This is a genomic window from Klebsiella sp. HMSC16A12, assembly GCF_001808265.1.
Taxonomy (GTDB): Bacteria; Pseudomonadota; Gammaproteobacteria; order Enterobacterales; family Enterobacteriaceae; genus Klebsiella; species Klebsiella pneumoniae.
The window spans coordinates 1-55,339 of the sequence record NZ_KV792634.1; the positions used below are offsets into that span (position 1 = coordinate 1).

Sequence of the window (55,339 nt, forward strand, 5' to 3'; positions counted from 1 at the left end):
AAAACACTATCAGTAAGTTGGAGTCATTACCACATTCATGAAGGTGATAAATTAAGCGGATTATCGATATATATTAAATATTTTGCTTATTTTGCAAATAACCTTTTTTTGCACATTGTTATCAGACTCTTCATTTTTGGCTTTCATCATTTTGAAATTTAACGACTAATAATGATTCTTCCGATATGACTGCACAAACCTGGCGAGCACACTACGCACAAAAATATCAATATTCCTTACGGCTTTTTTTACTGCTTAATTTCATTTCTTCCTCGCTGTCGCTGGTCACCCCCCTATTTACGGTAGTTCGTTTTACGCTGCCCTGCGCCCTGATCGTCGTCTGCAGCGGGCTGCTGCTGCTCTGGCACTGGAAATGGCCGCAATCGAAAATAAATATTCCCACTATCTCGTTGTTATTTGGCATGCTATGGGCATGGCACGTAGTGACAAAAGCGATGCTATTGACACCGCCGCATTTTAACTATCTGGTGATCGCCCTATTAAGCATTCTGTTTATCGGCACCATCGCTTTTTCCAATAATATCACTGCCTTTACCCTCCACTCTTTACCAACTTTCCTTGCCTGCCTGATAATGGCGGAGGGGGAACAATGGTTGCGTATGACTTACTGCTTTATGCTGCCTATAGCCGGTATTACCCTGCAAAATATTATCCAGAAGCGCAGCGATGCCTTTACGCAGGGTTTAATGGATAAACTGATGCATGAACGCAATACGCTCAACGATCTCAGTATGCTCGATCCCCTGACCGGTTTGTATAATCGCCGCGGACTGCAGAACCGCCTCGATACCCTGCTGGCGCTGGACGGCGACAACCACTACGTGCTGCTCCTCGATATCGATCACTTCAAGGCCTATAACGATCACTATGGTCATATGATGGGTGACCAGGCGCTTATTCGCGTCTCTGCTGCCATTCGCAACGCTGTACGCTCACGCGATATTGTCGCCCGCTTTGGTGGAGAGGAGTTTATGGTGCTGCTGACCAATAGCAGCGAAGAAACGGCCTGGAAGACAGCCGAACGTATACGTCAGCGGGTCTATGACCTGAAGATCCCGCATATGTTTAATGAAAGCGTCGCCACCAACGTCACCATCAGTATTGGCCTGACGCCGCTCATTAATGACAACATTGAACAAGCGCTGGCGCGCGCCGACGGCGCACTCTATGAGGCCAAAAATAAAGGCCGCAACATTATTCTTGCCAGTTGACCTGCGCGCGCTGCGACATCGCGGCGCCGATAAAAGCCTTGCCATGCCGCCTGCAAGCAACTAATATCAGTAATCATTATCATTTAGATTTGTATCTGGAAATCGAATGGCCTGGCGTTCCCTTCCTCTCAGCGATGAACTTATCTGGCGGGCTCCTTTGCCGACGGCTGAGCATGCCCTGGCGGAGAGTATTCGGGAAAAAATCGCCACCCTGCGTCCACACCTGCTTGATTTCCTGCGACTTGACGAACCCGCCCCACGGCACGCGTTAACGCTTGCCGAATGGTCGCAACCCATCACCTTGCGCTCCCTGCTGGCCACCTGGTCCGATCATATCTATCGTCATCAGCCGACGCTGCCTCGGGAACAGAAGCCTCTGCTCTCGCTCTGGGCGCAATGGTATATCGGTCTGCTGGTGCCGCCGCTGATGCTGGCGCTGCTCAATGAACCGCAAGGCCTCAGCCTGGCGCCAGAACATTTCCATGTCGAATTTCATGAAAGCGGCCGGGCGGCCTGCTTCTGGATTGATGTGCATAGCGATGCCGACATCGAGAGGCTTTCACCGCAGGCGCGAATGGATGCCCTGGTAACGCGCACCCTGCAGCCGGTTGTTGAGGCGCTGGCAGCGACGGGCGAAATCAATAGCAAACTTATCTGGAGCAATACCGGCTATCTGATTAACTGGTATCTTGGGGAAATGCGCGCGCTGCTGGGTGATGAGCGGCTTGCCGCGCTACGTCAGCACTGTTTTTTTGAAAAACAACTCGCCGATGGCCAGGATAACCCGCTGTGGCGAACGGTGATGCTGCGTGAAGGGCAGTTAGTCCGACGCACCTGCTGTCAGCGCTATCGCCTGCCGGATGTCCAACAGTGCGGCGACTGTACGCTTAAATAATTACCACTTACCTGAAAAGTAACGGGCGGCCTTTACCGCCCGTTGCTATTTATGCGGTCTGTTGACTCTCCTGCTCCGCCCGCTCGGCCTCTTCCGCTTCCTGAGCAAGCAGCTGTTTCTCATATACCTTAAAGAATGGGAAGTAGATGATTGCCGACACGCAGGCCAGAACAATGACCAGAATCGCCGCCCGGAAATCCCAGCCCAGCGCCCAGGCGCCGCCAATTGGCGCTGGCGCCGTCCATGGTACGACGGAGATGACGCGGCCAATCAGATCCAGCTTCATTGCCGCCCAGGCCAGCACCGCGTTCACCATCGGCGCCAGCAGGAACGGAATAAAGAACACTGGGTTCATGACGATAGGCGTCCCAAAGATCACCGGCTCGTTGATATTGAACAGGCTTGGCACCACGCTCAAACGACCAATGGAGCGCAAATGCGCTGAACGGCTGCGCAGATAACAGAACACCAGTCCCATGGTCGCCCCGGAACCTCCGACCACGATAAAGAAGGTCCAGAACGCCTCCATAAAGATATGCGGCAGAGGCGCGCCCTGGGCCAGCGCCTGCTGGTTCATACCGAGGTTAGTCAGCCAGAACATCTGCAGCATCCCGGACACGATCGCCGCACCGTGGATCCCGGCAAACCACAGCAGGTGGCCGATCAGCACCGCCAACAGAATTGCCGGCAGAGAGTCGGCTGCCGAAACCAGCGGCTTGAAAATGGCCATAATGGCCTGCGGGATCAGCATGTCAAAATGGTGCTGGATAAACAGGCTCAGCGGATAGAGCGTCAGCACGACCACCAGCACCGGGATCAACAGATCAAACGAGTTTTTGATCATCGGCGGAACCTGATCCGGCAAGCGGATCCCAATGTTGTGCGCTTTCAAGAAACGCATCATCTCCACGCAGTAGATCGCCACCAGGATGGCGGTAAAGATCCCGGTCCCTCCGAGGCTATCCACCGGCAGCGTGCCATTGGTCTTCGGCGCGGCAATCAGCAAAAAGGCCATGATCGACAGCATTGCGCACATAAAGGGATCGAGCTGATTGGATTTCTCGTAATGCTTACCGAGGTTATAGGAGATTGCCGCGCAGATGTAGATCGACATGATCCCCATCGTCATATCAAAGGGGGTCAGAATACGCCCCTCAAACTCTTTCGCCAGATCCAGCCAGGCGCGGGCAAAACCCCAGGTGGTATCCGGTGAGAACGGTGGATAAGCAAACACTAACAGGAACGATCCGACGATCATAAACGGCATCGCTGAGATAAATCCGTCACGGATAGCCATGACGTGGCGCTGCGACGAGATCCGCCCTGCTATGGGGCTTATGTAATTTTCTACAAAGCGAAATATCAAATTAAACGCAGCATGGTTAGCAGACATAGTAGCCCTCCTGACAGGCTATTGATACTGGCCCAACAACGATTACCCTGCCGTTACGATGACCGCTTTTTGACGCAGCAGGCCGCTGGCGGATTGTGCAACCGGCTATACTGCTCATGAGGCAACGATTCATACACGGCTCTTTTGTTATAAATAAAAGGAGAAGTGACTGTTCCAGTATTCATCTCAATGCAGATAACCGCAACCGGTTACAGTAACCGGTTACGGTGATTGTGAAGGAGATCGACAAAATAGAAAGAATCTGGATTGTCCGCGCTGATATTTACACTCCGCCAGGCTTGTGACAGATTTAACCAGGCTTAAATCAGGAGAATCCAATGAGTCTGCAGTCTGTACGGCAGTTTTTTGCCGAACACGCCCCCGATATCGAAATTATTGAGTTAAATCAGAGTACCGCCACCGTCGCACTTGCCGCTGCCGCACACAACGTTGAGCCGGGGCAAATTGCCAAAACGCTGTCGCTCAAGATCAAAGATAAGATTGTACTGATCGTCGCCAGGGGCGATGCGCGGCTGGATAATAAAAAGCTGAAAGAGACCTTTGGCGCGAAAGCACGCATGCTAAGCAGCGATGAAGTGGTTACCTGGACCGGTCATCCGGTCGGCGGCGTTTGCCCGTTTGGTCTGGAAAATCCGCTGGCAGTCTACTGCGACGTCTCTCTCAGACATTATCAGGAAGTACTACCCGCAGCGGGAGCCATCCATAGCGCGGTTCGCATTGAACCAGAACGCATGGCGCAGCTCACCGATGCAACATGGGTAGATGTGTGTTTATAGCCGCATTACGCTACCTGTTTAACAGCGCTTGTCGTACTATTGAGCGGTAAATGCAACAGGATATCCGCCGCGTTTAATAAACCAATGTCTGAGCGAACTCCGAGCTTGGTCATGGCGTTAAACTTATGCGCGCGGATCGTTTTAATATTCCGGTTGAGCTGTATCGCAATATCAGAAAGCGAATATCCCCACGACATATACCGAAGGATGGCGTGCTCCGTCGGGCTTAGCGGATCGTTGCACGCCTCTCTGTCGCAAAATTGTTCGCTGCCGCTGAGATGATGATTGTCCAGTAGCTGCAGCAAACGCTCCTGTAGCCCGCGTCGCGGCGCGGATTTATTCAGTATGCCGTGCAAACAGGCCGGCATAAGATGGCCGATCAGGTGCATTTCACTTTCATTATTAGCCAGAATAATCGTTTGGACTTCCGGCCGGCACCGCGCCATTTCATGAACAAAGAGCAGACTCTCGGCTCGTGAAGAACGACTTCCCGAAAGAGAAAAAATAATGGTTGACCAGGGAAACGGTATTTCCGCCGCCCTGAGCATACTGACATTTTTAAACAGATGAATATGATAACGGCGATTATCTTCACGACTAAAGATATAGCGCCATGCCATTTCCGTCATCACGCATTTTTCTACGATGGCGACATGGCGGGTTGTACTATTTTTTTCCATTCCATTTGCTCTCCGTAAGCTGAATTGATATTCAGCTCTTGCATTCCCTGCGCGCTGTTGATCCAGGCATACATTTCAGCGTTGCTGCGTAGCGATAAGCGACGCATTGCGCTGTTTTTCTGCGCACTGATCGTCTTATTACTCTTTTTCAACAGCGCGGCGATCTGGTTTATTCCCCACCCCTTCGCCAGAAGGCGCAGAACTTTACGCTCTGAAAGAGTGAGCATCGCCGCAGAGTGGTAGCTTGCGAAGTCGCTGTCCTCATCCCCGGCAAACAGCGTACGGCTAATCTGTTCAGCCGCACGGCTACCGGCGCAAATCACCTCAATCAGCCGGTTAACCGGCTCGCTCTCGGAGATCAACGAGCTTTCAGGACGAATTAATAGCTCAACGGCCAACGGATAGAGGCTGTCGCTGACCATAAAAACCCAGTGAATATCACGGTACTGGGTCATGAGGGAGTAATAACGCTCGCAGACGGCTCGGGGGTGCGCAATCTCGCCGGAGATATCCGCGACAACCAGCACCGCCCGCCGCAGTTGTAAAAGGGTGAGCTCATCATGAGAACGACAAAAACTCAGTTCGTAATCAGGGAGGTTCTCATTGAAGATCACCTTTAACCCTGATTGCATGACGGGAATTTTACTAATAACGACGCCAAACTTACCTTGTCCTGGTAACATAACACCTCCGCTTCCTGTCGAAGTTCCTTCGCTTGCCTGCAAACGATCGGCGAGCGACTTTATCGCCATATCATTTCCTGGATGAATATTAAAATCATATTCATGGCCTGCGCACACGATATACGTAACGACCGAACCGTGGTCATACCGTGTAAAATATTATTGCCGTGTATACTTGCGATTAATATTAACACAGACGTTCCTGCGCCAATAAATTAGAAAAGATAAAAACATTATTTAGCAAAAATAATTTCAGTACTGAACATTATGAAGCATTATCTTTAATTGTTTCTCTAAATGCTTTGGGTGACATACCGCTATAGCGACGGAAAAAACGCGAAAAATAGGCTGCATCGCTAAACCCCAAATAATCAGAGAGTTGTGTAATCGTCATGCGGGTGTACTGCAGATTGCGTCGCGCTTCAAGCATCAACCGCTGATGCAATACTCCAAGAGCGCTACAGCCATAAAACTCACGACATAAATAATTTAAGTGCGTAACCGACAGTCCAATCAGCTTCGCATACTCCGCCAACGGGAGATGCTGTCGGTAGTGGCTCTCGATAAGGCGGGCGAAGTGGCGCATCATGCTGCGCTTCCGCTCCGCTTTATCTTCCGCGGGGGACGCGGGATGGCACTGTCGGTTCAGCCAGACCAACAGCGTCCCCAGCAGCGAATAGAGCATCATTTCTCGCGCATCGTGCTCTTCGCAGTACTCCTCGCGAAGCGCTGAAAACAGCGTATGCATGCGCCCGCGAGAACGGCCCACCGGCACACACTGCGGCACGCTAAGCACATCCAGAGGGCGACCGAACTGATTTTCAAACCGGCTCAGCAGCGGCAGCGCCAGTGAGAGCACAAACCCTTGCGTCCCGGGTGAAAAATTAAACCCGTGAATACAGAGGGCGGGAACCACCTGGATGCAGGACTCCGTCATCACCGTGGTGGCGCCTTCAATTTCGATCTCCGCCCGCCCCTGATGCAGATAGAGAAGCTGGACCATTTCCGCATGCTGATGGACGCGAATATGCCACTGATACAGGCTGCTGCGCTGTAAAATCGACTCACAGTGCAGCAGGTCCGGCGTCGGCCAGCCGCACTCTTCGCCATACAGCTTAAATACGGGCACGGTTTGAACGAACGGCATGATGACTCCTCTTAATTCAGGCGACACGCTCCATGGGCAAGCCCACGTAGTTTTCCGCGATGGTGGTCAGCCCGGCGCGCGAGCCCAGATAGTAGCGGCGGTCGGCGGCCTGCATTTTAGCGTCGAACGCGTTCTGATCCGGAAAATCATGCAGCAGGCGGGTCATAAACCAGCTAAAGCGTTCCCCTTTCCAGACCCGATCCAGCGCCAGTTGCGAGTAGGCCGCCAGCAGATCGCTGCGGCCACGATGGTAGTATTCGCGCAGAATCCGCCACAGATAGTTCACGTCCGATGCCGCCAGATTTAATCCTTTCGCCCCGGTTGGCGGAACGATATGCGCCGCATCCCCCACCAGGAACAACCGCCCATATTGCATCGGCTCCACGACGAAGCTACGCAGGGGGGCAATGCTCTTCTCAAGTGAGTGACCAGTCACTAACCTGGATGCCAGCTCCTCCGGCAAGCGGCTTTTCAGCTCCTGCCAGAAGCGCTCGTCCGACCATGCTTCAACCTTATCGCTCAGCGGAACCTGCAGATAATAGCGGCTGCGAGTCAGTGAGCGTTGACTGCACAATACAAACCCCCGCTGATGGTGCGCATAAATAAGCTCCGGATTGACCGGCGGCGTATCCGCCAACAGGCCTAGCCAGCCAAACGGCCACACGCTCTCGTAGGTCTGCAAAATGCCAGCTGGAATACTTTGCCGCGATACGCCGTGGAAACCGTCGCAACCGGCAATAAAATCGCACTCCAGACGGCAGGTTTCCCCTTCGCTGAGGTAGGTGATCGTCGGCCGGTCGCTTTTGGCGTCATGGATAGCCACCTCGCTCACGCCATAGACGATCGGCGCGCCGCTGGCGGCCCGGGCAGCCATCAGATCGCGGGTGACTTCGGTCTGGCCATAAACCATTACGCTCTTACCGTCGGTTAGCTCGCTCAGTGCGACGGGCACCCGCTGGCCGTCAAACAGAAACTCCACCCCATGATGCACCAGGCCTTCGGCATCCATCCGCTGCGCCACGCCCGCTTCGCGTAGCAGATCGACGGTGCCGCTTTCCAGAATTCCCGCGCGGATGCGCCCCAGCACATACTGCGGCGTTTGACGCTCAAGGATCACGGTATGGATCCCGGCGTTGTGCAGCAACTGCCCCAGCAGCAGCCCGGAGGGGCCCGCGCCAATAATCGCGACCTGTGTCTTCATAGGGATGTCTCACTCTTGCAGGGTTAATTATTTGTATAATTTTTGTTTAATAAAAGTGCTTTTCTGCATTTTTGATAAGTCAGTGGGGAAAAAGAAGGGATGAATGGCGACAAAAATTGCACTTTTCACCAAACTGGCAAAAGTGTGGGATGCTTCAAATTCTGCCGCCCCGCAGACTGGGAATTTTTGCACATTATTTGATCCCCCCCCCCTCAGCCGCCACTGCGCTTCAGGTTAAAGTATCGGCAGATACCAGGCGTCGTGAACAATAGAGGAAGTATGCAGGTTGATCGGACACAACAGCGGGCAATCACACGTTTATGCATCCAGTGTGGTCTTTTTCTGTTACAGCACGGCGCCGAGAGTGCGCTGGTGGAGGAACTGTCAACACGTCTCGGGCTGGCGTTGGGGATGGACAGCGTTGAAAGCGCCATCTCTTCGAATGCCATCGTCCTGACCACCATTAAAAATGGCGAATGTCTTACCTCTACGCGCAAAAATGTCGATCGCGGCATTAATATGCATGTGGTGACGGAAGTGCAGCACATTGTGATCCTCGCCGAGCATAAGCTGCTGGACTATCGCGACGTCGAGAAGCGTTTTGCGCAGATCGTTCCCCTGCGCTATCCGCGCTGGCTGCTGGTGCTGATGGTGGGTCTTTCCTGCGCCTGTTTCTGCAAACTGAATAACGGCGGTTGGGATGGGGCGCTGGTCAGCTTCTGCGCCAGCACGGTAGCCATGTACATTCGCCAGGTGCTGACCCATCGCTCCATGCATCCGCAGATCAACTTCTGCATCACCGCCTTTGTCGCCACCACCATCTCCGGGCTGCTGCTGCGCCTCCCGGCGTTTGCCAGCACGCCGACCATTGCCATGGCCGCCAGCGTCCTGCTGCTGGTCCCGGGTTTTCCATTAATCAATGCCGTCGCCGATATGTTTAAAGGGCATATCAATACCGGACTCGCCCGCTGGGCGATCGCCAGCCTGCTAACCCTAGCCACCTGCATTGGCGTGGTGATGGCCATGACCGTATGGGGGCTGCGCGGATGGGCATAATCTCATTTATTTTTGCGCTGGCGGAAGACATGCTGCTGGCGGCGATCCCCGCCGTCGGGTTTGCGATGGTCTTTAATGTCCCTCAGCGCGCTCTGCGCTGGTGCGCGCTGCTGGGGGCGATTGGCCATGGCTCGCGTATGATCATGATGAGCGCCGGTTTTAACATTGAATGGGCCACCTTTCTCGCCGCTCTGCTGGTGGGCAGCATTGGCATTCAATGGTCGCGCTGGTATCTGGCGCATCCGAAGATTTTTACCGTCGCCGCCGTGATCCCGATGTTTCCTGGCATCTCAGCCTACACGGCGATGATTTCCGCGGTAAAAATCAGTCATTTTGGCTATTCGGAAGAGATGATGATTTTGCTGCTGAGCAATTTTTTAAAGGCCTCTTCGATTGTGGGCGCCCTTTCGATTGGCCTGTCGATACCCGGCCTGTGGCTGTATCGTAAGCGTCCTCGCGTCTAACCCCGACGTCGCGGTTAACCCGCGACGCTCCTTCCGCGATGGCCTCTGTGCTACTATGTGCAGATCACCCCACTCTTTGCAGTTCAGAGTTGAGATAGAGTTATGTCTTCGCGAATTTTAACCTCCCATTTTAGCGGCCTGGAAGAGTTCCTCCAGCAGCACGCGGCGCTGCTGGCAAAATCGACTGACGGCACCGTTGCCGTTTTTGCCAATAACGCGCCGGCATTCTATGCGCTGACGCCAGCGCGGCTGGCGCAACTGCTGGAGCTGGAAGCCAGGCTGGCGCGCCCCGGCAGCGACATCGCGCTTGACCCGCAGTTTTTCGAGGAGCCCGCCGCGGCGCCGGTTGCGGTGCCGATGGGCAAATTTGCTATGTACGCCGGATGGCAGCCTGACGCCGATTTTCAGCGCCTGGCCGCGCTGTGGGGCATTGCCCTGAGCCAGCCGGTTACCCCCGAAGAGCTGGCCGCTTTCGTCGCTTACTGGCAGGCGGAAGGTAAAGTCTTTCACCACGTGCAGTGGCAGCAGAAGCTGGCGCGTAGCGTGCAAATCAGCCGCGCCAGCAACGGCGGACAGCCGAAGCGCGATGTGAACAGCGTTAGCGAACCCGACAGCCATATTCCGCGAGGTTTCCGAGGATGAGCATGAAAAACGTTGGCGACCTGATGAAACGCCTGCAGAAAATGATGCCGGCACATATTGAACCGGCGTTTAAAACCGGCGAAGAGCTGCTGGCCTGGCAAAAAGAGCAAGGCCGGCTGCGTTCCGAAGCGCTGGAGCGAGAGAATCGCGCGATGAAAATGCAGCGCACCTTCAACCGCTCGGGGATCCGCCCGCTGCATCAGAACTGCTCCTTTGATAACTATCGCGTCGAGTGCGAGGGGCAGATGAATGCGCTCGCCCGGGCGCGCCAGTACGTGGAAGAGTTCGATGGCAATATCGCCAGCTTTATCTTCTCCGGTAAACCGGGCACTGGCAAAAACCACCTGGCGGCAGCCATTTGCAACGAGCTGCTGCTGCGCGGGAAGTCGGTCTTAATCATCACCGTGGCCGATATTATGTCGGCGATGAAAGATACCTTCGGCAACCGGGAAACGAGCGAAGAACAGTTGCTTAACGACCTCAGCATAGTCGACCTGCTGGTGATCGATGAAATTGGTATGCAGACGGAGTCTCGCTATGAAAAGGTCATTATCAATCAGATAGTTGACCGGCGCTCATCCTCCAAACGACCTACCGGGATGCTCACCAACAGCAATATGGAAGAGATGAACAAACTGCTCGGCGAGCGGGTGATGGACCGTATGCGGCTCGGCAACAGCCTGTGGGTTATCTTCAATTGGGAAAGTTACCGGCACCGCGTTACAGGCAAGGAGTATTAAGAGATTTCCGGGCGACGACGGCGTTATACTAAAGCGATTATTCAGTCACGCTTATGAGTCCGTCTATGAAATCGTTTAAAAATAGCGTTGTTGCCGCGCTTGCCGTTAGCGCGTTTACCCTCTCTGGCGCCCACGCCGCCTCCTGGCAGGATTCCCTTAACAGCGCTGCCAGCCAGCTCAGCGGCAGTAACGCCCAGGCCAGCGGCGGCATGTCCGTCTCCTCGCTAACCAGCCTGCTTAACGGCAGCAGCCAATCCCTGACCGCCAGCAGCATGAATAATGCGGCCGGGATCCTGTCATATTGCGCGAAACAGAAGCTGGCCTCCGTGACCAGCGCCGATAACGTCAAAAATCAGGTGCTGGATAAACTGGGGCTTAGCACGCCGGAAAAACAAAAACAGGACACCAGCTATCTGGATGGCCTGCAGGGGCTGCTCAACAGCAAAAACGGCCAGCAGTTGGACCTGAATACGCTCGGCAATAGCTCGCTGGCGAAACAGGTAAAAACCAAAGCCTGCGATCTGGTCTTAAAACAGGGTGTTAATTTCCTCTCCTGATCCTGACTGACAAGGCCGCATTTGTTGCCTTCGCGGCGGCGCCGCGGCCTGAAACGCTTTTTTTTGCAGTTTTCCTGTTTCGTTTTCCCATTTCGCCCGATGCGATGCCGATCAAAAAAGGCAACTTCTAAACCAATTCTGAATAACTGCACACTTTCATGACGCTAGAATTGCAGCAAGATGGCGCTGCAATTACAGTGGGGCTTGAAAAGTAATCTGTTCTGCCAGCCGATAACTGGCATTAATGAGGATGAGCTGTGTCAGAGTTGTTATCCATCGCCTTATTTTTAGCTTCGGTGGTGCTGTATGCCTGGAAAGCGGGTCGTAACACCTGGTGGTTTGCCGCCACGCTCACGGTGTTAGGCCTGTTCGTGGTGCTGAATATCACCCTCTACGCCAGTGACTACTTCACCGGCGACGGCATCAACGACGCGGTACTCTACACTCTGACCAACAGCCTGACCGGCGCCGGGATCGGCAAATATATACTGCCGGGGGTCGGCGTGGCCGTCGCACTGGTCGCCGTCTTTGGCGCCCTCGGCTGGGTGCTGCGCCGCCGTCGGCATCATCCTCATCACGTCGGTTACAGCCTGGCGGCGCTACTGCTGGCGCTGGCCTCCGTTGATGCCAGCCCGGCCTTCCATCAGATCAGCGAGCTGGTGAAATCCCAGTCACGCGAGGGCGATCCAGACTTTGCCGCGTACTATAAAGAGCCGTCGAAGCAAATCGACAATCCGCAGCTGAACCTGGTCTATATCTATGGCGAAAGTCTCGAGCGCACCTATTTTGATAACGACGCCTTCCCCAACCTCACCCCTGAGCTTGGCAGAATTAAAGCTGAGGCCATTGATTTCAGCAATACCATGCAGCTGCCGGGGACCGATTACACTATCGCCGGCATGGTCGCCTCACAGTGCGGCATTCCGCTGTTCGCGCCGTTCGAAGGTAATGCCTCAGCCTCAGTCTCCAGCTTCTTTCCACAGAATATTTGCCTTGGCGATATTCTGAAGAACTCCGGTTACGAGAATTACTTTGTGCAGGGGGCTAACCTGCGCTTTGCCGGCAAAGACGTGTTTCTTAAATCCCACGGCTTCGATCATCTGTACGGGGCGGAAGAGCTAAAAACTACGGTGGCGGATCCTACCTACCGCAACGACTGGGGCTTCTATGACGACACTGTGCTCGACGAGACCTGGAAAAAATTCGAAGAGCTGTCGCAGTCCGGGAAACGCTTCTCGCTCTTCGCCCTGACGGTGGATACCCACCATCCCGACGGTTTTATCTCACGCACCTGCGAGCGTAAACGCTATGATGTGGACGGCAAGAAAAACCTCTCTTTCAGCGCCGTTAGCTGCAGTCAGGAACATATCGCCGCGCTGATAGAGAAGATTAAAGCCTCACCCTATTTCAAAAACACGGTCATCGTGGTCTCTTCCGATCACCTGGCCATGAAGAACAGCGCCTGGGATTATCTCAACAAGCACGATCGCAGCAATCTGTTCTTCGTCCTGCGCGGCGATAAACCGCAGCAGGAGACCCTGGCGGTGAAACGCAACACCATGGATAACGGCGCGACGGTGCTGGATATTCTCGGCGGCGATAACTATATCGGCCTCGGGCGTAGCAGCCTCTCCGGCCAGTCGCTCTCCGGTATTTTCATGAATATGAAAGAGAAAGTCCTGGCATGGAAGCCTGACGTGATCCGCCTGTGGAATTTCCCCAAAGAAATGAAGAATTTCACCATCGACTCGCAGAAAAATATGATCGCTTTCTCCGGCAGCCATTTCCGTCTGCCGCTGCTGCTGCGGGTATCTGACCAGCGCGTAGAACCGCTGCCAGAGAGTGAATACTCTGCGCCGCTGCGCTTCCAGCTGGCCGATTTCGCGCCACGGGATAATTTCGTGTGGGTCGATCGCTGCTATAAAATGGGCCAGCTGTGGTCGCCTGAGCTGGCGCTCTCCACCGACTGGTGCGTCTCGCAGGGACAGCTGGGGGGTGAGCAGAAGGTCCAGCACGTTGATAAGCCGCAGTGGCACGGCAAGACCGCCTTCAGGGACACCCTTATCGATATGGAGCGCTATAAGGGCAACGTCGATACGCTGAAAATTGTCGACAACGATATTCGCTATAAGGCCGACAGCTTCGTGTTTAACGTCGCTGGCGCCCCGGAAGAGGTTAAACAGTTCAGCGGTATTTCGCGTCCCGAGTCGTGGGGGCGGTGGTCCAATGCTCAGTTGGGCAGCGACGTGAAGATTGAATATAAAGAGCCGCTACCGGAGAAATTTGATCTGGTGATCACCGCCAAAGCTTATGGCCCAAACGCTAATAAGCCGATTCCGGTGCGAGTTGGAGAAAGTGAGCAAGTGCTCACTCTGGATAATGACGTGACTACCACGACGCTGCATTTTGACAACCCAACGCGCAGCAACACGCTGATCATCACCCCGCCGGACCCGCAAACCACTAACGAGGGCAATATCCTCGGCCACTCCCCGCGTCAGTTGGGGATCGGCATGGTGGAGATTAAAGTGGTGAAAAGCGAAGGCTAACGCAATCCTGCCCGGCGGATTTTCGTGCCGGGCAGCGGTTGTCGTGGCAGGACGTTAACCACACAGCGGCTGTAGTTCATCAGCCGACAGTCCGGTGATCTTCTGTACCATCTCTTTGTCGAGGCCATTCTGTAACATACTGCCGGCAATGCGCAGCGCCTCGCGTCGGCTGCCTTCCTGCAAGCCCTCCAGGTGCCCTTCTTCCCGGCCTTCCAGTCGGCCTTGTTGCCGACCTTCCTGCTTAAGCTTTTGCGCGATAGACATCAATGTCTCCTCATACTGTGGCAGACGGCGGGCCAGCCGGCGGAGAAACACGCCCGGCTCGGCCGTATTACCGTACTGCAGCATATAGTGAAACAGCATTCTCAACTGCCGACGGTTAGTGTATCCCAGCATCACAACGGCCGCCAACGACTCCGTTATGTCGCTGAGATCGCGCTGGCGAATATGTTTTTGCATCAGCTCCAGCAAGGCGACTCGCCGATGTTGCACGATGTCATCGTCCGGCATCACCGTCACGTCGATCAATGGAAACGGACAGCCATACAGCGTCTTCGCCAGCTGCGGGTCGGCAAATTCATCCAGCCAGTTGAGGGAAAAAGGATACGGACTGGTTGCACCGTGATAAAAAAGCATCGGCACCACCAGCGGCAGCGTTTTGTGCCCGGCATCCAGGTGGCGCTGCATTGCGGCAATCGCATAGCGCATCAGGCGAAAGGCCATATGGCTATCCGGTGAGCTCTGGTGCTCTATCACCACGTAAACATACCCCGTGCCGCAGGTGGTCTGCACCGACCAGAGGACATCTGAATACCAGGCGCGCAGATCCTCATCGATAAAGCTCGCCGATTGCAGCCTCAGGGTAGAGAAATCGCACCGCTGACGGATCGCTTCGGGAAGGTAGAGGGTGAGGAAATCAGTCGCTGTCTCCGGGTGACGAAGAAATCGCTTAAAGACCGCATCGTGCGGCGTCGAGGTCATCCGTTTTTTCATGGCCATCCGCTTGCCTGAAAGAGAAGGTAAGCCGGACTCTATCACCGGTTTTTACCCGGTTGGGTTTGACGACAATTTTCTGGGAAGCGCCTCGGAGAATAGCATGGCGGCCAGCCCGGCTGGCCGCCATCAACACGGCTTAGTAATCAAACTGCCGGTAGTAACGGCGGATATTGAGGTCGTGGCCGGTATGGTGTTCAAAGTGGGCCGCCAGCCGGTCCACCAGCAGGGTGGACACCACGCACGGCGCCATAATCCAGCGGAACGCGTCATCAATGCCGTTCAGCGGATAGTCGCGCGGGTCGATAACCACCAGATGGTCAGTTATTTTTTCGGCAAAACGCTCGACGCGTTCGTCCAGCGCCCGGCATCTCCCCTCGCCTTTCACCAGAAACAGCGGAACCTCTTTTTCCAGCAGCTCCAGGGTGCCGTGGAAAAATTCAGCGGAGCTCACCGACTTCGTCCGCTTCCACTGCATCTCTTCGAGAATACACATTGAGAACAGATAGACCTCGCCCCACATTTCCGCGCCGCCAATCCACATCATATAGTCGCAGTCATGGTATTGCGCGGCAATGCTATCCGCTCGGGGATCGAACTGGCGTTTCGCCTGCAGGAGATTTTCCGGCAGTAACTCGAGCTGGCTGGCAAATCGCGCATAATCAGCAAACTCGCCGTGACGAAAAATGACGCGGAAGAATAACCAGTACAGCAGCATATATTCATATTCCACGCCATTTTTGTGGCACATCGGAATATGCCAGCTGGCGGCGGCAGCCAATGGCGAGTCGGCGTGACGAGTAATGGCCACCACGCGGATCCCCTGTGCCTTGCACCATTCGGCAATGGCGACCGACTCTTTGGTATCGCCGGATTTAGATAACGTAACGACAACCGCATCTTTATTTAATTTTTTATGTCCGCGATGGATTAACTCCGCGGCCTGTTCAAGATATACCGGCACGCTGGTTAATTCTTTGGCAAATTCATTAATTGCCATCATCGGCGCCAGGGAACCACCTACCGAAGCAAAAAATAATGCGCTACAGCCGCTGTCATAAATATCGTCGGCTACGGTTTCAGCCTGTTTACGCGCAGCGATGATCTCGCGAGCACTGGTCAGGTACTCGTCCTGATTAAAACCCAACATAGTTTTCTCCTGAATATTCAGATTTTACTTTTTAAGACGCGGTCAAAATCGTCGAAAATACGTTTAGCCAGATCGATGCCTTTCAGTCCTGCGGTATGCCAGGCGAGCATCTGCACTGGGACAATCAGCAGCAGAGGCGCCAGGTGATGCTCGCACGGACAGTTTAGCGCCAGCGTTTGAGCATCCTCTTCGTCACCCAGCGTCAGGGTAAAGGCCCGGCCAATGGACGGCGCCAGATAGTCGCGCAGCGCCCGGGTTCGCGCGTCCGGCGTATCTTCAATAAACAGCATCACATGGCGGGCATTGGCTTCCAGATAGGGGCCATGCATATAGGCTTCCAGCTCAAAGCCGCTGGAAGGCACGCGCACCGTCTCGGTAAATTTGGTTTCGAACTCCTTCGCCACGCCAACCAGCGCGCCGTAGCCGGTGGCGACAAAGCGCTCGCCGCTGCGCAGCGTTTCGCTATGGCGGTCAATAAAGCGCGAGGTGCGGACGATAACCTCCGGGATCGCCGCTACCAGCCGCTGCAATTCAGCGAGATAGCGCTGCTCCTCGACCTCGCTGGCTTTCTCCTGCTTACGAGCAATGATCAGCGCTATCAGCAACAGGTTGAGCACCGTCGCGCTAAAGCCGCGGGTCACAAACCCTACGCTCTCGATCCCGGTATTAATATCCAGAACGCCATCGCTGGCGCCTCCTATCGGGCTTTGCGGATCTGAGGTCAGGGCGAAAACCGACTTGCCGGAAGCCTGTACCTTACGCATCGCCTCCAGCGTCGACGCGCTTTTTCCGCTCTGTGAAATCGCCACCACCAGATCGGCGTGCGGGTCGATCGCGTCGTAATGGGTGAAGTTGTACGGCTCTTTAATGTCAAGCAGCACACCGAAGCGTTGCTCAAAGAAATAGCGCGCGCACAGCGCGGCATTCAGCGACGATCCGGTCGCGAGCAATAATATCCGCCGTACCGGGTGCTGGCGGACGAAGGTTTCAATCGGCGCCAGCTTTTGCCGGTAGTCGCGCAGGATCTGCGCCAGGCAGGCCGGCTCTTCACTGATATATGTCATCATTGTTGGTCGCATAGCTCACTCCCGTTAAAACAATCCGATCCACGAACCCAGAATGCCCACCAGCGCCATGCCGCCAATAATTGAGAGCGGTTTAACTTTCCGTCCCAGTAGCCAGTAGACGATGCCAAAACTCACCAACGGCAGCATGCAGGGCAGAATGTCGTTGATAATGTCCTGTACCTGGGTTTTGGCCTCCCCGGCGCCGAAGGAGAGAGGAATGGTGATATCGATCATTGAAGCGGTCATCGCCCCGACTACCATCAGACCGATAATCGACGCCCCGTAGGTCAGGCTCTCCATCATTCCGCTCTTCTGGATCCGCTGCAGGACCCCGGTGCCCAGTACGTAGCCCCAGCGGGTAAAACACCAGCGCACCAGAATGTGCGGCACGTTAAACACCAGCAGAAACAGGATCGGCCCGAGGATGTTGCCCTTCAGCGCCAGGCTGGTGCCGATCCCGGTGGCGATGAGGCGCAGCGTCCCCCAAAAGAAAGAGTCACCCAGCCCGGCTAACGGTCCCATCAGTGAGGCTTTGACGTTATCAATCGCAGTGGCATCCATGTTTTTCTGCTGACTGTTTTTCTCTTCCATCGCCGTGGTGATCCCCAGCAGCAGGGTGACGATATGCGGCGTGGTATTGAAAAAAACCAGATGCCGCTTCAGCGCTGCGGCCAGCTCCTCTCTGCGCGGATAGAGCTTCTTCAGCACCGGGATCAACGCGTAAACAAAGGCGAGATTCATCTGCCGCTCATAGTTCCACGAGAACTCCATCTGGAAAGAGCGCCAGAACACCCGGCGTAAATCGCGCGGCGTAATCCGGGTTTCTTCCTGCGCCTGCGGCTGCAGGGTCTCTTCAGAAATCATCTTCGTCGTCATCGCTGACTCCTTGTTCTGTCGTGATACGAGGTGAATTCAATGCGGTGACGTTAACCATGACCACCGCCACGATAGCGCCGAGAATGGCGATACCGGTCACCGGGATTTTCAAATAGGCCATCAGCACAAAACCGAGGAAAAAATACGGCGCCACTTTCTTGTTAATCAGCAGCCTGGCGAGCATCGCGAAGCCGAGGGCCGGGATGATGCCGGTGGCGACGCTGAGCCCATGTTTGATAAATTCCGGGATCGTATCGAGCAGGGATTTCACCGCGTTGCTGCCCACCAGGAATGAGACGGTGACCACCGCGGCAAGCATCAGCGACAGGCCGAATCCGGCAATCAAATGCATCCGCTCAATGCCGCGGAGATCCGCCCGTTCCGCATACCCGTCCGCCTTTTGGCTAAGCATTGGAATGAACATCCCCAGATAGATATTTTTCAGGATCAAAGTCAGCGTGGCGATAGGCAGGCCAAGCAGCAACGCCGTTTCTGTGCCTGCGCCAGAGGTAATGGCGAACGCCACGCCGAGAATACCGCCGGTCACGACGTCGGGCGGGATCGAGGCGCCAACGGAGAAAGAGCCGATAAACGCCAGCTCCAGCGTCGCGCCCATAATGACGCCGGTCTGTACATCCCCCAGCACCAGCCCGGTCAGCAGCCCGGTGACGATAGGCCGTGAAATTAGCGACGTCCCTAAGGCATATTCCGATTGCGCGATAAACGCCACCAGACCCAGTAAGAGAGCCTCTACCATAATCTGTCCTCCGGAATTACACGCATTCCGCAAAAAGCTGTTTGCGATCGTTCGGGACCTGGCGAATCTCCACTTCGACGCCCTTGCCCACCAGTTGTTGTAGCTGTTCTATTTCTGTCGGCAGTAAATTAATCGCCTTAGAGATATTTTTACTGCCCTCTTTAGCCTTTATTCCGCCAAGATTTATGCTTTTTATTTCGTCGATGGCGCTGGCAATACGCCAGGCGTCATTAACCGACTCCACAACAATAAATAAATTATATTTATCGGTAACCCCTCTTTTTATTGCCTCAATAGAATCATTTATATTTTTAATCACCAGCTTCACCGAGGGCGGTTTGGCAAGCTTAATGGTGGTTTTCCGCAGCTCATCACCAGGGACGCTATCGTTGGCGATTAAAATACAATCGGCGCCGACATATTGGGTCCAGGAAAAGGCCACCTGGCCGTGAAGTAATCGATGGTCTACCCTTAATAATGTAATCATCATGCTTCCTCATTTCAGAAGTCTTTATCCATAGTCATCGCGCTGGCAATCGTTTGATTGCAGTACTGAATGCTCTCTTTGGCGTTTGTTAATGCCTCGGTAATTAATTTTTCGGTATCGTCTTCCGCTGCGGAAATCAGCAAGTCAATAATTAACGGCAGATTTAAACCGGATAATAAATGGAAATGTGGGCGAGATAAAAAACGAACAAACTCGTTATTCACGCTACCGGCAAAAATATCCGTAATCACGATCAGCTCATCCTGCGCCGGGAAACGCGCCACTAGCGCTTCCACCTGCTGCGTCAGATCGACCTCTTCTTCCACGTAGGCACACAAGGTATGTATATCGGGTTGTTTACCGAGGATCAGTTCCACGGAGTTCAACAAACCGTTAGCAAAGCTGCCATGGCTGGCAAAAATATAGTGTCGTTTCATCCTTACCTCGAAAGCGCATTCCACTGCTTTCTTAATTGCAACCGACGTGCCAGAAACAGTGGCGCGTCGGCTAACGCAAGGATAAAAAAGAAGAGATGTGTTAAAAGTCTTGATCTTCCTGAATAAATTCCGTTTCCCGCGTCAGGATATCGTGAATGTAGCAGAGCTCTACAACGGGAATTTTGACACTATACCCGCTCTCTATGACACTAAAGGCCTCGCGTAGCGTAGCCAGCTCGCGATCCGGACACTGCCCTCCAGTGTATTGGGCTGGGGAAGCGTGACGAATTAATCGCTCTATCAGACAGCTGATATGCACATACAGCGCGACCTTACGATCGTTAGGTACATCGCGCCCGGCCAGATGCTCATAGCGCAGCAAAAACTGCTCAACCTGGTTGATCACCTTAGCCGTATCGAGGATCGTCACCGACTCGATCACCCGGCGCAGCGAAAAGTTTTTCAGGATCAGGTTGTTGATCTCGCTGACCTGCTCCGCCGTCGCCAGTTCGCCAAAAATGCGCATCAGCGGACGACTCCCTTCGCCAGAGATCAGCGAATCCAGCGAGATCCAGGGTAGATCGGCAAGATGCGGATCCAGGGTGCCGACGATCGCCAGCACCTCATAGCGGCTTAGCATCGGCTCCCGTCGCGCGTGATCGGCAAGGGTCTCCACATCACAGGCCACAATATCAATGCCAAGCGCTTCAGGAATGCTGGCTTTTAACAGCGCCGACAGATTCGCCGCCGCGCCCAGACCGGTCGCGCAGGTGGTTAAAATCGCCCGCGGCTTATCGGTTTGCGGGTAATAGAGCTGGTGCTCAACCGCAAGGTCATCGCCGATCTCGCGGACGATATCTTCCAGCATAACGCCCTGCAAAATGCGCTCCCCGACGTACATCGCCATACCGGTGGAGACATTGTTGATGATCGCCATCGGCGTACTCAGGCGACGATTAAAATGGCGGTGAATGGCGTTCAGCGATCCCATGTCGACCAGGATTATCAATCCTGATGCCAGGGCATGGCTCTCTATGTAGGCCATCACCTGGTTAGCGATAGCCTCCGGCGTCACGTCCAGCGGCATATCGAATGACTCAAAGAGCTGGCTTTTCAGCAAGCGGTTTGCCACGTTGGCGATGCTGCTGGCGGTAGCGTAACCGTGAGCGAGAATTATCGCCCGGGTCACCTGCTGCTGGCTGATGGCGCCATTCTTGTGGAACCACAGCACTAACAGCAGCAGGTCGATACGCTGGGGTTCAATATCCAGCTTCAGCGTCAACGCACCGAGGATCGCTTCGCAAAAGCGATACAGCAGCGGAAACTTCTGTACCAGGAAGTCCTCCAGCTGGCGGGCTTTTTCATTGTTTATCGTGGGCTGCGGCTGTCGGGATCGGTGGATCAGGTAGTGGCTCAGCGCGTAGAGGCAGTTGCCGTTAAACTGGATATTGAAGCGCTTTTCCAGGCGATAATACTCCTCCCGAACCTGATGAGCGATCAGCAGCAGCATCTGCGAGCTACTGGAGTCATGATTATCAAAGATCAGCCGATCGAAGAGGGTTTCAATCTCTTCCCCCATGCTCCTTTGCGCCTCTTCCCAGACCGTTTTTTTATTCAGCACCGCTTCATACTGCGCCAGAACCCGACACTGAACGTCATAGATCAGCCCCTGTACCGGGTCGCGCGCGCGCAGCAGCCAGACCAGGCTGGTCTGCGGCTCGATAAGCAGCGGCTCCTGCTGGCCCATCGCTTCGCTGAGCGCTGGCGTCGCGGCCATGACATTTTCCGGCAGATCGTGCAGCGTCACGGTCAACATTTCGCGGCCCGGAGACCTGGCCCAGGCTGACGCCACGGCGTATTTCACCACATTCTTCAGCTCGCCGACGTTGCCCCGATAAACATACTGCGTCAGGACCTGCAATAGTCGCGGCGTTAGTTGCAGCCGGGCGGCAAGCGTGCGCGCCTCCTGCCAGAAAAACTGTAGCGTTAGCGCCTCCTTCTCCTCGCGGCTACGGTGTTGAAGATCGGGCAAGCTAACCAGGATCGGAATTCGGCGCAGGAAGGTGGTGAGAAAAGTGCTGTGAATATCTTCGGTGGTGGCAAACACCAACCGCAGCGAAATCGGCAAGCCTTGCGCGGTCTCCCCCACCCGGTAGATCTCCTTACGATCCAGCCAGGTGAACAGCTTCTCCTGTCCCTGAGCATCCAGGCGATGGACCTCATCGAGAAACAGCATCCCGCCGTTTGCCGCCTCAAACGCCCCCGCTTTATCGCTCTGGGCACCGGTAAACGCGCCTTTGACGTAGCCAAACAGGTTGGCGGCCAGCAGCTCCGGATTACTCGCATACTGCGCGCAGTTAAAGCTCACAAAGGGGGCATCGGGCGCCAGCAGCCCCTGGGCGATGGCGAACTCATGCATCAGCTCAGCCATATAGCTTTTGCCGGTCCCGCTGTCGCCGGTGATCAGCAGCGGTAGCCCGCCGTTAGGATAAAACAGCGCGGTTTTCATCTGCTCAATCGGTTTACGCAGGCTGCCGTCATGCCCGGTCAGCAACGAAAAATGGTCCGCCTGCTCCGGCTGGCGGTCGCTCTCCGCGAGTAACTCCGCCATGCTGGCATACTCACTGCGGGAAAGCGGGTAGAACTGCTGGCAAAAGGCTTTTTTATGCAGAAAATAGACCGGCCGGGTGTTGATTTTCACCAGCACGTCCTGAGCGACCAGCTGATTGAGATAATGGCTGGCGGTATTTCTTTGCATCGCGAAACGCCGGGCCAGCCAGCTGGCGGTAAAGACCTCGCTCAGGTTATCCGGATCGAAAAAATCGGTCTGATTTTGCAAAAAAGCCAACAGTTCCGTTTTACGCATCGCATCCCCCTCTTCGCCATTACGAAGGGATATGATGCGGGAAAAGAGAGGCTTATCGACGGCCCGTGCTGTTTTTTTGCGGTCCAGCGCACACTCCTGGCTAAGCCGACTTCGCGTCGGCCAGATCCATCGTCATTTCATACTGCTGCAGCGAGAGCGGCGTATAACCGGCCGCGGCAAACAGCAGCGTAAAAGTTTCCGGGACCGTCACCGAAGTACCAATGCCCGGGAACTGCTGCGCCAGCGCCATCAGCAGCTCACGCGCCAGCCCCTGGCGGCGGGCGGCGGGCTCCACCCACAAAAACGACAGTACAGGGCGCGAGCCCGCCGTCGTTAGAACCGCGAAGGCGCGCTGTTCCAGCGTCACGACCTGACATGGCAGAGTGGCGAAGGTGAGCGGATCCAGCAGCCAGGGAAGCTGGCTGTTACTCTCCTCAATGGCGCGCCGAAGCAGGGACAGGGTGGGATAAAGCTGTAATACGCCCGGCACCGGGGCCAGAAGTTCTGTACTCAGGTAGCCGCAGAGCCCATAGCGTCGCGTAAAGCCCAGCGACTGATACAGCGCGACGGCCGCATGGTTATCGCGGATCACCTCCAGGAATACCGTCTCGATCCCCTGCTGTTGCAAAAGCATCAGCAGCTCCTGCATCAGTTTCCGGCCCAGGCCTTTGCCGCGCCAGGCCGGGCGCAGGGCAAAGGCCGCCAGGCGAGCGGCACTCCCCCGGCGCGCGACGATCGCGATCGCCGCCGGTTCATCTCCGGCCAGCCAGACGCGGGAATCGACCAGGCTCATCCCCTCGGCGCTAAAACGCTGAACAAATCCCTCTACCGACTGGGTAACAGGCACCAGGTAGGCTTCAAAACAGGCGTTGAGAATATCCGTTAACTGCACGCTGCTGAACTGCGTGGCGGGAACGGCGGTCAGCTCCATACTTTTCTCCCGAAGGCTGCTATGCTGAGGTGATGAAAACTAACACTATAACTGCCGGTGCCGTATTACGCCTGACTCAGGAGAGCGATATCGCCCTTCTGCCCGCCATTGAACGTTCTGCCGCCCAGGCATTTCGCCAGATCCCTTCTCTCGCCTGGCTGGCGGACAGCGAGGTGATTAGCGTTGCGCGCCATCATGATTATCTGGAAACGGAGCATAGCCTGCTGGCGGTAGCCGCCGGGCAACCCGTTGGCTTTATTCTGACCGAACCGCTCGACGATGCGTTATTTATCGTCGAAGTCGCCGTCCACCAGGCCTGGCAGCAACAGGGCATCGGCCGGATGCTGCTGGAGCGGGTTATCGAGAGCGCACGGCAGATGGGCTACCCGGCGGTAACCCTCACCACCTTCCGCGAGGTGCCGTGGAATGCGCCGTTTTATACCCGTCTGGGATTCGCCATGCTCGATGAGCTGACCCTGCCCGCCGGGCTGGCGGCAAAAAGGGAACAGGAGACCCGGCACGGCCTGCCGCCCGAGTCGCGCTGCGCCATGCGCCTGGCGTTGTAGACTTCAGCACTGATTTCAGCGGCGCAATATGGTACAAAGTACCATTCAAAACTTACCCGTTGTTACCGTATGTCCTGGTCAATCGATATTATTTCCTGCATAACCGATCGCTTTGTGGAACTCACGGCGACCGAAAAACGCATTGCGCAGTTTATTCTCGATGATGTCGCGGCGGCGGCGGAGCTGCCCATCGCCGAGATAGCGCGTCTGACGCAAACCAGCCAGGCTTCGGTCACCCGTTTTGCCCGGGCGCTCGGCTGTAAAGACGTCCGCGAGCTGAAGATGAAGCTTGCGCAATCTCTTGCGGTCGGCCAGCGGTTTATCCTCGATGTTCCGGATCTCGAAGGCGTCCAGGGGATCTATGAGTCAATCATCAGCGTACTGGAGACCAACCGGCGGGCGCTGGATATCGAGGCGCTGAAGCGCGCGGTGAGCTGGCTGAGCGATGCGCGGCAGATCCTCGCCCTGGGGATGGGCGGCGGTTCGACCATCTGCGCTCAGGAAATTCAGTATCGCCTGTTTCGCCTCGGTCTGCCGGTAGTCAGCCAGAGCGATGGTCTGCTGGTACGCATGATGAGCTCGGCGGTGACGCCGCAGGATGTGGTGATCGTGCTGTCTCTGGGCGGCTATACCCGGGAAATCATCGAGAGCGCGGCGATTGCCAGCCAGTACGGCGCGAAGGTTATTGCGATTACCCCCGCCGGAACGCCGCTGGCTGAACAGGCGGATCTGGTGCTACCGCTGCTGGTACGGGAAAACGACTATATCTTTAAGCCCAGCACTTCCCGTTACGCGATGCTGGCGATGGTCGATGTGCTGGCCACCGAACTGGCGATGGCCAACAAACCCCAGGCAAAAGGCAAATTACGCCGTATTAAGCTGGCGCTCGACAGCCACCGCGGCGGCGTCGATCGGCAGCCGCTGGGGGACTAACTTTTACTGGCGGAGATAAACCTCTCCGCCTGCTCGCGGGTACGTTCCACGGCCTGTCCGGCGCGATAAAGATCGCTGCCCAGACCGGCACCGGCGCACCCCGCCTGTATCCAGGTCGCCAGACTTTCCGGCGTCACGCCGCCGACCGCCAGCACCGGAACCTCCGGCGGCAACACCGCTTTCAGCGCGCGAATATAGTCCGCGCCGAATGCTGATGACGGAAAGATTTTCAGCCATTGCGCCCCGGCATCCAGCGCACTAAACGCCTCGGAGGCCGTCGCGCAGCCGGCGCACACCAGCATCCCCTTATCTACCGCGCGGCGGATCACCGCCGGGGCCGTATTGGGCGTCACGATAAGTTTCGCCCCAGCTTCAGCGAGAAAATCAACCTGTTCAACCTTCAGCACCGTTCCCGCGCCAATCATCGCCCGCTCGCCAAACTGACGCACCATCGCCGGAATACTTTGCTGCCAGTCCGGCGAGTTGAGCGGGATTTCGATATAGCGAAAGCCTGCATTTATTAGCGTCTCAATATGATCTGCCGCCTCAGCGGGTTGAATGCCGCGTAAAATCGCCACCAGCTTAATCTTGTCCATGCATTATCCTCGCCATGCCAGCCAGCAATGCCTCATCGCCACTGCAGCTGTTAACCATCATTCCGCGCGCCTTCATCGCCCGACCGTAGCGGGCATTCAGCGCCGGTTCGCCAACCAGCGTGACGGCAGAAGTACGGAAACGCTGCCCCAGGGTCGCCACCTCCGCGCCAATCAACAGCCCGGAGAGGTAATCGCTGACTGAGCTCGCCGCCAGACCTCCCAGCACCCGGGCGGCCCTGGCGACAAACAGTTCGCTAATCAGCGACGGCTGCGCCAGACCTTTTTCCAGCCCCCGTTCAAACGCCGCATCGTCCGGCTGCTGGGCAGGCAGCCCTTTGCCGATCAGCGATTGCGTCATCAGCAGATAATGCAGTTCGCCGGTCATCGCCGTGGCGAACTGGCGCACCACGCCGTTTTGCACCTGCACCCATTTGCAGTGGGTGCCGGGCATCACGTAACACTCCGCGGGCATCAGTTGCCAGGCGCCCAGCAGCTGCGTTTCTTCACCGCGCATTACGTCGTAATCTGCAGCCTGCGCCACTTTCAGCCCCGGCACGATCCACACTTTTTCCGCCACCTCATATAACTGACCGTTGAGCGCCTCCAGCGCCAGCGGGCAGGCCAGATAAGGCACCGGTTGCCATCCGGCATCGCTGCCGATCATGCCCGCCATCACCACCGGCAGCGCGGGGTCGCCGCGCCACGGCGCCAGCTGCTGCTGAAATACCGCTTCGGCGCGCTGCCCGTTCAGACGCGTGACGCCGCAGGGCAGTTTCAGCTTGTCGATGCATTCGCCATCACGCATCCGCCATGCCCGCAGCTGGGTGGAGCCCCAATCGACGGCAATATACTCGTTCATGATTGCCCCTTACCCGCGTGAGGTATGACGTTTGCCAATCGGCAGCGGCGGCGGCGTTGGGCGGCTTTCACGCTCGCGGGTAATCATCTCCAGCGCCTGCTCGCGGCTCATGCTGCTGGCCGGGGTCAGTAACGTCACCACAACCGAGGCCACCAGGCTCGTCAGCACCGCCGGAATACACGGGTTGCCCCAGAACGCCAGCCAGTCGCTATCCACCAGTACCGCAACCGATGCCCCGGCGCCGCCGGCCAGCGCGGCGACCGCGCCCTGCCAGTTAAAGCGTGTCCAGAAACGGCCAAGCATGGTGCAGATAAACATCCCGGACATAATCATCGAGATCATTTTGGTGATGTAGCTGATGATGTCGTTGGAGGTCAGGGCAAACAGCAGCGCCAGCGCAATCACCAGAACCAGGAAGATCCGCGACAGGCGAATCGCTTTCTCCGGCGCGGGCATATGGCCGGTCACCAGGGTGTAGAGGTCGCGCAGCATAATGGACACCGCGGCGATGGCATCAGAGCTGCCGGAAGACATATTGGCCGACATGCCGGCAATCAGGATCGCCATCGCCAGCACCGGCGGCAGCACCTGGGTGGCAAACAAGAAGGCGAAGCCGCTGTTCTCCAACTGCGGGTTCATGGTCCATACCGCCATACCGATGATCGCCGGCAGGAAGGAGAATCCCAGATACAGCAGGCCGGTAATCGTGAAAGAGTGGCGTACCGAAGAGACGGTCTTCGCTGAGTAAATACGCTGGCGATAAGAAGGCGTCGCCAGCACGCCGACGCCGATCACCATCGCCAATGATAGCGCCGGCAGCACGCCTAATTTATCGACCGCGAACAGGCTTTGCGCCGCCGGATCGACGGCCTGCTGAATATGGCTCCAGCCGCCAACGTGATGAACCGCCAGTATCGCCATTAAAATAAAGCCCACGAACAGCACGATCGATTGAATGGTATCGATCCACACCACCGCGGAATAGCCGCCAATACCGACATAAACCACAAAAGCCAGCGCGATAATAATTTTCGCGACATTAATATCAATGCCGCTGGCCCACGCCAGGTATAATCCGCCGCCTAATATATGCGCCCCCAGCCAGCCTATAGAGGCAATAAAAATAAGTATTGCGACGAGGTTTTTTATAATTTTACTGCCGCCAGTGTAATACGACATTTCTTCACTCATGGTCATGAAGCGAAGTTTACGTACCGGCGCGAATAACCATGCCACCAGCAGAATCCCCACCGCGCCGCCGAGGCCGTAAAGCATCCCGGCCCAGCCGTTGCTGTAGCCAAAGCCGACGGCGCCGACGCTGGAGCCGGTCCCCACCATGGTGCCGACCGTCGAACCGAGAGTGAGGATCATCGGCAGCGAACGACCGCCAAGTAAAAAGTCTTCGCCGGTTTTCTGTTTGCGCGAAACGTACCAGCCTAAGGTAATCATCGCGCAGGCATAAACGGAAAACCAAATCATAAATGACATATTATTCATGGCTCACATCCAGACGTAATAAATAATATTCGTGCCGCTGAATATTATGAGTTAACAGGAACCATGCCTGAAAAAAGGCATAGCGAACCCAGTGGCACCGATTTATTTATTCACTCTGGTGCCGATATCACACTTTTTTGATGCTCCCTCCCGCAAAGGGAGGGATTTATTTTAGGTTTCGAGCGTTATTGTCGCGCAGCGTTAAAACAGGTCACATCCACTTCGACTTTACAATCCACCACCAGGTCCGCTACGCAGCAGATGCGGGCAGGCGGGTTGTCGCCAAAGAACTCGCGAAATACCTTATTGAACGACTGAAAATAGCGCGCATCGGTGAGGATCACTTTAACATGCACCACGTCGGCCAGGGTGTAGCCCGCTTCGGTCATGATATCTACGCAGTTCTGAATCGCCAGACGCGACTGGTCGACAATCCCGCCTTCCACGACTTCGCCATTTTTCATCGGCGTCTGGCCGGAAACGTACAGCCAGCCTCCCGCTTCCACCGCCCGCGCGAACGGCAGGTGCTGCCCGCCGGTACCGGTACCACCTTCTACGCCATAACGCTTGATACTCATACTCAACTCCTTAGTCCATCCGACGACGCAGGAAACGCCCTGCCCGTCCGGTAATTTTCTTATCACTGCCGTAGCTCATCACGCCGTTGACCATCACCGCCTCAATGCCGTCCGCCGGTCGTTTCGGGTCGGAGAAACTGGCGACATCACGCACCGTCTGCGGGTCAAACAGCACCAGGTCGGCAAAGTAGCCAATTTTCACCAGCCCGCGATCCGCCAGTTGGAAGCGCGCCGCCGACAGCCCGGTCATCTTGTGTACCGCGGTAGTCAGCGGGAATAGCTGCTCGTCGCGGCTATAGTGGCCGAGCACCCGCGGGAAGGCGCCCCACAGGCGCGGATGCGGCATCGGATCGTTCGGCAGCCCGTCAGAGCCAATCATGGTGACCGGATAGCGCATCACCCGCCGTACGTCCTGCTCATCCATGTTGTGATAAATAGCGCCCGCCGGCATCAGCCGCGCCGCGGCGTCGTGCAGGCTCACCTGCCACTCATCGGCGATCTGCTGCAGCGTTTTCCCCGCCTGCTCCGGCTGCGCTTCGGACCAGGTAATCACGATATCAAACTCGTCGGTCACCTGCTTCATATCCAGCGTCGACGAGCTGGCGGAGTAGGGATAACAGTCGCAGGCGATATCCTGCTGCTGGCGCATCTCATCGAAAAAGGCCAGCGTCTCTTTGGTACGCCCCCAGTTTTTCGCCCCGGCGCACTTGTGGTGCGAAACCACCACCGGCACGTTGCCGTGGCGACCAATACGGAAGGCTTCGTCCAGCGCCTCGAGAATCGGCTCAAACTCTGAACGTAAATGGGTGGTATAGACGCCCTTCCCGGCCGCCAGCTCTTCCGCCAGCGCCATCACCTCCTCGGTGGTCGACTGGAAGGCGCTGGCGTAGGCCAGCCCGGTACTGAGCCCTAATGCTCCCTGGCGCAGCGCATCGCGTAGCTGTACGCGCATGCCGGCGATTTCCGTCTCGTTCGCCGGACGAAACAGATCGTCCATATGGTTATTACGCAGCGCGGTGTGACCGATTAACGTGCCGACATTCAGCGACGGTCGCGCCGCCTCCACCGCATGGGCATAAGCCTCCACGGTGGGATAGATAAAGTGCTGCTGCTCGCCGAGGAGATTCATCGGGTCCGGCACTTCCCCCCGCATGGTGGCGGTCGCCGCACTGATCCCGCAGTTGCCGACGATCACCGTCGTCACCCCCTGGCTGAGCTTCGGCAAGTACTCCGGCATGCGGATCACGTTGATATCATCATGGGTATGCACATCAATAAAGCCCGGCGCCAGTACCCGCCCCTGGCCATCAATCACCTGCTCCGCCGCAACGTCCAGCGCCGGGGCGATAGCCATAATTCGATCGCCCTTCACCGCCACATCAGCACGGTATTGCGGCCCGCCGCTCCCGTCGATCACCGTGACGTTTTTGAAAAGCCAGTCAACTTTCATAGCAATTACTCCCTTTCGACATGCCGATAAGTTAACCATTTACAAGCGCAAAAAACAGTGGAAAACTACGCAAAACCCAGATCGTTTTGTGATACTTTTATTCAAAACGAATAACATTTTTATATTAAAAATATATTTATCAAATAGTTATAAATGATACCCAGCGACTAACCGATTATAAACCCTGAAAGGATAGTGTTATGAAATACCATTCAGCACCGCTCATCCCGCACAAATCCGCCCTCATGTCCGCGCCGGCTAATCTGCTGGCGGAAGAGGTCTGTCTACCCGCCGCGCTGCTAAAAAAGTCGGCGCTGGAAAATAATATTTCATGGATGCAGCGCTACGCCGACGCCCGCAGCGTATCGCTGGCGCCGCATGGTAAAACGACAATGACGCCATGGATATTTCAGGCGCAGCAGCGAGCGGGGGCGTGGGGGATCGGCGTGGGCAGCGCCTGGCAGGCTAGCGCGGCAATGGCCAGCGGCATCCAACGCGTCCTGATGGTTAATCAGCTGGTCGGCAAAGCCAATATGCAGGTGGTCGCGCAGCTAAAAGCCCACTATCGGGCGGTGGATTTTATCTGCTGCGTCGATAGCGAGGTCAACGTGCGCGCCCTCTCCACATTCTTCGCAGACCAGGGACAAACGCTGGATGTGCTGATTGAACTTGGCGTGCCTGGCGGGCGCTGCGGCTGTCGTAGCGTCAATGACGCGCTGGCGCTGGCGCAGCGGGTAAGCGACCTGCCGGGGTTACGGCTACGCGGACTGGAACTGTATGAAGGGGTGCTGCACGGCGACGATCCGCAGCCGCAGGTGGAAGCGCTGTTACAGCAGGCCGCGGCGCTTGCCTGCCGCATGGAGCCGCTGGTTGACGGCGAATTTATTCTCACCGGCGCGGGCACCGTCTGGTATGACGTGGTGTGCAACATCTGGCTGGCGGCGGCAAAACCGCGCCGCTGCCGTATCGTCATCCGCCCTGGCTGTTATATCACCCACGATCGCGGGATCTACGATCTCGCCCAACAAGAGCTGATCGCCCGCGATCCGATTGCCTGCGATCTCGCCGGCGATCTTACATCAGCGCTGGAGCTGATGGCGATGGTGCAATCGGTGCCGGAGGCGGATCGCGCGGTGGTAAACTTCGGCAAGCGCGACTGCGCTTTCGACGCCGGGCTGCCGCAGCCGATCGCCCATTATCGTAACGGCCAGGAGTTAGCGCTGCGCGCGGAGTCGATCGTCAGCACCGGCATCATGGATCAGCACTGTATGCTGCGCCTGGCGCCGGGCAGCGATGTGCAGGTCGGCGATATTCTGCTGTTCGGCACCTCGCACCCGTGTCTGACCTTTGATAAGTGGAAGACGTTGCTGCTGGTCGATGACGACTACAACGTGCTGGACGAGCTCGACACGCTGTTTTGACAGGCATCCCGGGTGGCGGCGCTTCGCGCCTTACCCGCCCTGGCGCAAGGCGCAAATCTCATCATGCAATGAACGACTGATAATGACCCCCTGCCGTTCACTCTGCTGGCGGCAGGCAAAACGCCGCTCGCCCGGCAGCCGCGCCCCTTGTTCCTGCATACCCATGAACAGCGTTTCGGCGCGCGCCAGCTGCTCTGGTGCCTGCGCGCCGAGAAAACGCTGCGGATCCAGCGCCAGAATCAGCTCGCCGCCGTAGGGGAGACCGCCCGCGCCGTTATCCCACGCCAGCGATTCGGCGCTGGTCATATCGCCGATAAGCGGCCCGGCCAACAGCTCAACCATTGCCGCCAGCGCCGAGCCCTTATGGCCGCCGAAAGTCAACATCGCGCCGTTCAGCACCTCTGCGGCATCGGTCGTTGGCTGTCCCTGACTGTCGATTCCCCAGCCTTCCGGTAGCGCTTTGCCGCTGCGCTGATGCAGCTGGATCTCGCCGCGCGCCGCGGCGCTGGTCGCCATATCAACAATAAACGGCGGCTTATCCTGCCGCGGCCAGCCGAAGGCGATGGGGTTGGTGCCGAACAGCGGACGTGTGCCGCCCGCCGGGGCGACCCAGGCGTGGCTTGGCGTACAGGCCAGCCCTACCAGCCCTGCCTCGGTCAACGGCTCAATATCGGCAAACAGCGCGGAAAAATGAACGCAGCGATTAATTGCCAGCGCCGCAATGCCATTGTGGCGCGCCTTCTCCAGCAGCAGCGGCAGCGCGCGCTCGTAGGCCAGCAGTGAAAAAGCGCCCCCGGCGTCCGCCCGCGCAATCGCCGGCGCCTGGTCATGGATCTGCGGCTCGGCATCGGGCGATACCTTACCTTTGCGCAGGGTATCGACAATGCCCAACAGCCGCCACAGGCCGTGGGAAGCGCAGCCGTCGCGCTCCCCGGCGGTCACATTGCGGGCAATCGCCGCCGCGTGGTCGGCGCTAAATCCATTGGCGCTGAGTACCTCCAGCGCCAGGTCATAAGCTTCAGGTAACGATAGAGTTACCGACTCCATACTGTTCTCCTTTACTCTTATTCGTCTCCGCTAAAGTTAGCCTGCGGCAGGCAGCTGCGCGCGCCCCAGTAGTAAATCCCCAACGACATCGCCGCCATCCGGGAGGTGAACGGCGCGCGGCTGAATGCCCGCCCCTCCGCGCACAGCGTGCTGTTTGAAACCGCCGATGGCGGCGGCGTGGTTTACTGGCAGAAACTGATCCTCTGCTGCAGCGCTGGCAGCGCTTCGCCGCGGCCATCAACCGCACCTTCCGGCTGGCGGAGTCGTTGAAAAACGCGGCGACGCCGGAGAGCCTGCTGTGCCGTTGCGAAGATGTGCGCTGCGGCGACGTGGCTGCCGCCGACGACTGGCTGCAGGCCAAACTGACCCAGCGCCCGCTGGCTGTATGGCTGGCCGCTGCCGCAGCCGAGAGAGCCGCTGTCCCCCGCCCGCGCGGAAACGCTTATTGCCCTCGCCAGGCTGAGCGCCGAGCCGTAACCGCTACTCTTCTTCATCGCCGCGCCCGGCAGGGACGCCAAGCGCAATAAACTCCTCCAGCAGGGAGGTCAGTTGCTGCAGCTTTTCCGTGGTGAACTGGGCCTCCAGCAGGCGATAGGTTTCTTCCACCTCCGCCTGGGCGCTTTCGTACAGCGCAGTTCCGGCAGGCGTCAGCGAGACGTACAGCTTGCGCTGATCGTTAACTGGCTTTAAGCGCAGCACCAGCCCATCCCGCTCCATACGCGTCAAAATACCGGTCAGACTGGGGCGCAGGATACAGGCGCGAAAGGCCAGATCGTGAAAGTCCATCGACGGACGTTCGGCGAGAATTCGCACGATCCGCCACTGCTGTTCGGTGAGATTGTGCCGTTTGACGATCGGTCGAAAGTAGGCCATCGCCGCTTCACGCGCCTGCAACAAGGCAATGGTTAATGAATCATGCATAGTATCCCCTCAACAGCCTCACCAAAAACTTATTAATAACTTAATAATTAGCGTTAATCCTGCCATGTACAACCGGTTTCTGCACCTGAAAAGTACCAGTCTTTTCCTGAAAAATATTCAACTTATTGATTCACAATAAATAAGTAATTGTTATGTAAATATTGTGTTAATCCGATCACAAAACATTCACTTCCAGTTGCTAAACCTCAGCGCAAAGCATAAAAGATGATCATTAATATATTAATGAAATCCCTTTGAACCGAAATCTGTCCCAGAGGAGTGGTGAATGAAAGGTACCATCTTCGCCGTTGCGCTCAATCATCGCAGCCAGCTCGACGCCTGGCGCGAGGCGTTTCAACAGGCCCCCTACAAGACGCCGCCGAAAACCGCGGTCTGGTTTATCAAGCCGCGCAATACCGTAATTGGCGATGGCGAAGCGATCCCGTATCCGCAGGGCGAGACCGTACAAAGCGGCGCAACGGTGGCGCTGATTGTCGGCAAAACCGCGCGTAAAGTGGCGGCGGAAGAGGCGGCGAACTATATCGCTGGCTACGCGCTGGCTAACGATGTGAGTCTGCCGGAAGAGAGTTTTTATCGCCCGGCGATCAAAGCCAAGTGCCGCGATGGCTTCTGTCCCATCGGCACGCTATCGGCGGTACGCAACGTCGACGATCTGACCATCATCACCGAAATTAACGGCCGCGAGGCGGATAGCTGGCATACCGGCGATCTGCAGCGTAATGCCGCGCAGCTGCTGAGCGCCTTGAGCGAATTCGCCACCCTCAATCCCGGCGACGCGATCCTTATCGGCACGCCCCACTCTCGCGTCACGCTGCGCCCCGGCGACCGGGTACGTATTCTCGCCGACGGTTTCCCGGCGCTCGAAAACCCGGTTGTCGCAGAAGGAGAGCTGGCATGAAACAGGCACGCATTGAATGGCAAGGACAGGTACGCGACGTGCTGGTCGATGAACGCGACCAGGTGCGCCTGGACGATGGCACGGTATTAAAAGAAGGTGAATTCCGCTGGCTGCCGCCCGCCAACGGCACGCTGTTCGCGCTGGGGCTGAATTACGCCGACCACGCCAGCGAGCTGGAATTTAAACCGCCAACCGAGCCGTTGGTATTCATCAAAGCGCCGAACACCTTTACTGGCCACCAGCAGCAGTCGGTACGCCCGGATAACGTCGAATACATGCACTACGAAGCCGAACTGGTGGTGGTGATTGGGAAAACCGCGCGCCGCGTCAGCGAAGCCGAGGCTATGGATTATGTCGCCGGCTATACCGTGTGCAATGACTACGCGATCCGCGACTATCTGGAAAACTACTACCGCCCGAACCTGCGGGTGAAAAGCCGCGACACCCTGACGCCGATCGGCCCGTGGATCGTCAGCAAAGAGGCGATCCCGGATCCGCATAACCTGGCCCTGCGCACCTGGGTCAACGGCGAGCTGCGCCAGCAGGGCACCACCGCCGATCTGATCTTCAGCATCCCGTTCCTCATCGCTTATTTAAGCGAATTTATGACCCTGCAACCGGGCGACATGATCGCCACCGGCACGCCGAAAGGGCTATCCGATGTGGTGCCGGGCGACGAGGTGATCGTTGAAGTCGAGGGCGTGGGCCGCCTGGTCAACCATATCATCAGCCAGCAAGCGTATGAGGAGACACTGTCATGAAAAAGATTAACCATTGGATCAACGGTAAAAACGTTGCCGGCGCAGACTATTTTCATACCACCAACCCGGCCACCGGCGAGGTACTGGCGGAAGTCGCCTCCGGCGGTGAAGCCGAAATCAACCAGGCGGTGGCGGCGGCGAAAGAGGCCTTCCCGAAGTGGGCTAACCTGCCGATGAAAGAGCGCGCGCGTCTGATGCGCCGCCTGGGGGATCTGATCGATCAGAACGTCCCGGAGATCGCGGCGATGGAAACCGCCGATACCGGCCTGCCGATCCACCAGACCAAAAACGTGTTGATCCCGCGCGCCTCACACAATTTCGAATTTTTCGCCGAAGTATGCCAGCAGATGAACGGCAAGACCTATCCGGTCGACGACAAGATGCTGAACTACACCCTCGTGCAGCCGGTTGGCGTCTGCGCGCTGGTGTCGCCGTGGAACGTGCCGTTTATGACCGCCACCTGGAAGGTGGCGCCGTGCCTGGCGCTGGGGAATACCGCGGTGCTGAAAATGTCCGAGCTGTCGCCGCTGACCGCCGATCGTCTGGGCGAGCTGGCGCTGGAAGCCGGGATCCCGGCTGGCGTACTCAATGTGGTGCAGGGCTACGGCGCCACCGCCGGCGACGCGCTGGTGCGCCATCATGATGTGCGCGCCGTCTCCTTCACCGGCGGCACCGCCACCGGCCGCAACATCATGAAAAACGCCGGTCTGAAAAAGTACTCCATGGAGCTGGGCGGAAAATCGCCGGTGCTGATTTTTGAAGATGCCGATATCGAGCGCGCGCTTGACGCCGCGCTGTTCACCATCTTCTCGATCAACGGCGAACGCTGCACCGCCGGCTCGCGCATCTTTATTCAGCAGAGTATCTACCCCGAGTTCGTTAAACGCTTCGCCGAGCGCGCCAATCGCCTGCGCGTAGGCGATCCGACCGATCCGAACACCCAAGTCGGCGCGCTGATTAGCCAGCAGCACTGGGAGAAAGTGTCCGGCTACATTCGCCTCGGCATCGAAGAGGGGGCCACCCTGCTGGCCGGCGGCGCGGATAAACCGTCCGACCTGCCGGCGCATCTGAAAGCCGGCAACTTCCTGCGCCCGACGGTGCTGGCGGATGTCGACAACCGTATGCGCGTCGCCCAGGAAGAGATTTTTGGCCCGGTCGCCTGCCTGCTGCCGTTCAAAGACGAAGCGGAAGGGCTGCGCCTGGCGAACGATGTGGAATACGGCCTGGCGTCGTATATCTGGACCCAGGACGTCAGCAAAGTGCTGCGTCTGGCGCGCGGTATTGAAGCCGGGATGGTGTTCGTCAACACCCAGAACGTGCGCGACCTGCGTCAGCCGTTCGGCGGCGTGAAGGCCTCCGGCACCGGCCGCGAAGGCGGCGAGTACAGCTTTGAAGTGTTCGCCGAAATGAAAAACGTCTGCATCTCGATGGGCGACCATCCGATCCCGAAATGGGGAGTCTGATATGGGTAAGTTAGCGTTAGCAGCAAAAATCACTCACGTGCCGTCGATGTATCTGTCTGAGCTGCCGGGGAAAAACCACGGCTGCCGTCAGGGCGCGATCGACGGGCATAAAGAAATTGGCAAGCGCTGCCGTGAAATGGGCGTCGATACCATTATCGTGTTTGATACCCACTGGCTGGTCAACAGCGCCTACCACATCAACTGCGCCGACCATTTTCAGGGCGTCTACACCAGTAACGAACTGCCGCATTTCATTCGCGACATGACCTACGACTACGACGGCAACCCGGAGCTGGGCCAGCTTATCGCCGACGAGGCGGTGAAGCTCGGGGTGCGTGCCAAAGCGCACAATATTCCCAGCCTGAAGCTGGAGTACGGCACCCTGGTGCCGATGCGCTACATGAACAGCGATAAGCATTTCAAAGTGGTGTCCATTTCCGCCTTCTGTACCGTTCACGATTTTGCCGACAGCCGCAGGCTGGGCGAAGCGATCCTCAAAGCCATTGAAAAATACGACGGCACCGTGGCGGTGCTGGCCAGCGGTTCGCTGTCGCACCGCTTTATCGACGACCAGCGCGCCGAAGAGGGGATGAACAGCTACACCCGCGAATTTGACCATCAAATGGATGAGCGCGTGGTGAAACTGTGGCGCGAGGGCAAATTCAAAGAGTTCTGCACCATGCTGCCGGAGTATGCCGACTACTGCTACGGCGAAGGCAACATGCACGACACGGTGATGCTGCTCGGTCTGCTGGGTTGGGATAAATACGACGGCAAGGTGGAGTTTATCACCGAGCTGTTCGCCAGCTCCGGTACCGGCCAGGTTAACGCCGTGTTCCCGCTGCCGGCGCAGGCGTAAGGGGGCCCCATGCCGCATTTTATCGCCGAATGTACCGACAACATCCGCGAACAGGCCGATCTGCCAGGGCTGTTCGCCAAAGTCAACGAGGCGCTGGCCGCCACCGGCATCTTCCCGATCGGTGGGATCCGCAGCCGCGCCCACTGGCTGGATACCTGGCAGATGGCCGACGGCAGGCAGGATTACGCCTTCGTGCATATGACCCTGAAGATCGGCGCCGGGCGCAGCCTGGAGAGCCGTCAGGACGTGGGAGATATGCTGTTCGCGCTGATCAAATCCCACTTCGCGACGCTAATGGAGAGCCGCTATCTGGCGCTGTCGTTCGCCATGGAAGAGCTCGACCCGACGCTGAACTACAAACAAAACAACGTGCACGCGTTATTTAAATAATGTGCAAATTGCCCGGTGGCGCTGCGCTTACCGGGCCTACAACGGCCATGAATTTGTAGGCCGGATAAGCGAAGCGCCATCCGGCAATACAATGCCACAGGAATCACTATGCTCGATAAACAGACCCGAACCCTGATCGCCCAGCGGTTAAACCAGGCCGAAAAACAGCGTGAACAGATCCGCGCGATCTCGCTGGATTATCCATCGATCACCATTGAGGACGCGTACGCCGTCCAGCGCGAGTGGGTCGAGATGAAGATCGCCGAAGGCCGCGTGCTCAAAGGCCACAAGATCGGCCTGACCTCTAAAGCGATGCAGGCCAGTTCGCAGATCAGCGAGCCGGACTACGGCGCGCTGCTCGACGATATGTTCTTTCACGACGGCAGCGATATTCCCACCGACCGCTTTATCGTGCCGCGTATCGAAGTCGAGCTGGCCTTCGTGCTGGCCAAACCGCTGCGCGGCCCGAACTGTACGCTGTTTGATGTCTACAACGCCACCGACTACGTTATCCCGGCGCTGGAGCTTATCGACGCGCGCTGCCACAACATCGACCCGGAAACCCAGCGTCCGCGCAAAGTGTTCGACACCATCTCCGACAACGCCGCCAACGCCGGGGTGATCCTCGGCGGCCGGCCGATTAAACCGGACGAGCTCGACCTGCGCTGGATCTCCGCCCTGCTGTATCGCAACGGCGTAATTGAAGAGACCGGCGTCGCCGCGGGCGTACTCAATCATCCGGCCAACGGCGTGGCCTGGCTGGCCAACAAGCTGGCGCCGTACGATGTCCAGCTCGAAGCCGGACAGATTATCCTCGGCGGCTCCTTCACCCGCCCGGTCCCGGCGCGCAAGGGCGATACCTTCCACGTCGACTACGGCAACATGGGCGCCATCAGCTGCCGCTTTGTTTGAGGAGAGCAACATGAACAACGCATTTAAAGAGGCGCTCAAGGCCGGGCGTCCGCAAATCGGCCTGTGGCTGGGGCTGTGCAGCAGCTACAGCGCCGAACTGCTGGCCGGCGCGGGCTTCGACTGGCTGCTGATCGACGGCGAACACGCGCCCAACAATGTACCAACGGTGCTGACCCAGCTGCAGGCCATTGCGCCCTACCCCAGCCAGCCGGTGGTGCGTCCGTCGTGGAACGATCCGGTGCAGATCAAACAGCTGCTGGATGTCGGCGCGCAAACCCTGCTGGTGCCGATGGTGCAGAATGCCGAAGAGGCGCGGCTGGCGGTCAGAGCCACCCGCTATCCGCCAGCCGGCATCCGCGGCGTCGGCAGCGCGCTGGCCCGCGCCTCACGCTGGAATCGCGTCCCGGATTATATCCACCGGGCCAATGACGCCATGTGCGTCCTGGTACAGATTGAGACCCGCGAAGCGCTGAAAAATCTGCCGCAGATCCTCGATGTCGACGGGGTGGACGGCGTGTTTATCGGCCCGGCGGATCTCAGCGCCGATATGGGCCACGGCGGCAACCCACAACACCCGGAAGTGCAGGCCGCCATTGAAGATGCCATCCAGCAAATCCGTCAGGCCGGTAAAGCGCCGGGGATCCTGATGGCTAATGAACAGCTGGCGAAACGCTATCTCGAACTGGGCGCGCTGTTCGTCGCCGTCGGCGTCGATACCACCCTGCTGGCCCGCGGCGCAGAAGCGCTGGCGGCCCGGTTTACCCACAACGCAACCACCACAACCGATAACAATAAATCCGTCTATTGAACGGATAATGTGGAGCGCAACATGACTACCTCTACCCTGCAACACAATGATAATAAAGCCGTTGAAGTAGAAAACCGGGTGATCAAAAAGCTGTTCCGCCGCCTGATTACCTTCCTGTTTGTTCTCTTTGTTTTCTCATTTTTGGATCGCATTAATATCGGCTTCGCCGGCCTGACGATGGGTAAAGATCTCGGCCTGACCTCCACCATGTTCGGCCTGGCGGCGACGCTGTTCTACGTCACCTACGTGCTGTGCGGGATCCCCAGCAATATCATGCTGGCGAAAGTCGGCGCGCGCCGCTGGATCGCCGGGATCATGGTGGTCTGGGGGATCGCCTCGACCTGCACCATGTTCGCCACCAGCCCGCATACGCTGTACATCCTGCGCATGCTGGTCGGCATCGCCGAGGCTGGTTTTCTGCCGGGGATCCTCGTCTATCTGACCTGGTGGTTCCCGGCCTACCATCGCGCCCGCGCCAACGCCCTGTTTATGATCGCCATGCCGGTGACCATGATGCTCGGCTCGATACTTTCCGGCTATATTCTGGCGCTCGACGGCCTGTGGAACCTGAAAGGCTGGCAATGGCTATTTCTGCTGGAAGGCCTGCCGTCGGTGGTGCTCGGCGTCGTCACCTGGTTCTTCCTCAACGACACGCCGGATAAAGCCAACTGGCTGGATAACGAAGAGAAACAGGCGCTGATGGCGATGATCGATCGCGAACGGGAACATGCGGCGATCGTCCCGGCTTCGCCGCGTTCCACGCTGCGCGAAGTACTGACGCCAGCGGTGCTGATGTATACCCTCGCCTACTTCTGCCTGACCAATACCCTCAGCGCCATTAATATCTGGACGCCGCAGATCCTGCAGAGCTTCAACACCGGCAGCAGCAACATCATGATTGGCCTGCTGGCGGCGATCCCGCAGTTCTGCACTATTTTCGGCATGATCTGGTGGAGCCGCCGATCCGACCGCCGCAAAGAGCGCAAGATGCATACCATCCTGCCCTACCTGTTCGCCGCGGCGGGTTGGCTGCTGGCTTCGGCAACGCACCACAGCCTGATCCAACTGATCGGCATTATTATGGCTTCGGTGGGATCCTTTACCGCGATGGCCATTTTCTGGACCACCCCGGATCGGGTGATCAGCCTGCAGTCGCGCGCGGTGGCGTTGGCGGTGATCAACGCTATCGGCAACGTCGGCTCTGCCGTCAGCCCGCTGTTGATCGGCATTTTGCGTGATACCACCGGCAGCTTTAGCTCCGGGCTGTGGTTTGTCGCCGGATTACTGATCGTCGGCGCGCTGGTGCTTACCCGCATTCCAATGAGCCAGCGTGAGGACGCCGCCGCCGCGCCGGGATTAGCGGCGCAAAAAGGCCACTAAGGAGCGGGTATGTGCCAGCATTCCATCGCCAACATCGACATCAATAAAGATTACGACGAGAGTCTGGGTACCGAAGAGGTGCACTACCAGTCGTTCTCCCGCATGGCGGCCTTTTTTGGCCGCGACATGCAGGCGCATCGCCACGACCGCTATTTCCAGATGCACTACCTTGATACCGGACAGATTGAGCTGCAGCTTGATGACCATCGCTATTCGGTGCAGGCGCCGCTGTTTGTGATAACGCCGCCCTCGGTACCGCACGCCTTTATTACCGAGTCCGATAGCGATGGCCATGTGTTGACGGTCCATGAGGAGCTGATCTGGCCGCTGCTGGAGGTACTTTATCCCGGCACGCGGGAGACCTTCGGCCTGCCGGGGATCTGCCTGTCGCTGGCGGATAAACCCGACGAGCTGGCGGCGCTGGCCCACTACTGGCAGCTGATTCGCCGGGAATCTACCGCCCAGTTGCCGGGGCGGGAGCATACCCTGGCGCTACTGGCGCAGGCGGTCTTTACCCTGCTGCTGCGTAACGCAAAGCTCGACGATCACGCCGCCAGTGGGATGCGCGGCGAGCTGAAGCTATTCCAGCGCTTTAACCAGATGATCGACAGCCACTACCATCAGCACTGGACGGTACCGGATTACGCCAGGGAGCTGCATCTGACCGAATCGCGGTTGACCGACATCTGTCGCCGCTTTGCCAACCGTTCGCCGAAGCGGCTGATATTTGACCGTCAGCTGCGCGAGGCGAAGCGCCTGCTGCTGTTTTCCGATAGCGCGGTCAATGAGATTGCCTGGCAGCTGGGGTTTAAAGACCCCGCCTATTTTGCGCGCTTTTTTAGCCGCCAGATCGGCTGCTCGCCCAGCAGCTACCGGGCGCAAAAAGTACCGGTGTCGTAATACCCCGGCGGCGCTGCGCTTGCCTGGGCTACAGACCGTAGGGCGGGTCAGCGCCGCGCCAGCCGGTAAAAGTTGCAGAGATCACAAAATTCACTCCCGCCTGAAAAGTACCCGCCGTTGTCGCAAACGTCCCTTCACGACAAGCGCCATAACCGCTTCAATTAAACAACAAAAACAAAACATATATTTAACATCATTATTCCGATAAATACTGAAGAGGCCCCTATGAAACCTGAAGATTTCCGCGCCGACGCGAAACGCCCGTTAACCGGTGAAGAGTATTTAAAAAGCCTGCAGGATGGCCGCGAAATTTATATCTACGGCGAGCGCGTGAAAGACGTCACCACGCATCCGGCCTTCCGTAATGCCGCGGCCTCCGTCGCTCAGCTGTACGATGCGCTGCATAAACCGGAGATGCAGGATTCCCTGTGCTGGGGCACCGATACCGGCAGCGGCGGCTACACCCATAAATTCTTCCGCGTGGCGAAAAGCGCCGACGATCTGCGCCAGCAGCGCGACGCCATCGCCGAGTGGTCGCGCTTAAGCTACGGCTGGATGGGCCGCACCCCGGACTACAAAGCCGCCTTCGGCTGCGCGCTGGGCGCCAACCCGGCGTTTTACGGCCAGTTCGAGCAGAACGCCCGCAACTGGTACACCCGCATTCAGGAAACCGGCCTGTACTTTAACCACGCTATCGTCAACCCGCCGATTGACCGCCACAAGCCGGCTGATGAAGTGAAGGATGTCTACATCAAGCTGGAAAAAGAGACCGATGCGGGGATCATCGTCAGCGGCGCGAAAGTGGTCGCCACCAACTCGGCGCTGACCCACTACAACATGATCGGCTTCGGCTCCGCACAGGTGATGGGCGAGAACCCGGACTTCGCGCTGATGTTCGTCGCGCCGATGGATGCCGAAGGCGTCAAGCTTATCTCCCGCGCCTCCTATGAGATGGTCGCCGGCGCGACCGGATCGCCGTACGACTATCCGCTTTCCAGCCGTTTCGACGAGAACGACGCGATTCTGGTAATGGATAAGGTGCTGATCCCATGGGAGAACATACTGATTTATCGCGACTTTGACCGCTGCCGCCGCTGGACCATGGAAGGCGGTTTCGCCCGCATGTACCCGCTGCAGGCCTGCGTGCGCCTGGCGGTAAAACTCGACTTTATCACCGCCCTGCTGAAACGTTCTCTGGAATGTACCGGCACCCTCGAATTCCGCGGCGTGCAGGCCGACCTTGGCGAAGTGGTGGCGTGGCGCAACATGTTCTGGGCTCTGAGCGATTCCATGTGCTCGGAAGCAACGCCGTGGGTCAACGGCGCATGGCTGCCGGATCACGCCGCGCTGCAGACCTATCGCGTGATGGCGCCGATGGCCTACGCCAAGATCAAGAACATCATCGAGCGTAACGTCACCAGCGGCCTGATTTATCTGCCGTCCAGCGCCCGCGATCTGAACAACCCGCAGATCGATCAGTATCTGGCGAAGTACGTGCGCGGCTCCAACGGTATGAATCACGTTGAACGCATCAAGATCCTCAAACTGATGTGGGACGCCATCGGCAGCGAATTCGGCGGCCGCCATGAACTGTATGAGATCAACTACTCCGGTAGCCAGGATGAGATTCGCCTGCAGTGTCTGCGCCAGGCGCAGAGCTCCGGCAATATGGACAAAATGATGGCGATGGTCGACCGCTGCCTGTCCGAGTACGACCAGAACGGCTGGACGGTGCCGCATCTGCACAATAACGCTGATATCAACATGTTGGATAAGCTGCTGAAGTAATTCACAGCGGGAGGTCATAATGCAATTAGATGAACAACGCCTGCGTTTTCGCGATGCCATGGCCAGCCTGTCGGCTGCGGTTAACGTTGTCACCACCGCAGGCGAAGCCGGCCGCTGCGGCATTACCGCCACGGCGGTATGCTCGGTGACGGATACGCCGCCATCGGTGATGGTTTGTATCAACGCCAACAGCGCGATGAACCCGGTGTTTCAGGGTAACGGCAAGTTGTGCATCAACGTGCTGAGCCACGAACAGGAAATCATGGCCCGTCATTTCGCCGGGATGACCGGGGTGACGATGGAAGAGCGGTTTGCCCTCAGCGGCTGGCAGCAGGGCGCGCTCGGGCAGCCGGTGCTGAAAGGTTCGCTGGCCAGTCTCGAAGGCGAAATTAGCCAGGTGCAAACCATTGGTACCCACCTGGTGTATCTGGTGGAGATCCGCAATATTACCCTGAGCCCGCAAGGGCACGGCCTGATTTACTTTAAACGCCGTTTCCACCCGGTGATGATGGAAATGGAAGTCGCAGTCTAAAATCCGCGCCCAGGTTTACTTATCGCCCGATACGTAAACCTGGCGCTTAATATGCGTCATCTCACCCGCCAGCCTTATTCAACAGCGCGACATGAAGCCCAATCAAAACGTCCACCGCCGCGGAAATTTTGTTCCCGGTAGTCAGCAGGTAATGTTAAGTGCCAGCCTTTTCGCCTGGCGGTACAGGCAATAACCGGAAATTGCGAATAATCTATAGCGTCATGAATAAATTGTTGTTTACCTATATTTGTTAAAAAAGCGTCTCCCCGATTCCAGATGGCTTTTTTTAACTTGATATTCCAGGTCTGATAGCTTTCACCAGCAATTGTATAACCTTCACCTTCAGGCGCTTTTTTGGTCCAGTCAATCTCGCCGCCATCGTATAAATATTGCCATACAGCATAGCGTTCAAGGGTAAACTGGCTGGGTAAAGTACTGACATTTTTAGAATCGATTTTATCGAGTAATTGCGGATTCGCTAACAGTAGCGCCATGGCTTTATGCATGTAACCCAACATAATATCGGGATGTTCGGGCACTCCCTCTTCTGCTTCAAACAAAGAGATATAAGCGAGATAGAGCGCATCATCACGCACTTTTTGACCGTTCGCCGCGGCGTTGGCGACGATTTTCGCCGCCCGATATTGTAAACTTCCCCAGGATTCCTCACCGCTAACAGGCCTGTAGCGATTATTGTATTTTTCTCCCGTCAGGTAGCCCTGAGCTGCATTTAAATCGTTAGCGTTTAACGCCGATTTAGCGCGCTGATGGTCGGATAAGGTCATTATATTGCGCCCCGTATTTCTGGCAATATAATACGACTGACGACAATCAGAAAGGATCATAACCATAATGACCATGGCAATACTTCTAAAAAAAATCTTATATATTCTCACCGTTAAGTCCTTTAATTTATTTATAAATATAATGTTTGGAAACTTGTCTCGGTTCGATGTATAGCAAAACGGTTACCCGACCTTTTTTATAAGTACGTTGCCAGGTTGAACAATTTTTTATTTTATTCAGATCTAATCTTTTATTATACCACTCCTGCTGTTTTGCAATGCAGGCGGAAAGACTTTGATAGAATTTCCCTTTTTCTGCAATGAACTCTTCTTTGATTGTCGCTGGCCCATATTCTCGTTCAAGAACCTTAACTTCCTCATTATATAAGGCGAGTGCTTCCCGGCCATCATCAACTTTATAGGCCTGCTGACTGGAATCAACATCAGCGCTAACAAAAACACTTTTCAGCCCTTTATTCTTATCGAAATAAAGCTTCATCTCCTGATATTTCAACGCCCCCACTTCCTGGGGAGTCAGCGTTGAGATAATCAGATCCGGGTCTTTTCCGGCATAATTGATATCTGATACCTCCAGAGAATATAAAGGCGTGTTTCTGGCCTCATCGTAACTCATCCCCCAGCGCAAATTATAAGGGGCTGCCGGCTCATCAACAGCCTGATGTATCTCTCTTGCATGAGCATATGTTAAGTAAAAAGCACTGGCGATGATCATTATCTTTACAAATTTCATAACTCGAATTCCCTTTGTTAAACGCTATCCATACGACATGGCAAAGTCAGCATAATATCAAAATACCTCTACTTGAAATAAAGATAGTGATCTGCGGGTGATAAAAATCGTTATCCTCAGTTTGAAAGCATATCTTTGAGATGCGCAGAATAATAATGTGAGCTTAATCACACATTTACGCGCTCTCGTACTCATATCTAACCGCTTACCCCCGCAAGTAACCGCTTAACCCCCTATACAACCACTCACCGATTTACCCAACTTTACGCGCGCGCTGTTCTGGCAAGATCGGAGGCAGCCTAGCTAATCAATACCTCCATCAACCCTTACTTAAAACCAGACGGCTTCGGCCAATTATTCATCTAATTAACGCCAGGTTTTACTATGGATACCAAAAAACTATTCAAGCACATACCCTGGGTGATTCTTGGAATCATCGGGGCATTTTGCCTCTCAGTCGTCGCCCTGCGCCGCGGTGAGCACGTCAGTGCCCTGTGGATCGTCGTCGCATCGGTTTCTGTGTACCTCGTCGCCTACCGTTATTACAGCCTGTACATCGCGCAGAAGGTGATGAAGCTTGACCCGACGCGCTCCACGCCGGCGGTCATTAATAACGATGGCCTGAACTATGTGCCAACCAACCGCTACGTGCTGTTTGGCCACCACTTTGCCGCGATCGCCGGCGCCGGCCCGCTGGTCGGCCCGGTACTGGCCGCGCAAATGGGTTATCTGCCGGGTACCCTGTGGCTGCTGGCCGGCGTGGTGCTGGCGGGCGCGGTACAGGACTTCATGGTGCTGTTTATCTCCTCGCGGCGTAACGGCGCCTCGCTGGGTGAGATGATTAAACAGGAGATGGGGCCGGTTCCGGGCTCTATCGCCCTGTTCGGCTGCTTCCTGATTATGATCATCATTCTCGCGGTGCTGGCGCTCATCGTGGTGAAAGCGCTGGCGGAAAGCCCGTGGGGCGTGTTTACCGTCTGCTCGACGGTGCCTATCGCCCTGTTTATGGGGATCTACATGCGCTTCCTGCGCCCAGGCCGCGTCGGTGAAGTGTCGGTTATCGGTATCGTGCTGCTGGTGGCCTCTATCTGGTTCGGCGGCGTGATTGCCCACGACCCGTACTGGGGCCCGGCGTTGACCTTTAAAGATACCACTATCACCTTTACCCTGATTGGCTACGCGTTCATTTCCGCGCTGCTGCCGGTATGGCTGATTCTGGCGCCGCGCGATTATCTGGCCACCTTCCTGAAAATCGGCGTGATCGTCGGCCTGGCGCTGGGGATTGTTATCCTCAACCCGGACCTGAAAATGCCGGCAGTGACCCAGTACATTGATGGTACAGGTCCGCTGTGGAAAGGCGCCCTGTTCCCGTTCCTGTTTATCACCATCGCCTGCGGCGCGGTCTCCGGCTTCCACGCGCTGATCGCCTCCGGTACTACGCCGAAGCTGCTGGCCAACGAAACCGATGCCCGCTTTATTGGCTACGGCGCGATGCTGATGGAATCCTTTGTTGCAGTCATGGCGCTGGTTGCGGCCTCGATTATCGAACCGGGTCTCTACTTCGCGATGAACACCCCGCCGGCGGGCCTGGGCATCGTCATGCCGAACCTGCATGAAATGGGCGGTGAAAACGCGGCGATGATCGCAGTGCAGTTGAAAGAAGTGACCGTCCACGCGGCGGCGACCGTCAGCTCCTGGGGCTTTGTGATTTCACCTGAGCAGATCCTGCAGACGGCGAAAGATATCGGCGAACCTTCGGTACTGAACCGCGCTGGCGGCGCGCCGACGCTGGCCGTCGGTATCGCCCACGTATTCCATAAAATCATCCCGATGGCGGATATGGGCTTCTGGTACCACTTCGGTATCCTGTTTGAAGCGCTGTTTATCCTCACCGCGCTGGATGCGGGTACCCGCGCAGGCCGCTTTATGCTGCAGGATCTGTTGGGTAACTTCGTGCCGTTCCTGAAAAAAACCGACTCGCTGGTCGCCGGGATTATCGGTACCGCCGGCTGCGTCGGGCTGTGGGGCTACCTGCTGTATCAGGGCGTGGTCGACCCGCTGGGCGGCGTGAAGAGCCTGTGGCCGCTGTTCGGGATCTCTAACCAGATGCTGGCCGCCGTGGCGCTGGTGCTTGGCACCGTGGTGCTGGTCAAGATGCAGCGCACCAAATATATCTGGGTCACCGTTATCCCGGCGGCATGGCTGCTGCTGTGCACCACCTGGGCGCTGGGCCTGAAGCTGTTCAGCAGCAACCCGCAGATGGAAGGCTTCTTCTTTATGGCTCAGCAGTATAAAGAGAAGATTGCCGCCGGCGGCGAGCTGACCGCGCAGCAGATCGCCAACATGAACCATATCGTGGTCAACAACTACACCAACGCCGGCCTGAGTATTCTGTTCCTGGTGGTGGTGTATAGCATCATCTTCTACGGCATCAAAACCTGGCTCAATGTCCGCAACAATAAGGTGCGTACCGACAAAGAGACTCCGTATGTGCCGGTACCGGAAGGCGGCGTGAAGACCTCGTCACATCATTAACCCTGATGCCGGATAGCGCTACGCGTATCCGGCCTACCAAAAGCGCATTAACGTAGGCCGGATATGGCGCTAGCCGCCATCCGGCTTTATTCGTTATCTGGAACTTATAATGTTTGGTAACTTAGGTCAGGCAAAAAAATATCTCGGTCAGGCGGCAAAAATGCTGATTGGCATTCCGGATTACGACAACTACGTCACGCATATGCAAACCAACCATCCGGATCAGCCGTACATGACTTATGAAGAATTCTTCCGCGAACGCCAGCAGGCCCGCTACGGCGGCGACGGCAAAGGCGGCGTACGCTGCTGTTAATGGAGGCAATAATGGCACCGATTGCAGTCACCCTACTCACCGGTTTTCTCGGCGCAGGAAAAACCACCCTCCTGCGCCATATCCTCAATGAGCAGCACGGTTTCAAAATCGCCGTAATTGAAAACGAATTCGGCGAAGTCTCCGTTGACGATCAGCTCATCGGCGACCGCGCCACGCAGATTAAAACCCTGACCAACGGCTGTATCTGCTGTACACGCTCCAACGAACTGGAAGACGCCCTGCTCGATCTCCTCGACAGTCGCGATCGCGGCGAAATCGAGTTTGACCGGCTGGTGATTGAATGCACCGGCATGGCCGACCCGGGGCCGATTATCCAGACCTTTTTCTCCCATCAGGTGCTCTGCGAGCGCTATCTGCTGGACGGCGTGATCGCCCTGGTTGACGCCGTCCATGCCGACCAGCAGATGGATCAGTTCACCATCGCCCAGTCGCAGGTCGGCTACGCGGACCGGATCCTGTTAACCAAAACCGACGTCGCCGGCGACACCGAAAAGCTGCGTGAACGGCTGGCGCGCATTAACGCGCGGGCGCCGATTTATACCGTCATTCACGGCGATATCGATTTAAGCCAGTTGTTTAACACCAGCGGTTTTATGCTGGAAGAGAAGGTTGTCAGCGCCACACCGCGCTTTCATTTTGTGGCAGAAAAACAGAATGACGTCTCGTCGATTGTGGTCGAGCTCGACTATCCGGTGGATATCAGTGAAGTTTCACGGGTAATGGAAAATCTGCTGCTCTCCTTCGCCGAGCAATTGATGCGTTATAAAGGCATGCTGTGGATCGACGGCGAGCCAAATCGCCTGCTGTTCCAGGGCGTGCAGCGCCTCTACAGCGCCGACTGGGATCGCCCATGGGGCGATGAAACGCCGCACAGCACGCTGGTGTTTATCGGCATTCAGTTGCCGGAAGAGGAAATTCGCGCGGCGTTTGCCGGGTTACGACGCTAACCTGCCCGCCTGCGCCCTAAGGCGCAGGCCCCCTTCTCTCTGAGACCTCGTCAAAAACAGGGACCAAACGTCGGCAGCGCGTCGAAAAATGTAAAGCAACGTTTTAATAAGTAACAGTAGAAACATTTTTGGAAATTATAAGAAACTGAATGAATAGGCCCCTTAATAATTAATGACTGCTCTGTTCAGTTTCTGTTTAGCCCACCAATTAAACCACGGCTAAACAGGCTAAATTTGATGATTGACCTCGCCGTAACCCAACGTCATTACAACATTTTCAAAACACCTTCCTGACAAAACCAGCATAAAAAATCGACGCAAGTCACATTTGCAGAGGTAAACATCGCTTGTTAAGGTTCCCTCAGACAACTTTATTGACGAGGAGTAAACCATGAGAAAGCTTAACATCCTTATTCTTGCAGCCCTGACCGCGGTCTCTGGTTCCGCCATGGCGGTGGGGTTTACCGTTGAACAGGGTAAAAACTTCACTAATCTGAATATGGAAATGGGTAAATCCTCTTCTGGCCTGTACGCCGAAAGCCACTGGCTGAAGAATACCGATGATGGTAGCCAGACCGGCGGCGTGGGCGCGGGTTACAACCTGGAAGTGGGCCCGGTGATGCTCAACGCCGGCGCGAAAGCCATCTACCTCGGGCCGAAAAAAGGCGATAACGGCGTCGCGTTTCCGGTCGGCGGCGGAGTGAACGTGGCCCTGACCGACAGCATCCACGTGTTTGGCGAAGGGTATGTCGCGCCGGATGGTCTGAACAACAGCGTGAAAAACTATGTTGAAGCGAACGGCGGCGTGAGCTGGTCTCCGATTGGTCCAGTGACGTTGAAAGTGGGTTACCGCCATGTGAGCGTTGACGGTAAAGAGGGTCGCCCGAACCACACCCTGATTGATGGCGCCTATGTGGGCGGCGGGGTCACCTTCTGATTATGGTCAACGCCCCGCGATAAAGTTAAGGTGCGCTGAGCATTAGCCATAAAAAAACCTGCCGAATGGCAGGTTTTTTTATGGCCGGGTCATAGGCTTAGCGGCGCACCACCACCAGCTTCTGGTTCACAAACTCTTTGATGCCGAGATCGGAGAGCTCCCGTCCGTAACCGGAACGCTTCACGCCGCCAAACGGCAGCTCCGGCGCGGTATCGGTGAGCCAGTTGATATAAACCATTCCGGTTTCAATGGCGGAGGCCATCCGTTTGGCGCGTTCGATATCCTGACTGAACACCGCGCCGCCCAGACCATAGTGGGAATCATTGGCCAGCTGGATTGCCTCCTCATCGTTTTTCACCACGTAGATCTGCGCCACCGGGCCAAAGAACTCTTCGAAGTACGCCGGATTATCACGGGTGATACCGGTCAAAATGGTGGGTTCAAAGAAATTGCCTTCTCGAGCCACCGCTTTGCCGCCCAGATGCAGCTTAGCGCCATTTTTCACCGCCTCGTCCACCTGTTTGCTTAGGGTATCCAGCGCATCTTTGGAAGAGAGCGGCCCCAGCGTGGTGCTTTCATCCAGCGGATCGCCGATTTTCACCTGGCGAAACGCCTCGCTAAATTTTGTCAGGAACGCATCCGCGATATTTTCGTGCAGGATAAAGCGCTTGGCAGCGGTACACACCTGGCCGGCGTTGTTCAGCCGCGCCTGGACGCCGATTTTCACCGCGCGCTCCAGGTCGGCATCGTCCAGCACGACAAACACATCATTGCCGCCCAGTTCCAGCGTTGATTTCTTAATATGCTTCGCCGCCTGCGCCGCCACCACGCTGCCGGCTTTCTCCGACCCCGTTAGCGCCGCGCCCTGCACGCGATCGTCAGCGATAATCTTCGCCACCTGATCCTGGGAGATAAACAGGTTGGTCCACGCCCCCTCCGGAGCGCCGGCCTCACGCACCAGATGGGCAAAGGTCTCCGCGCAGTGCGGCACAATGCTGGCGTGTTTGGCGATAACCGGGTTACCGGCCGCCAGGTTTGGCGCCAGGACGCGCATCAGCTGGTAATAGGGGAAGTTCCACGGCTCCACCGCCAGTAAGACGCCAATGGGATGGTGCTCAACCCAGGCTTCACCCAGTTCGGAGGGATACTTCACCGGCGCCAGGAACGATTTGGCGTTATCGGCGTAATAGCGGGCGATCTGCGCGCAAAGTTTCACTTCGCCGCGGCTCTGCTTAATGAGTTTCCCCATCTCCTGGCTAGCGATTTTTGCCAGCTCCTCCGCCCGGCTATCGATCAGATCCGCCAGCTTATGCAGTACCGCCAGCCGCGGTTCAATATCGCCTTTTGCCCAGGCAGAATGGTAGAGCGCATCCGCCTGCTGCAGCGCCGCCTCCACATCCGCATCGCTGTGCGCCGGGTACGTTTTAATAAGCTGATTGTTCGCAGGATTCACCGTCTGATAGGCCATATCGCATGTCTCCTTGTTATCGCTACTAAGGCAGTCAAAAATGCCGTTAAGGATATTAAGGGTAGTCGAGATGGCTGGCGATGCGGGTAAAGTTAGGTATATCCGGAATATTCCATAAAGAGGCTAACCGGGGCGACCGTCAGTCCGCCCCGGCGTTATCAATGCGCCAGCGCGGCGATCTCGTCGGCGGTCAGGCCGGTGATTTTCACCACCGTCTCGCGGGCAATGCCGTCAGCCAGCATCCTCTGGGCAATGCGCAGCGCCTCGGCATGCTGTCCTTCTTGTCTGCCTTCTTGTCTGCCTTCAAGCCGGCCTTCCCGTTTGCCTTTTCTGCGGCCCACTTCCTGTAATCTTTCAGCAATAGTCATCAATCTCTCCCTGTGCTGAGGAACCCGTTGCGCCACTTCGTGGATAAACCGGCCAAAGCGGCGCGCGTTGCCAGTCTGCAGCAGATAATTAAACAGCGTTTTTAGCTGTCTGTCATTAGCGTCCCCGCTAAGTAAAATCGTCGTCAGTTGCTCAACAATGCCCATTAAATCGCGCTGGCGAATATGCTTCTGTATCAGCTCGAGTAATGCCACGCGCCGGTGGCGAACGATCTCATCGTCGGGGATCACCGTGACATCCACCAGCGGAAAGGGCGAGATATAAAGCTCACTCGCCAGCTGTGGATCGGCAAAACAGTCCAGCCAGTTGAGTGACCACGGGTATGGCGTGGTCGCTCCGTGATAGAAGAGCATCGGCACCACCAGCGGCAGTTTTGTATGACCGCCATCAAGATGGCGCTGCATCGCGGCGATGGCGTAGCGCATCAGGCGGAAGGCCATCTGCGCATCCGGCGAGCTCTGATGTTCGATAACCACATAAATGTAGCCCTCGCCAGACGCGGTTTTGAGTGACCACAGCACATCGGAGTACCAGGCCCGCAGGCTCTCCTCGATAAAGCTTGCCGACTCCAGCTGTAAGGTATCGAGGTCGCAGTGCTGACGCAGCGCAGGCGGTAGATGGATCGCCAGAAAATCGCGCGCGGTGTCGGCCTGAGTGAGGAACTGTTTAAACACCGCATCATGCGGCGTCGAGGTGGTGCCCTTTGCCATCGGCTCATCCCTGCCTGCTTATCCTGCAGGGACTCTACATCCCAGGAATGTCTCTGGCACCCCGGAAACCGGGATTTTACATTCCGCTACGAAAACATATTTCCCCGGACTGCAAGCGTGACATCCTTTTTCGACGCGGTACGCAAATCCAGGCGGGCGACAGCCTCGGCGCAGCATGCTATAAACGGCTTATCCCCGCAGCAAAGGCCAAAGCAGTGAACCATACCCGAGATATTCCCCAAACCTTCTGGCGAGACGATCGTCTGCCGTGGCTGGAGCTGCGCAGCACCTGGCGCAGCCGCCAGGCCTATAAGCGCCACAGCCACCCCCAGCTTTCCGTAGGGGCGATTATCGAGGGGGAAACGCGCTGCCTGTGCGCTGGCCAGGAGTACCTGCTGCAACCCGGGGATCTGATCGTGATCCCGCCGCACGCGCCGCATAGCTGTAATCCGCTGCATGGCAGGCCGCGCAGCTATCACATGCTTTACCTGGACGCGACATGGTGCCACGCGCAGCGCCCGGATATTCCCCCTGGCGCCAGTATCACCTCGCCGCAGCCGCTGCTGCGCGACAGCCCTCTCTTTGCCAGTTTCCAGCAGGTTGTCGCCCTGATGAGCCGCGGGCGCCTTGAACAACTGCCCGCCCGGCTGGCGCAACTCCTGCACGCGCTGCCGCTGTGCGCCGCCGCGCCGCAGGCGCCGCATCACGCCAGCGCCCTGCTGTTTCAGTGCCTGGCGATGGATCTGCCGGCGTCGCCGTCGCTGGATAAGCTGGCCCACGACAGCGCGCTTCGTAAAGAGACCGTTATCCGCGCCGTGAAACAAGATACCGGCCTGACGCCTGCCAGTTTGATCAACATGGCGCGCATCGAATATGCGAAAACGCGCTTACGCGCCGGGGATCCTATCGCCGACGTCGGCTATCAGGCCGGCTTTGCCGATCAGAGCCATTTCCATAAAACCTTTGTCAGCTATACCGCCGCCACGCCGCGGCAGTATGCGCAAAGCAGATCAATATCTGACAATAAGTAATACGCCACCTGGCGTAGGGTGGCCTCTGCACCATTATCGAGGCCACTATGCATACCTTATCGACGCTCTTTCCCGCCGTCTTCCCGGCGCTAGCCCTGTCCCACTTTGTCGCTCTGCTCAGTCCGGGCCCTGATTTTTTTCTGCTGATCGGCTACGCCGTGCGCTACCGGATCCGCGGCAGCATCGGATTGTGTCTCGGCATCGCCGCAGGCAATGCGCTGTATATTGTGCTCGCCATCGTCGGCTGGGGGCTTCTGCGCCAGGCGCCGCTGCTTTTTTTGCTCATCGAGCTGCTGGGGGCGGGCTATTTATTGTGGATTGGCAGCCTGCTGATACGCAGCCGTCCCGCGACGCTGGCGATGGAGAGCGTTCGCGCAGCGCGTCCGGGGTTCGGCAGGCAGCTGCTGCTGGGGCTGGGGTCATCGCTGCTCAACCCCAAAAACGCCCTGTTTTATCTGGCGCTGATGACTTCCCTGCTCGGGCCGGCTGTGACCCTGCTTCAGCAAACGGTGAGCGGGCTGTGGATGGTCAGCGTGGTGTTCTTCTGGGATTTACTGCTGGTGAGCGCGATTGCGCTGCCGCAGATACAGCGCCGCCTGGGCGCCATCGTCTGGCGAGTCGAGCGGGCGGCGGGGGCGATCCTGATGCTCTTCGGCCTGGGGATTATCTGGCGATTTTTGCACGACCTCGCCGTCAGGCTATATGCTTAAGCATATGGAAAAACTCGCTGAACTGAAACGCGCCAAACTGCTGGCGCTGTCGCTGCTGCTGATTGCAGCCGCCATTTTTATCACTACCCTCGCGCTACCACCGTCGCCCTGGGTCGGTGCGCTAAAAGCTATTTCCGAAGCGGCGATGGTCGGGGCGCTGGCCGACTGGTTTGCGGTCGTGGCTCTGTTTCGCCGTATTCCGCTGCCCTTTGTCGCCCGCCATACGGCGATTATTCCGCGCAATAAAGACCGCATCGCCGACAACCTCGGCCGCTTTGTCGAGGAAAAGTTCCTTGATACCCCGTCGCTGGTCGCGCTGATCCGCCGCTATCAGCCAGCCCTGATGCTCGGCAACTGGTTCAGCCAGCCGGAGAACGCCCGACGGGTCGGCCAGCACCTGCTGCAGGTGATGAGCGGTTTTCTCGAACTGACCGATGACGCGCGCATTCAACGTCTGCTGCGACGCGCGGTGCATAAGGCTATCGATAAGGTCGACCTGACGCAGACCAGCGCCATGATGCTGGAGGGACTGACCCGCGACAATCGCCATCAAAAGCTGCTCGA

58 protein-coding genes and 2 pseudogenes (1 of these 60 cut by a window edge) are annotated in these 55,339 nt (G+C 56.9%); 35 read left to right on the plus strand and 25 right to left on the minus strand.

Annotation, left to right across the window (positions count from 1 at the left end; all coding sequences use genetic code 11):
* Window positions 1-33: 33 nt before the first annotated feature.
* From HMPREF3140_RS28900 to fhuF, 3 genes are all read left to right on the plus strand, one after another.
* Window positions 34-162, plus strand: a complete 129-nt coding sequence (locus tag HMPREF3140_RS28900) for a hypothetical protein (protein WP_032412940.1) — start codon at window positions 34-36, stop codon at window positions 160-162.
* Window positions 163-185: 23 nt separating this feature from the next.
* A complete protein-coding gene (locus HMPREF3140_RS19120) occupies window positions 186-1,232 on the plus strand; it encodes a GGDEF domain-containing protein (protein ID WP_002887653.1) in 1,047 nt (348 codons plus the stop codon).
* A 106-nt stretch (window positions 1,233-1,338) separates the two neighbouring features.
* Window positions 1,339-2,127: a siderophore-iron reductase FhuF gene (gene fhuF / locus HMPREF3140_RS19125; protein ID WP_032410760.1), complete on the plus strand. Its 789-nt coding sequence runs from the start codon at window positions 1,339-1,341 to the stop codon at window positions 2,125-2,127.
* Between the two features lie 49 nt (window positions 2,128-2,176).
* On the opposite strand, the gene HMPREF3140_RS19130 is transcribed toward fhuF, so the two are convergent.
* The gene (locus tag HMPREF3140_RS19130; RefSeq protein ID WP_002887650.1) at window positions 2,177-3,520 is read right to left on the minus strand and encodes a PTS cellobiose transporter subunit IIC; all 1,344 of its coding nucleotides are present in this window, start codon (window positions 3,518-3,520) and stop codon (window positions 2,177-2,179) included.
* A gap of 338 nt (window positions 3,521-3,858) precedes the next feature.
* On the opposite strand from HMPREF3140_RS19130, the gene HMPREF3140_RS19135 reads away from it, so the two are divergent.
* Window positions 3,859-4,317: a YbaK/EbsC family protein gene (locus HMPREF3140_RS19135; protein ID WP_004151383.1), complete on the plus strand. Its 459-nt coding sequence runs from the start codon at window positions 3,859-3,861 to the stop codon at window positions 4,315-4,317.
* A gap of 5 nt (window positions 4,318-4,322) precedes the next feature.
* On the opposite strand, the gene bglJ is transcribed toward HMPREF3140_RS19135, so the two are convergent.
* The 4 genes from bglJ to pobA form a co-directional block, all read right to left on the minus strand.
* The gene (bglJ, locus tag HMPREF3140_RS19140; protein ID WP_002887647.1) at window positions 4,323-4,997 is read right to left on the minus strand and encodes a DNA-binding transcriptional activator BglJ; all 675 of its coding nucleotides are present in this window, start codon (window positions 4,995-4,997) and stop codon (window positions 4,323-4,325) included.
* The gene (locus HMPREF3140_RS19145; protein ID WP_002887645.1) at window positions 4,958-5,680 is read right to left on the minus strand and encodes a helix-turn-helix transcriptional regulator; all 723 of its coding nucleotides are present in this window, start codon (window positions 5,678-5,680) and stop codon (window positions 4,958-4,960) included. The genes bglJ and HMPREF3140_RS19145 overlap by 40 nt, the downstream gene beginning before the upstream one ends.
* 265 nt (window positions 5,681-5,945) lie before the next feature.
* Window positions 5,946-6,827, minus strand: coding sequence for a helix-turn-helix domain-containing protein (locus HMPREF3140_RS19150; protein ID WP_032410754.1), 882 nt, complete (start codon window positions 6,825-6,827; stop codon window positions 5,946-5,948).
* 16 nt (window positions 6,828-6,843) lie between these two features.
* Entirely contained in the window at window positions 6,844-8,028 is a 1,185-nt protein-coding gene (gene pobA / locus HMPREF3140_RS19155; RefSeq protein ID WP_004146953.1) for a 4-hydroxybenzoate 3-monooxygenase, read from the minus strand.
* Window positions 8,029-8,307: 279 nt separating this feature from the next.
* Between pobA and HMPREF3140_RS19165 the strand changes: the two genes are divergently transcribed.
* The 6 genes from HMPREF3140_RS19165 to opgB all read left to right on the plus strand — a co-directional run bounded on the left by HMPREF3140_RS19165 (window position 8,308) and on the right by opgB (window position 14,036).
* A complete protein-coding gene (locus HMPREF3140_RS19165) occupies window positions 8,308-9,084 on the plus strand; it encodes a threonine/serine exporter family protein (protein ID WP_004146059.1) in 777 nt (258 codons plus the stop codon).
* Window positions 9,075-9,548 (plus strand): threonine/serine exporter, encoded by a 474-nt coding sequence (locus tag HMPREF3140_RS19170; protein ID WP_002887631.1) that lies wholly within the window; start codon window positions 9,075-9,077, stop codon window positions 9,546-9,548. The genes HMPREF3140_RS19165 and HMPREF3140_RS19170 overlap by 10 nt, the downstream gene beginning before the upstream one ends.
* A gap of 102 nt (window positions 9,549-9,650) precedes the next feature.
* Window positions 9,651-10,190 carry a primosomal protein DnaT gene (gene dnaT / locus HMPREF3140_RS19175; protein ID WP_002887624.1) on the plus strand — a complete coding sequence of 180 codons (540 nt, stop codon included), beginning with the start codon at window positions 9,651-9,653 and terminating at the stop codon, window positions 10,188-10,190.
* 2 nt (window positions 10,191-10,192) lie between these two features.
* Complete coding sequence (dnaC, locus tag HMPREF3140_RS19180) at window positions 10,193-10,930, plus strand: DNA replication protein DnaC (RefSeq protein ID WP_024622969.1); 738 nt, start codon at window positions 10,193-10,195, stop codon at window positions 10,928-10,930.
* A gap of 65 nt (window positions 10,931-10,995) precedes the next feature.
* Window positions 10,996-11,487 carry a YjjA family protein gene (locus tag HMPREF3140_RS19185; protein ID WP_004177504.1) on the plus strand — a complete coding sequence of 164 codons (492 nt, stop codon included), beginning with the start codon at window positions 10,996-10,998 and terminating at the stop codon, window positions 11,485-11,487.
* 257 nt (window positions 11,488-11,744) lie between these two features.
* On the plus strand, window positions 11,745-14,036 hold the full coding sequence (gene opgB, locus HMPREF3140_RS19190) for a phosphatidylglycerol--membrane-oligosaccharide glycerophosphotransferase (RefSeq protein WP_004222503.1): 2,292 nt from the start codon (window positions 11,745-11,747) through the stop codon (window positions 14,034-14,036).
* Between the two features lie 54 nt (window positions 14,037-14,090).
* On the opposite strand, the gene HMPREF3140_RS19195 is transcribed toward opgB, so the two are convergent.
* From HMPREF3140_RS19195 to HMPREF3140_RS19235, 9 genes are all read right to left on the minus strand, one after another.
* Complete coding sequence (locus tag HMPREF3140_RS19195) at window positions 14,091-15,035, minus strand: Rpn family recombination-promoting nuclease/putative transposase (protein ID WP_019725343.1); 945 nt, start codon at window positions 15,033-15,035, stop codon at window positions 14,091-14,093.
* Between the two features lie 133 nt (window positions 15,036-15,168).
* Window positions 15,169-16,179: an SIS domain-containing protein gene (locus tag HMPREF3140_RS19200; RefSeq protein WP_004178531.1), complete on the minus strand. Its 1,011-nt coding sequence runs from the start codon at window positions 16,177-16,179 to the stop codon at window positions 15,169-15,171.
* A gap of 17 nt (window positions 16,180-16,196) precedes the next feature.
* A complete protein-coding gene (locus HMPREF3140_RS19205) occupies window positions 16,197-17,258 on the minus strand; it encodes an SIS domain-containing protein (RefSeq protein ID WP_023302459.1) in 1,062 nt (353 codons plus the stop codon).
* 12 nt (window positions 17,259-17,270) lie between these two features.
* The gene (locus HMPREF3140_RS19210; protein ID WP_004146068.1) at window positions 17,271-18,122 is read right to left on the minus strand and encodes a PTS system mannose/fructose/sorbose family transporter subunit IID; all 852 of its coding nucleotides are present in this window, start codon (window positions 18,120-18,122) and stop codon (window positions 17,271-17,273) included.
* A complete protein-coding gene (locus HMPREF3140_RS19215; RefSeq protein ID WP_002887608.1) occupies window positions 18,100-18,879 on the minus strand; it encodes a PTS mannose/fructose/sorbose/N-acetylgalactosamine transporter subunit IIC in 780 nt (259 codons plus the stop codon). The genes HMPREF3140_RS19210 and HMPREF3140_RS19215 overlap by 23 nt, the downstream gene beginning before the upstream one ends.
* Before the next feature lie 16 nt (window positions 18,880-18,895).
* Complete coding sequence (locus tag HMPREF3140_RS19220) at window positions 18,896-19,366, minus strand: PTS sugar transporter subunit IIB (RefSeq protein ID WP_032410751.1); 471 nt, start codon at window positions 19,364-19,366, stop codon at window positions 18,896-18,898.
* A 14-nt stretch (window positions 19,367-19,380) separates the two neighbouring features.
* A complete protein-coding gene (locus tag HMPREF3140_RS19225) occupies window positions 19,381-19,803 on the minus strand; it encodes a PTS sugar transporter subunit IIA (protein WP_004177518.1) in 423 nt (140 codons plus the stop codon).
* A gap of 100 nt (window positions 19,804-19,903) precedes the next feature.
* Window positions 19,904-22,669: a sigma 54-interacting transcriptional regulator gene (locus HMPREF3140_RS19230; protein ID WP_032410748.1), complete on the minus strand. Its 2,766-nt coding sequence runs from the start codon at window positions 22,667-22,669 to the stop codon at window positions 19,904-19,906.
* A 100-nt stretch (window positions 22,670-22,769) separates the two neighbouring features.
* Window positions 22,770-23,600: a GNAT family N-acetyltransferase gene (locus tag HMPREF3140_RS19235; protein ID WP_070553067.1), complete on the minus strand. Its 831-nt coding sequence runs from the start codon at window positions 23,598-23,600 to the stop codon at window positions 22,770-22,772.
* Window positions 23,601-23,632: 32 nt separating this feature from the next.
* On the opposite strand from HMPREF3140_RS19235, the gene HMPREF3140_RS19240 reads away from it, so the two are divergent.
* Window positions 23,633-24,166, plus strand: coding sequence for a GNAT family N-acetyltransferase (locus tag HMPREF3140_RS19240; protein ID WP_002887560.1), 534 nt, complete (start codon window positions 23,633-23,635; stop codon window positions 24,164-24,166).
* 69 nt (window positions 24,167-24,235) lie between these two features.
* Window positions 24,236-25,099, plus strand: coding sequence for a MurR/RpiR family transcriptional regulator (locus HMPREF3140_RS19245; protein WP_002887559.1), 864 nt, complete (start codon window positions 24,236-24,238; stop codon window positions 25,097-25,099).
* Here HMPREF3140_RS19245 and HMPREF3140_RS19250 read toward each other — a convergent pair.
* The 5 genes from HMPREF3140_RS19250 to HMPREF3140_RS19270 form a co-directional block, all read right to left on the minus strand.
* Window positions 25,096-25,695, minus strand: a complete 600-nt coding sequence (locus HMPREF3140_RS19250; protein ID WP_004178521.1) for a 2-dehydro-3-deoxy-6-phosphogalactonate aldolase — start codon at window positions 25,693-25,695, stop codon at window positions 25,096-25,098. The genes HMPREF3140_RS19245 and HMPREF3140_RS19250 overlap by 4 nt on opposite strands.
* Window positions 25,682-26,554, minus strand: coding sequence for a 2-dehydro-3-deoxygalactonokinase (locus tag HMPREF3140_RS19255; protein WP_032410745.1), 873 nt, complete (start codon window positions 26,552-26,554; stop codon window positions 25,682-25,684). Before HMPREF3140_RS19255 ends, HMPREF3140_RS19250 begins: the two co-directional genes overlap by 14 nt.
* 9 nt (window positions 26,555-26,563) lie before the next feature.
* Entirely contained in the window at window positions 26,564-28,051 is a 1,488-nt protein-coding gene (locus tag HMPREF3140_RS19260) for a sodium:solute symporter family protein (RefSeq protein ID WP_004182852.1), read from the minus strand.
* A gap of 185 nt (window positions 28,052-28,236) precedes the next feature.
* Entirely contained in the window at window positions 28,237-28,629 is a 393-nt protein-coding gene (locus HMPREF3140_RS19265) for a RidA family protein (protein WP_002887555.1), read from the minus strand.
* A 10-nt stretch (window positions 28,630-28,639) separates the two neighbouring features.
* Window positions 28,640-30,079 carry an N-acyl-D-amino-acid deacylase family protein gene (locus tag HMPREF3140_RS19270; protein ID WP_002887553.1) on the minus strand — a complete coding sequence of 480 codons (1,440 nt, stop codon included), beginning with the start codon at window positions 30,077-30,079 and terminating at the stop codon, window positions 28,640-28,642.
* On the opposite strand from HMPREF3140_RS19270, the gene HMPREF3140_RS19275 reads away from it, so the two are divergent.
* Window positions 30,057-30,236 (plus strand): hypothetical protein, encoded by a 180-nt coding sequence (locus HMPREF3140_RS19275; RefSeq protein ID WP_032410742.1) that lies wholly within the window; start codon window positions 30,057-30,059, stop codon window positions 30,234-30,236. The genes HMPREF3140_RS19270 and HMPREF3140_RS19275 overlap by 23 nt on opposite strands.
* Before the next feature lie 43 nt (window positions 30,237-30,279).
* Window positions 30,280-31,500 (plus strand): amino acid deaminase, encoded by a 1,221-nt coding sequence (locus tag HMPREF3140_RS19280; RefSeq protein WP_032410739.1) that lies wholly within the window; start codon window positions 30,280-30,282, stop codon window positions 31,498-31,500.
* A gap of 30 nt (window positions 31,501-31,530) precedes the next feature.
* On the opposite strand, the gene HMPREF3140_RS19285 is transcribed toward HMPREF3140_RS19280, so the two are convergent.
* Window positions 31,531-32,547: an Ldh family oxidoreductase gene (locus HMPREF3140_RS19285; protein ID WP_004214400.1), complete on the minus strand. Its 1,017-nt coding sequence runs from the start codon at window positions 32,545-32,547 to the stop codon at window positions 31,531-31,533.
* A 105-nt stretch (window positions 32,548-32,652) separates the two neighbouring features.
* On the opposite strand from HMPREF3140_RS19285, the gene HMPREF3140_RS29330 reads away from it, so the two are divergent.
* Both HMPREF3140_RS29330 and HMPREF3140_RS29335 read left to right on the plus strand, forming a co-directional pair.
* Window positions 32,653-32,817, plus strand: a complete 165-nt coding sequence (locus HMPREF3140_RS29330) for a pyridine nucleotide-disulfide oxidoreductase (protein WP_071703917.1) — start codon at window positions 32,653-32,655, stop codon at window positions 32,815-32,817.
* A pseudogene (locus tag HMPREF3140_RS29335) lies at window positions 32,760-33,024 on the plus strand (FAD/NAD(P)-binding oxidoreductase); the annotation flags it as partial. The gene HMPREF3140_RS29330 and the pseudogene HMPREF3140_RS29335, both read left to right, overlap by 58 nt.
* A gap of 3 nt (window positions 33,025-33,027) precedes the next feature.
* Here HMPREF3140_RS29335 and hpaR read toward each other — a convergent pair.
* A complete protein-coding gene (gene hpaR / locus HMPREF3140_RS19300; protein ID WP_002887503.1) occupies window positions 33,028-33,468 on the minus strand; it encodes a homoprotocatechuate degradation operon regulator HpaR in 441 nt (146 codons plus the stop codon).
* A gap of 64 nt (window positions 33,469-33,532) precedes the next feature.
* Here hpaR and HMPREF3140_RS28910 point away from each other — a divergent pair.
* The 12 genes and pseudogenes from HMPREF3140_RS28910 to HMPREF3140_RS19360 all read left to right on the plus strand — a co-directional run bounded on the left by HMPREF3140_RS28910 (window position 33,533) and on the right by HMPREF3140_RS19360 (window position 44,180).
* Window positions 33,533-33,697: pseudogene (locus tag HMPREF3140_RS28910) on the plus strand (hypothetical protein).
* A gap of 57 nt (window positions 33,698-33,754) precedes the next feature.
* On the plus strand, window positions 33,755-34,387 hold the full coding sequence (locus HMPREF3140_RS19310) for a fumarylacetoacetate hydrolase family protein (RefSeq protein ID WP_004146085.1): 633 nt from the start codon (window positions 33,755-33,757) through the stop codon (window positions 34,385-34,387).
* Window positions 34,384-35,148, plus strand: a complete 765-nt coding sequence (locus HMPREF3140_RS19315; protein ID WP_009309148.1) for a fumarylacetoacetate hydrolase family protein — start codon at window positions 34,384-34,386, stop codon at window positions 35,146-35,148. The genes HMPREF3140_RS19310 and HMPREF3140_RS19315 overlap by 4 nt, the downstream gene beginning before the upstream one ends.
* Window positions 35,145-36,611 (plus strand): 5-carboxymethyl-2-hydroxymuconate semialdehyde dehydrogenase, encoded by a 1,467-nt coding sequence (gene hpaE, locus HMPREF3140_RS19320; protein WP_002887494.1) that lies wholly within the window; start codon window positions 35,145-35,147, stop codon window positions 36,609-36,611. The genes HMPREF3140_RS19315 and hpaE overlap by 4 nt, the downstream gene beginning before the upstream one ends.
* 1 nt (window position 36,612) lies before the next feature.
* Window positions 36,613-37,470: a 3,4-dihydroxyphenylacetate 2,3-dioxygenase gene (hpaD, locus tag HMPREF3140_RS19325; protein WP_002887492.1), complete on the plus strand. Its 858-nt coding sequence runs from the start codon at window positions 36,613-36,615 to the stop codon at window positions 37,468-37,470.
* Window positions 37,471-37,479: 9 nt separating this feature from the next.
* On the plus strand, window positions 37,480-37,860 hold the full coding sequence (locus tag HMPREF3140_RS19330) for a 5-carboxymethyl-2-hydroxymuconate Delta-isomerase (RefSeq protein WP_004151392.1): 381 nt from the start codon (window positions 37,480-37,482) through the stop codon (window positions 37,858-37,860).
* 108 nt (window positions 37,861-37,968) lie between these two features.
* A complete protein-coding gene (hpaH, locus tag HMPREF3140_RS19335) occupies window positions 37,969-38,772 on the plus strand; it encodes a 2-oxo-hept-4-ene-1,7-dioate hydratase (RefSeq protein ID WP_002887487.1) in 804 nt (267 codons plus the stop codon).
* 10 nt (window positions 38,773-38,782) lie between these two features.
* Window positions 38,783-39,580, plus strand: coding sequence for a 4-hydroxy-2-oxoheptanedioate aldolase (gene hpaI / locus HMPREF3140_RS19340; RefSeq protein ID WP_032410735.1), 798 nt, complete (start codon window positions 38,783-38,785; stop codon window positions 39,578-39,580).
* Window positions 39,581-39,601: 21 nt separating this feature from the next.
* On the plus strand, window positions 39,602-40,960 hold the full coding sequence (hpaX, locus tag HMPREF3140_RS19345) for a 4-hydroxyphenylacetate permease (RefSeq protein ID WP_015959373.1): 1,359 nt from the start codon (window positions 39,602-39,604) through the stop codon (window positions 40,958-40,960).
* A gap of 9 nt (window positions 40,961-40,969) precedes the next feature.
* Window positions 40,970-41,860, plus strand: a complete 891-nt coding sequence (gene hpaA, locus HMPREF3140_RS19350; protein WP_032410732.1) for a 4-hydroxyphenylacetate catabolism regulatory protein HpaA — start codon at window positions 40,970-40,972, stop codon at window positions 41,858-41,860.
* A 225-nt stretch (window positions 41,861-42,085) separates the two neighbouring features.
* The gene (hpaB, locus tag HMPREF3140_RS19355) at window positions 42,086-43,648 is read left to right on the plus strand and encodes a 4-hydroxyphenylacetate 3-monooxygenase, oxygenase component (RefSeq protein ID WP_032410730.1); all 1,563 of its coding nucleotides are present in this window, start codon (window positions 42,086-42,088) and stop codon (window positions 43,646-43,648) included.
* A gap of 19 nt (window positions 43,649-43,667) precedes the next feature.
* The gene (locus tag HMPREF3140_RS19360; RefSeq protein WP_070553068.1) at window positions 43,668-44,180 is read left to right on the plus strand and encodes a 4-hydroxyphenylacetate 3-monooxygenase reductase subunit; all 513 of its coding nucleotides are present in this window, start codon (window positions 43,668-43,670) and stop codon (window positions 44,178-44,180) included.
* Window positions 44,181-44,254: 74 nt separating this feature from the next.
* Here HMPREF3140_RS19360 and HMPREF3140_RS19365 read toward each other — a convergent pair whose 3' ends face one another.
* Both HMPREF3140_RS19365 and HMPREF3140_RS19370 read right to left on the minus strand, forming a co-directional pair.
* A complete protein-coding gene (locus HMPREF3140_RS19365) occupies window positions 44,255-44,965 on the minus strand; it encodes an ascBF operon repressor (RefSeq protein ID WP_002887465.1) in 711 nt (236 codons plus the stop codon).
* Between the two features lie 127 nt (window positions 44,966-45,092).
* Complete coding sequence (locus HMPREF3140_RS19370) at window positions 45,093-45,716, minus strand: hypothetical protein (RefSeq protein ID WP_032410727.1); 624 nt, start codon at window positions 45,714-45,716, stop codon at window positions 45,093-45,095.
* Between the two features lie 384 nt (window positions 45,717-46,100).
* Between HMPREF3140_RS19370 and HMPREF3140_RS19375 the strand changes: the two genes are divergently transcribed.
* The 4 genes from HMPREF3140_RS19375 to HMPREF3140_RS19390 all read left to right on the plus strand — a co-directional run bounded on the left by HMPREF3140_RS19375 (window position 46,101) and on the right by HMPREF3140_RS19390 (window position 50,469).
* Entirely contained in the window at window positions 46,101-48,251 is a 2,151-nt protein-coding gene (locus HMPREF3140_RS19375) for a carbon starvation CstA family protein (protein ID WP_016946169.1), read from the plus strand.
* 109 nt (window positions 48,252-48,360) lie between these two features.
* Complete coding sequence (locus HMPREF3140_RS19380) at window positions 48,361-48,564, plus strand: YbdD/YjiX family protein (RefSeq protein ID WP_002887451.1); 204 nt, start codon at window positions 48,361-48,363, stop codon at window positions 48,562-48,564.
* Window positions 48,565-48,575: 11 nt separating this feature from the next.
* Window positions 48,576-49,532: a GTPase gene (gene yjiA, locus HMPREF3140_RS19385; protein ID WP_002887442.1), complete on the plus strand. Its 957-nt coding sequence runs from the start codon at window positions 48,576-48,578 to the stop codon at window positions 49,530-49,532.
* Window positions 49,533-49,923: 391 nt separating this feature from the next.
* Window positions 49,924-50,469 (plus strand): YfaZ family outer membrane protein, encoded by a 546-nt coding sequence (locus HMPREF3140_RS19390; protein WP_004177540.1) that lies wholly within the window; start codon window positions 49,924-49,926, stop codon window positions 50,467-50,469.
* Between the two features lie 97 nt (window positions 50,470-50,566).
* On the opposite strand, the gene HMPREF3140_RS19395 is transcribed toward HMPREF3140_RS19390, so the two are convergent.
* Window positions 50,567-51,937, minus strand: a complete 1,371-nt coding sequence (locus HMPREF3140_RS19395) for an NAD-dependent succinate-semialdehyde dehydrogenase (protein ID WP_004146105.1) — start codon at window positions 51,935-51,937, stop codon at window positions 50,567-50,569.
* A gap of 158 nt (window positions 51,938-52,095) precedes the next feature.
* Complete coding sequence (locus HMPREF3140_RS19400; RefSeq protein ID WP_021313605.1) at window positions 52,096-53,034, minus strand: Rpn family recombination-promoting nuclease/putative transposase; 939 nt, start codon at window positions 53,032-53,034, stop codon at window positions 52,096-52,098.
* Window positions 53,035-53,249: 215 nt separating this feature from the next.
* Between HMPREF3140_RS19400 and HMPREF3140_RS19405 the strand changes: the two genes are divergently transcribed.
* The 3 genes in view from HMPREF3140_RS19405 to HMPREF3140_RS19415 are tightly spaced (at most 47 nt apart) and all read left to right on the plus strand, a layout consistent with a single transcriptional unit that may run on beyond the window.
* Window positions 53,250-54,065 (plus strand): AraC family transcriptional regulator, encoded by an 816-nt coding sequence (locus tag HMPREF3140_RS19405; RefSeq protein WP_021313606.1) that lies wholly within the window; start codon window positions 53,250-53,252, stop codon window positions 54,063-54,065.
* Between the two features lie 47 nt (window positions 54,066-54,112).
* On the plus strand, window positions 54,113-54,775 hold the full coding sequence (locus HMPREF3140_RS19410; RefSeq protein WP_020805198.1) for a LysE family translocator: 663 nt from the start codon (window positions 54,113-54,115) through the stop codon (window positions 54,773-54,775).
* Window positions 54,768-55,339, plus strand: the start of a protein-coding gene (locus HMPREF3140_RS19415; RefSeq protein WP_004146918.1) for a DUF445 domain-containing protein. It continues 721 nt past the right edge of the window; only the first 572 of its 1,293 coding nucleotides appear in the window; the start codon lies at window positions 54,768-54,770; its stop codon lies beyond the right edge, outside the window. The genes HMPREF3140_RS19410 and HMPREF3140_RS19415 overlap by 8 nt, the downstream gene beginning before the upstream one ends.

Excerpts from the sequence above, each read along its gene's own strand:
- HMPREF3140_RS19120 (WP_002887653.1), top strand. The coding sequence starts at position 186 with ATGACTGCACAAACCTGGCGAGCACACTACGCACAAAAATATCAATAT.
- fhuF (WP_032410760.1), top strand. The coding sequence starts at position 1,339 with ATGGCCTGGCGTTCCCTTCCTCTCAGCGATGAACTTATCTGGCGGGCT.
- HMPREF3140_RS19130 (WP_002887650.1), bottom strand. The coding sequence starts at position 3,520 with ATGTCTGCTAACCATGCTGCGTTTAATTTGATATTTCGCTTTGTAGAA.
- HMPREF3140_RS19135 (WP_004151383.1), top strand. The coding sequence starts at position 3,859 with ATGAGTCTGCAGTCTGTACGGCAGTTTTTTGCCGAACACGCCCCCGAT.
- bglJ (WP_002887647.1), bottom strand. The coding sequence starts at position 4,997 with ATGGAAAAAAATAGTACAACCCGCCATGTCGCCATCGTAGAAAAATGC.
- HMPREF3140_RS19145 (WP_002887645.1), bottom strand. The coding sequence starts at position 5,680 with ATGTTACCAGGACAAGGTAAGTTTGGCGTCGTTATTAGTAAAATTCCC.
- HMPREF3140_RS19150 (WP_032410754.1), bottom strand. The coding sequence starts at position 6,827 with ATGCCGTTCGTTCAAACCGTGCCCGTATTTAAGCTGTATGGCGAAGAG.
- pobA (WP_004146953.1), bottom strand. The coding sequence starts at position 8,028 with ATGAAGACACAGGTCGCGATTATTGGCGCGGGCCCCTCCGGGCTGCTG.
- HMPREF3140_RS19165 (WP_004146059.1), top strand. The coding sequence starts at position 8,308 with ATGCAGGTTGATCGGACACAACAGCGGGCAATCACACGTTTATGCATC.
- HMPREF3140_RS19170 (WP_002887631.1), top strand. The coding sequence starts at position 9,075 with ATGGGCATAATCTCATTTATTTTTGCGCTGGCGGAAGACATGCTGCTG.
- dnaT (WP_002887624.1), top strand. The coding sequence starts at position 9,651 with ATGTCTTCGCGAATTTTAACCTCCCATTTTAGCGGCCTGGAAGAGTTC.
- dnaC (WP_024622969.1), top strand. The coding sequence starts at position 10,193 with ATGAAAAACGTTGGCGACCTGATGAAACGCCTGCAGAAAATGATGCCG.
- HMPREF3140_RS19185 (WP_004177504.1), top strand. The coding sequence starts at position 10,996 with ATGAAATCGTTTAAAAATAGCGTTGTTGCCGCGCTTGCCGTTAGCGCG.
- HMPREF3140_RS19195 (WP_019725343.1), bottom strand. The coding sequence starts at position 15,035 with ATGGCCATGAAAAAACGGATGACCTCGACGCCGCACGATGCGGTCTTT.
- HMPREF3140_RS19200 (WP_004178531.1), bottom strand. The coding sequence starts at position 16,179 with ATGTTGGGTTTTAATCAGGACGAGTACCTGACCAGTGCTCGCGAGATC.
- HMPREF3140_RS19205 (WP_023302459.1), bottom strand. The coding sequence starts at position 17,258 with ATGCGACCAACAATGATGACATATATCAGTGAAGAGCCGGCCTGCCTG.
- HMPREF3140_RS19210 (WP_004146068.1), bottom strand. The coding sequence starts at position 18,122 with ATGACGACGAAGATGATTTCTGAAGAGACCCTGCAGCCGCAGGCGCAG.
- HMPREF3140_RS19215 (WP_002887608.1), bottom strand. The coding sequence starts at position 18,879 with ATGGTAGAGGCTCTCTTACTGGGTCTGGTGGCGTTTATCGCGCAATCG.
- HMPREF3140_RS19220 (WP_032410751.1), bottom strand. The coding sequence starts at position 19,366 with ATGATTACATTATTAAGGGTAGACCATCGATTACTTCACGGCCAGGTG.
- HMPREF3140_RS19225 (WP_004177518.1), bottom strand. The coding sequence starts at position 19,803 with ATGAAACGACACTATATTTTTGCCAGCCATGGCAGCTTTGCTAACGGT.
- HMPREF3140_RS19230 (WP_032410748.1), bottom strand. The coding sequence starts at position 22,669 with ATGCGTAAAACGGAACTGTTGGCTTTTTTGCAAAATCAGACCGATTTT.
- HMPREF3140_RS19235 (WP_070553067.1), bottom strand. The coding sequence starts at position 23,600 with ATGGAGCTGACCGCCGTTCCCGCCACGCAGTTCAGCAGCGTGCAGTTA.
- HMPREF3140_RS19240 (WP_002887560.1), top strand. The coding sequence starts at position 23,633 with ATGAAAACTAACACTATAACTGCCGGTGCCGTATTACGCCTGACTCAG.
- HMPREF3140_RS19245 (WP_002887559.1), top strand. The coding sequence starts at position 24,236 with ATGTCCTGGTCAATCGATATTATTTCCTGCATAACCGATCGCTTTGTG.
- HMPREF3140_RS19250 (WP_004178521.1), bottom strand. The coding sequence starts at position 25,695 with ATGGACAAGATTAAGCTGGTGGCGATTTTACGCGGCATTCAACCCGCT.
- HMPREF3140_RS19255 (WP_032410745.1), bottom strand. The coding sequence starts at position 26,554 with ATGAACGAGTATATTGCCGTCGATTGGGGCTCCACCCAGCTGCGGGCA.
- HMPREF3140_RS19260 (WP_004182852.1), bottom strand. The coding sequence starts at position 28,051 with ATGAATAATATGTCATTTATGATTTGGTTTTCCGTTTATGCCTGCGCG.
- HMPREF3140_RS19265 (WP_002887555.1), bottom strand. The coding sequence starts at position 28,629 with ATGAGTATCAAGCGTTATGGCGTAGAAGGTGGTACCGGTACCGGCGGG.
- HMPREF3140_RS19270 (WP_002887553.1), bottom strand. The coding sequence starts at position 30,079 with ATGAAAGTTGACTGGCTTTTCAAAAACGTCACGGTGATCGACGGGAGC.
- HMPREF3140_RS19280 (WP_032410739.1), top strand. The coding sequence starts at position 30,280 with ATGAAATACCATTCAGCACCGCTCATCCCGCACAAATCCGCCCTCATG.
- HMPREF3140_RS19285 (WP_004214400.1), bottom strand. The coding sequence starts at position 32,547 with ATGGAGTCGGTAACTCTATCGTTACCTGAAGCTTATGACCTGGCGCTG.
- hpaR (WP_002887503.1), bottom strand. The coding sequence starts at position 33,468 with ATGCATGATTCATTAACCATTGCCTTGTTGCAGGCGCGTGAAGCGGCG.
- HMPREF3140_RS19310 (WP_004146085.1), top strand. The coding sequence starts at position 33,755 with ATGAAAGGTACCATCTTCGCCGTTGCGCTCAATCATCGCAGCCAGCTC.
- HMPREF3140_RS19315 (WP_009309148.1), top strand. The coding sequence starts at position 34,384 with ATGAAACAGGCACGCATTGAATGGCAAGGACAGGTACGCGACGTGCTG.
- hpaE (WP_002887494.1), top strand. The coding sequence starts at position 35,145 with ATGAAAAAGATTAACCATTGGATCAACGGTAAAAACGTTGCCGGCGCA.
- hpaD (WP_002887492.1), top strand. The coding sequence starts at position 36,613 with ATGGGTAAGTTAGCGTTAGCAGCAAAAATCACTCACGTGCCGTCGATG.
- HMPREF3140_RS19330 (WP_004151392.1), top strand. The coding sequence starts at position 37,480 with ATGCCGCATTTTATCGCCGAATGTACCGACAACATCCGCGAACAGGCC.
- hpaH (WP_002887487.1), top strand. The coding sequence starts at position 37,969 with ATGCTCGATAAACAGACCCGAACCCTGATCGCCCAGCGGTTAAACCAG.
- hpaI (WP_032410735.1), top strand. The coding sequence starts at position 38,783 with ATGAACAACGCATTTAAAGAGGCGCTCAAGGCCGGGCGTCCGCAAATC.
- hpaX (WP_015959373.1), top strand. The coding sequence starts at position 39,602 with ATGACTACCTCTACCCTGCAACACAATGATAATAAAGCCGTTGAAGTA.
- hpaA (WP_032410732.1), top strand. The coding sequence starts at position 40,970 with ATGTGCCAGCATTCCATCGCCAACATCGACATCAATAAAGATTACGAC.
- hpaB (WP_032410730.1), top strand. The coding sequence starts at position 42,086 with ATGAAACCTGAAGATTTCCGCGCCGACGCGAAACGCCCGTTAACCGGT.
- HMPREF3140_RS19360 (WP_070553068.1), top strand. The coding sequence starts at position 43,668 with ATGCAATTAGATGAACAACGCCTGCGTTTTCGCGATGCCATGGCCAGC.
- HMPREF3140_RS19365 (WP_002887465.1), bottom strand. The coding sequence starts at position 44,965 with ATGACCTTATCCGACCATCAGCGCGCTAAATCGGCGTTAAACGCTAAC.
- HMPREF3140_RS19370 (WP_032410727.1), bottom strand. The coding sequence starts at position 45,716 with ATGAAATTTGTAAAGATAATGATCATCGCCAGTGCTTTTTACTTAACA.
- HMPREF3140_RS19375 (WP_016946169.1), top strand. The coding sequence starts at position 46,101 with ATGGATACCAAAAAACTATTCAAGCACATACCCTGGGTGATTCTTGGA.
- HMPREF3140_RS19380 (WP_002887451.1), top strand. The coding sequence starts at position 48,361 with ATGTTTGGTAACTTAGGTCAGGCAAAAAAATATCTCGGTCAGGCGGCA.
- yjiA (WP_002887442.1), top strand. The coding sequence starts at position 48,576 with ATGGCACCGATTGCAGTCACCCTACTCACCGGTTTTCTCGGCGCAGGA.
- HMPREF3140_RS19390 (WP_004177540.1), top strand. The coding sequence starts at position 49,924 with ATGAGAAAGCTTAACATCCTTATTCTTGCAGCCCTGACCGCGGTCTCT.
- HMPREF3140_RS19395 (WP_004146105.1), bottom strand. The coding sequence starts at position 51,937 with ATGGCCTATCAGACGGTGAATCCTGCGAACAATCAGCTTATTAAAACG.
- HMPREF3140_RS19400 (WP_021313605.1), bottom strand. The coding sequence starts at position 53,034 with ATGGCAAAGGGCACCACCTCGACGCCGCATGATGCGGTGTTTAAACAG.
- HMPREF3140_RS19410 (WP_020805198.1), top strand. The coding sequence starts at position 54,113 with ATGCATACCTTATCGACGCTCTTTCCCGCCGTCTTCCCGGCGCTAGCC.